The sequence below is a fragment of the Nostoc sp. genome, assembly GCF_036917415.1.
Taxonomy (GTDB): Bacteria; Cyanobacteriota; Cyanobacteriia; order Cyanobacteriales; family Nostocaceae; genus Nostoc.
In genome coordinates, this window is sequence record NZ_JBALDJ010000047.1 from 1 (window position 1) to 54,667 (window position 54,667).

A 54,667-nucleotide genomic window follows, 5' to 3' on the forward strand; every position below is an offset into this window, starting at 1 on the left:
TCGGTCGTCAAGTCCATTGTTTACACATTCGTCTATGATTTTTCTTCTTTGATTTGTCAAGTTTTCTTTATACCAAATTAGATGAGCTTACCCTGATATTATGGATAGGTGGCCCCCAGCACAAAACGAATTTTTCGCACCCAGGCGGTGTGAGCGAGTAATTTAGAAAACCTAATTAACCATAATAGCTAGAATCGTTACGTCTACGAAAAAGTGGAATGTCATGCAAAAATTCAAGCACGGGTGAAAAAGCTACTCGCAGACAAAAAAGCACGAGATAAAAAAATAAGTTTTTGCTGAATCAAAAGCCAGAATTATTCGTCACTTAAACTATCAATTCCCTACTTATTTCTCCTGGAGGATGATTATGTCATCACAAATGCTGCGGTTGATATCTTTGGGCAGTCTTGGCTTATCTTTGTGTCTGGGCAATTCGGCAGCAATGGCACAATATGATTCTAATGGCGATGGTGTAGTAGTACCAACAGTACCATCAGGCGGCACATCAGCACCAGTCCCAATAGACACATCGACAGGCGTACCACCCTCATCTGACGGTACAACTCGGTTTACTTGTCAGACTTACAATGGACAGTATACTGTCATGTATCAGCCCCAAAGTCAACCAGGACAATTCTTTCCTTGGGCAGCGCCTGCGGCTTTGGGCGGTGGTTGGGATGCACAAAGGCGTTGTGCAGCAATTGCTAGCCGTTTAGAACTTTATCGCCCAGATGGCTTACAAGAACTCCAGACAGCCGTAGAAAATAACGAAAATATTGTCTGCGTCACAACTGAAACTAACCCAACCTGTAGAATTGTGCTAACAGTCCCCAATGGGAAAGATCCCTATGTTATCCGCAATAGCATTTTTCAAAACTTGACTACTGCTGACAGTGGACAGCAGACTATAGCCGTTAACACTTATGGCGATCGCAGTAGTGGAGGCAACGAATTATATAATTTAGGACGTACACTTCTAGGCGGTGGCAATAATCGGGTTAGTTCATCTAGAAGTGCGATTAATTTGAAACCTTTCCTCGATCGCCAAGATGGCGGTACTGGAAACAATTTGCGGAGTGGAGTAGCAATTCGTCGTCAGTCTCAACCTAACGGTGCTCGTCTAAATCCTGGTAAGTTCCGGTAAGCAAGAGTGGCTTTCAATACAAAATGACTTTCAAATAAAAAATATCCAACTACTTATTGTGGGGCGGGCATCTTGTCCGCCTTTTTTTATGGGCGTGAAGTTGCTGTCCCCCGACTTATTACAATAAGTCGGGGTCTAACATCCAACTGTATATTCTGAGGGCAACTCACTACCAAATATTTGTTCTTTTAACCTTTTGCTAGCGGTTTCTTAACGTTTCTGAGATAAATTGAGGTTGCTGAATATGGATTAATACTAGTAAATTACGTAGCTTTTTTTACTAAAAAATAGTTTTTTTGATAGTGATATTGCGATTGTCAATGTGACTTGATTACGTTTGCAAATTATTCCTGAATCCTGGCTTTTCAAGCGGTTTTTAAACAGTACAAAATAAATTGAAGGAGGTTATTAATGGCTTTGACACAAGGCGATATTGCTTTTATCTCTTTCAATGCCGATGAAGATGGCTGGTCTCTTGTCACATTTGTAGATATAGATCCGAATACTACCATTTACTTCACCAATAATGAAGCTACTAGCCTTACAGCTTTTAACACTGGAGAGTCATATTTTCCATTCACGTCTGGAATCTATTTCAGAATTAAACATGGTAACTACTAATACAATTCGCTTTTCTCAGTTCAACGCTTCTTTAAACCGTAATGCTGAAGGTCAGTTAGTCAGTGATTTGTCTACCCCTGACAATGCTCAGGCAAAGGCGGTTGCAGAAATCATCCAGCGCAATAACCCAGATGTATTGCTAATTAACGAGTTTGACTACTCCCCGGAGGCAGTTCAACTATTCCGGCAAAATTACCTAGCCGTTAGCCAGAATGGTACAACTCCCGTTGACTACCCCTACTTTTATATCGCTCCTTCCAATACAGGTATTGCCTCTGGGTTTGACTTAAACAACGACGGCACAGCAGTTACAACCCCAGGTGCAGCAGGATATGGCGATGATGCTTTTGGATTCGGGAATTTCCCTGGTCAATATGGGATATTGCTGCTGTCTAAATATCCCATTGACACTGCCAACATCCGCACCTTCCAAAACTTCCTTTGGAAGGATATGCCCAATGCCTTGCTTCCCGACGATCCGACAACCCCACAGCCAAATGATTGGTATTCTGACAAGGAATTGGCAGGTCTACGCCTTTCTTCTAAAAGTCACTGGGATGTACCCATCCAGGTAAACGGCGAGACAATTCACATCCTCGCCAGCCACCCCACACCCCCAACTTTTGATGGCGCAGAAGACCGCAACGGTAAGCGCAACCATGACGAGATCCGCTTTTGGGCAGACTATGTTACCCCTGGTAATGGTAATTACATTTATGATGACGAGGGTAAAACAGGTGGTATTGATGCTGGGTCAAGCTTTGTGATTGTAGGCGACCAAAATGCAGATCCATTGGATGGTGATAGTTTTGACAACGCTATTCGCCAACTGTTGCAAAATCCTAATATCAATACTAATGTCATTCCTACCAGTCTAGGTGGTTTCCAACAAGCAAACTTACAAGCTGGTGCAAACGCTAGCCAAAAAGGTAATCCTAGCTTTGACACGGCAGATTTTGCCGATACCACTCCTGGAAACCTGCGGACTGACTATGTGCTACCCTCAACTGATCTAACAATTGCCGACTCAGGAGTATTTTGGCCTCTAAATACCGATTCGACGTTTCCCTTAGTAGGTACTTTTCCTTTCCCCAGTTCTGACCATCGCTTGGTGTTTGCAGATGTACAAGCTGGGCCAACTGAAGCAGGTAAAACCATTCCCAGTATAGGATTTCTAAAACAAACTACCTTCGTTACTGGCTTTATTCCTGCTGGCGCGGCGGGAACTGTGAATGGGGTACAGACTCCAGTGGGTGGATTATCTGGTGTTACCTATGATGCTGCGAATAACCGCTATTACGCTATCTCAGACGATCGCTCCCAAGTTGCCCCTGCCCGTTTTTATACCTTCACTGCCGATTCTGGAGTGACTTTTACTAATGTCACTCCCCTAAAAGATACCAAAGGCAACTTTTTTGCAACCAATAGCCTCGACACAGAAGGTATTGCTTTAACTAACAATGGGACTGTTTTCATCTCTTCCGAGGGCGAAGTTAATCCTACTGCTGGTCGCGTTACTAATCCCTTTATTAAAGAGTTTTCGCTGACTACAGGGCAAGAAGTGCGATCGCTTCCTGTCCCTAGAAAATTCTTACCAGTGATTGAAGATACCAATAACGACGGCGTTGTAGATATAGGTGATACGCAGACATCAGGTATTTACAATAACTTAGCCTTTGAAAGCCTCACGATCACACCTGACCAGAAAACCTTATTCACGGCCACCGAAAACGCACTATCCCAAGATGGATTAAAAGCTTCACTTATTAATGGCAGCCCTTCTCGGATTCTGCAATACAATTTGGTTACTGGACAACCAGAAAAAGAATATCTCTACATCACCGATGCTATTCCCGAAGCACCAAACCCCAGCACAGGCTCTGCTGACAATGGTTTGGCGGATTTATTGGCAATAGATAATCGTGGTACTTTCCTGGCGTTAGAACGCTCCTTTGCCCAAGGTGTAGGCAATACCATCAAAATCTACGAAGTTTCTTTGCAAGGTGCAACTGACATTAGTTTCTACGATTCTCTCAATAATTTGAGTGCTGAACAACTAGCAGCTATTAAACCCGCCCAAAAGCGTCTGCTGTTGAATTTAACTGACCTCAATCTGCCCACTGATGCAAATCACCCGATTACAGGAGTAGATAATATAGAAGGTCTTGCCTTCGGCCCCAAACTAGCAGATGGTCGTCAGTCCATTGTACTGGTGAGTGACAACAACTTTAGCAGCGCCCAATATACCCAAATCCTCACCTTGGGTGCAGACTTAGTTCCCACTGCTGCACCTACACTAGAAACCCGCCCCGATTTATTTGACGATGACGATCCAGCATTACCTACTGTAGATCGAGATGCTGATGCTGATGACCCTGCCATCTATGTCAATGCCACCAATGCTGCTGATAGTTTAGTATTAACCTCAGTCAAAAATGCTGGACTGCGGGTTTATGACCTGTCTGGTAATTTGTTGCAAACAGTTAATCCTGGTGGCATTCGCTACAACAACATTGATCTGCAATACGGTTTTAAATTAGGCGGTCAATCTATTGATATTGCCGTAGCTAGCGATCGCCAAAATGATAAACTAGCAATCTTCAAAATTAACCCCAACACTCCCGGACAATATTTGGAAGATATCACCGATAGCAATATTGGTACTATTTTCCAAGCATCACCTTTTGAACCTCCTTATTCTGCATCCACTCGCAGTTCTTACGGACTTACCTTATACCGTAGCCCCGAAACTAATGATTACTATGTCTTTACCAGTCGTCGCCAAACTGGAGACATAGCTCAGTTCAAGCTAATTGACAAAGGTAATGGCAAAATTGGAGCAGAACTAGTGCGCGAGTTCACCATCCCCTCGCCCACCGCAGCAGAGCGTTCTCCTCAAACAGAGGGTATGGTGGTTGACCAAGAAACCGGCTTTCTCTACATAGCCCAAGAAGATGTGGGCATCTGGAAATTCAACGCAGAACCAGATGGTGGCACAACAGGTAAACTAATCGATCGCGTTCGTTTTGAAGGTGGTTCTCACCTCACCGATGACGCTGAAGGGTTGACCATTTACTACGGCAAAAACGGTACAGGCTACCTGCTAGCATCCAGCCAAGGCGATAGTACCTTTGTTGCTTACACTCGTGAAGGTAATAACGAATACGTAGGTAACTTTGCCATTGGTAACAATGGATCAATTGATAGCGTCCAAGAGTCAGATGGTGCCGATGTCATTAACGTGCCATTGGGGCCTAACTTCCCATTTGGTTTATTTGTCACCCAAGACGGCTCCAATGAACCTGCCAAAACTATCGATGGCGAAAACGTCAGTTCTAACTTTAAGCTGGTGCCTTGGGAAAATATAGCCAATTCTTTCCCCAATTCTTTAAATATCGACACTACTAGTTACGATCCTCGCAATCCCGTTGCCCAACCCAAACTGACTATCTATGAATTTGAAAACTTACCCAAACTAGGCACAACCTCTGAAAATCAAGATATTTTCTTGGGTGGTTTTTCTGGGTTGTATTTCCAAGGGTTTGCAGCAAATGGCAACCTGAAATTTGTCACCAACACAGACCGCGGCCCCAATGGAGAACCTGATGGTGTCAAAAGACCATTTTTATTACCCGATTTCCAGCCAGAAATAGTTAGCTTTGAACTCAACCGCACCACAGGTGAAATCAGTATTACCAACAGAACAGGATTATTCCGCCAAGATGGAACGACGCCATTAACGGGACTACCAAACTTGCAAGCTGGGGCAAATGGCACAGCCTACACAGATGAAATTGGCGTTGACTTAAATAATAATGTTCTTCCTAACGATCCTTTGGGTGCAGACTTAGAGGGAATTGCAGTTGCACAAAATGGTGACTACTGGATGGTAGATGAGTATCGTCCCTCCATTTACCACTTTGATGTTAATGGTAAGCTAATTGACCGCTTTATCCCTCAAGGAACTGCCACTGCACCCAACCCAGATCAACCAGCGGCAACTTTTGGTACTGAGGTATTGCCAGCAGTTTATGCCCAACGTCGCAACAACCGAGGATTTGAAGCTGTAGCACTCCAAGGTAATAAATTATATGCCTTTATTCAAAGTGCGATCGATAATCCAGATGTCGCCAATGATGCGACTTCCAAAGCTTCTCTCAACCTGCGAATTCTGGAGTTTGATATTGTCACCAAGCAGGTAACAGGAGAGTATTTATATCGCTTAGAAGGTCTACCAGGAACTGATAAGATTGGCGATGCAGTCTCCTTGGATAATGGCAAATTTGCAGTAGTTGAGCGAGATGACAATGATACGTCTGCTGGCAATAAATTAATTTACCAAATTGATTTAACTGGGGCAACCAACATCAACAACCCTGCTAATTTTACCTTGCCCGCTGGTAAAACTATTGAACAACTGACCTCTGCGGAGTTAGCTACTGCCAATATTACCCCTGTCAGCAAGAGTTTGATTGCTAATGCTGCTCAGTTGGGTTACACCGGGGTGGAAAAGTTAGAAGGTCTAGCATTGGTCGCACCCAACACCCTAGCCTTGATTAACGACAACGACTTCAACATTACGGGTAATACGGCTGCTGAGAAACTTGGCATTCTTGAACTACCCAATAACCTGACGACTGTAGAGCCTACTTTCCCGAACGGTTTTGGTTCTAGCAACAGCGATACTGTCAATCTTGAACCAGGACAATTCTTTAATGCAGGTGACGGAGCAGACTTTGTAGAAGGCGCTCAAGATAACAAAATCTTGGCTGGAAACGGTGATGATACAGTGCTTGCAGGAAGCGACTCTTCAGTTTTCGGAAATGACGGTAACGATCGCATATTTATTGGTCAAAATGGCTCAGTTCAAAATACCAGTGCTGATGGTGGCAATGGTGATGATGTTATTACCGTGGTGGAAGCCAGTGGTAGCAATAATTTGTTTGGAGCAGCAGGTGATGATAATCTCACAGTAATTGAAGGTACTCGTCAATCATTATTCGGTGGCTCAGGTAACGATATCCTCACGAGTAACGGTAGCAAGAACCGTCTCTATGGTGGTTCTGGCGATGACAAACTCTTCTCTAATGTTAATGACTCCCTGTTTGGTGGCGATGGCGATGATGTGTTATTTGCTAATCAAGGAGGTAGCGATCGCCTCAGTGGTGGTACTGGTGTCGATCAATTCTGGATTGCTAACGCCAGTCTGCCAACTAGCAAGAATATTGTGACTGATTTTGCGATCGGCATTGATAAAATCGGGCTTGGCGGTGTTGGGTTCGCACAATTTAGTGCTTTAACACTGTTGCAACAGGGTAGTGATACTATCGTAAAAACTGGAAATACAGAGTTGGCTTCGTTGCTGGGAATTACAGCAACTAGCCTTACAGCAAATGACTTCGTTTTCTCTGCCAGTATTGTCGCTTAATTTGTTCGCCTTGTTACAGCTTTATTACACAACCAAAGTTAATAAAGCTGTACTCCATTATTATTGCAAAAGCAATTAAAGATAAGGGTTATAAATAAATTATTATCTGACGAAACTGACAAGAAATGGAGCATATAAATGTACAGAAAATAACCTTTATATAATTAAAAATACGTATAAAGTTGTTAATCGCCGATTAGGTGCAAGATTACAATACAAGATTTCTTAACCAGCCCACAATTTTTTCACAACTTTGGCTATGTATGTTAATTAATATGCGATTCTCATCGTTAATTTTGATACCAAAACGTTCTAGTGAGATATCAATTGATGTTTGCCTCAATAGTACCAAAAGTTGAGTTAGTAGGCTTTGCCTCATTACCTGCTGATACTTTTAGTGATGGGCCTGCTTCTGGCGAAGATGTTTCAGCGAATGGTAGAACCGGACCTTTCCCAGGACAGCCAATCCAAGGCTTTAGTGGTGTTCAATTTGCTAACAACAACTCTTTCTACTTCCTGTCAGATAACGGTTACGGTAGCAAAGATAATAGTGCAGATTTTCTATTGCGAATCAATCGTCTAGACCCAAATTTTAAGGGAACAGAAAATGGAGACGGCAGCGTTAAAGTTTTAGACTATATTCAGCTGTCTGACCCTAACCACAAAGTTCCTTTTGGAATTGTTAACGAAGGAACTAATGACAGATTACTAACTGGTGCAGACTTTGATGTAGAGTCATTCGTCTTTGATAAAGATGGGACAATCTGGATTGGAGACGAGTTTGGCCCATACTTGCTGCATTTTGATACCACTGGTAAGTTGTTAGAAGCTCCCATCGCTACACCTGACCGCTTCAAAACTTTAGATGGAGAAGCACCTAAAGTTATTGGTCACAGAGGTGCAGCTGGCTATCGTCCAGAACACACCTTAGAGTCTTATAAGCAAGCAATTGAGCGCGGTGCTGACTTTATTGAACCTGATTTGGTTGTGACAAAAGATGGTGTGCTAATTGCCCGCCATGAGCCAGCTTTAGCAGTTTTGAATGCTGATGGCACTGTCAATTTCAACAACACAACCACAGATGTTTACAAACATCCAGAGTTTGCCGATCGCAAAAAAACAGTAAGTTTAGATGGAAACACAATTACAGGTTGGTTTGCTGAAGACTTCACTTTAGCTGAAATCAAAACTTTACGCGCAGAAGAACGTCTACCTTTCCGAGATCATTCCTTCGACGATAAATTTGAAATTCCTACCTTCACAGAAATCATCAACCTAGTTAAGCAAGTAGAAGCCGAGACAGGTAAAAAGATTGGTATCTACCCTGAAACTAAGCATCCGACCTATTTGGCCGATGAAGCCACCTATGTCGGCACCACGAACAAAATTAACAGAAACATCAGTCAGTTACTAATTGATGCGCTCAAGGCAAATAACTTCACTGACCCCAGTCGCATCTTCATCCAATCCTTTGAAGTGAGTAACCTCAAAGAACTGCACGATCGCATTATGCCTGCGGCAGGGGTAGATATTCCACTTATCCAACTTCTAGATGCCAGTGATATTGACATCAACGGCAAGATTATCGAGAGTCAGCCTTATGATTTGAAAGTCAGTGGTGACACTCGCACTTATGGCGACTTACGAACTCCAGAAGGCTTGGCTGAAGTTGCCACTTATGCTGATGGCATTGGCCCTTGGAAGCGGATGATTGTTAGTGTCAAAGGTACTGATGCGAATGGTGATGGCAAAGCTGATGATGTGAATGGGGATGGAGCAGTCAATGATGCTGATAAAACAACGTTACCTGCCTCAACCCTAATTCAAGATGCTCACAATGCTGGTTTGCAAGTTCATCCTTACACCTTCCGGGCGGAAGATCAGTATTTAGCAGCAGATTACAAAGGTAAGCTAGAGCTAGAGATCCAACAGTTCTACCAATTAGGTGTAGATGCGCTATTTACAGATTTCCCAGATATCGGGGATAAAGTACGGGATCAACTTAGAGACGATCCTCAGTATAATGTAGTGCGATCGCCACAAAACCCCGATGTACTTTCAGGAGATGCTTTTGCTAACTTGGCTAGCTCGAAAGGTTTTGAAGGTGGAGCAATTAACGCCAGCAAAACCAAGCTTTACTTCCTCCTAGAAGGGACAGTCCAAGGTGATACTCCTGGTGCTTTGCGGATTAACGAATTTGATTTAGCCAGCCACAAATACAGCGAGCAGTTACGCTCCTACAGATTGGATAATCCGTCAAATTCCATCGGGGATTTAGCAGTCATTAATGATAATGAGTACCTAGTCATTGAACGGGATAACAATCAAGGGGCTGCGGCTAAATTTAAGAGGATCTACAAAATAGACTTGTCTAAAACAGATTCTAATGGCTATGTCGCTAAAGAAGAAGTTGCAGACTTGTTAAACATCCAAGATCCTAATGACCTCAATGGAGATGGCAAAACTACCTTCGACTTCCCATTCCAAACCATTGAAAATGTTCTGGTTGTTGACAAAAATACCATTTTGGTAGCTAATGACAACAACTATCCCTTCTCTATCGGTCGTCCTGGAAACCATCCTCAAAATCCAGTCATAGACAACAATGAGATTCTAGAACTGAAGTTAGAGAAGCCCCTTAACCTTGCTCCTGGCTTAGGTCAACCTCAAGCTGAAGAAATTAATTTTGGCTCCACTACTAGCAATGATATTACCGTTCAGCCCAATCAAACCTTATTCACAGGTGACGGAGCAGATTTTGTAGAGAGTACTAAAGGTAACACAATTGTGACTGGGAATGGTGAAGACACTGTGGTAGTCGGTAGTGACTCCTCGGTGTCTACAGGAGACGATAACGATCAAGTCTTAATTGGCGCAAATGGTTCTGCTAACAACACTAATGCTGATGGTGGTGCTGGTGATGATGAAATTACCGTACTAGAAGCCAATGGTACTAATAATTTACTTGGGGCAGCAGGTAATGATACTTTGACAATTGTTGAAGGTTCGCGTCAATTATCCTTCGGTGGCTCAGGTAACGACACTCTCAAGAGTCAAGGTAGCAATAACCGTCTCTACGGTGGTTCTGGCGATGACAAACTCTTCTCCAGTGTCAATGACTCCCTATTTGGTGGCGATGGTGATGATGTGCTATTTGCTGGACAAGGGGGTGGCGATCGCCTCAGTGGTGGTACTGGTGTCGATCAATTCTGGATTGCTAACGCCAGTTTGCCAACTAGCAAGAATATTGTGACTGATTTTGCGATCGGCATTGATAAAATCGGGCTTGGCGGTGTTGGGTTCGCACAATTTAGTGCTTTAACACTGTTGCAACAGGGTAGTGATACTATCGTGAAAACTGGAAATACAGAGTTGGCTTCGTTGCTGGGAATTACAGCAACTAGCCTTACAGCAAATGATTTCGTTTTTTCTGCTAGTGTCGTTTAGCCAAAAGATGATTACTGCTTAGATTCAACATTCATTCATTAGTTAAGCTGTAGCGATTTTGCTAATGCGAGGGAATATCATTCCCCCGCTTTTTATATGTATTAGTAATTTTTTATTTAAAAATTATTCTAATTTTTGTCCCAAATCTTAACTTGTTTATAACTTTCCTTAAACATTGAAAAACTATCTTTTGAAACAGTAACCATTAAGTTCATTTAATTGTCTGCACTAGTTTGTGTGGACACTAAGCATTTTGTCGCCAAATACTACTTAGGTTTCTGTAGCCAATAATTTTTTGCTTGGGTTGAATGTAATTAATCGCTCAGTCTATAGACACACAATTGCTGCGTAGGCGTAGCCAACCGTAGGCATCGCTCGTAGCTCATAATACTTAAGGAGTAATCGGTATGGCTGATACAAACGGCAACGGTAGAAATGTGATTATTTTTGTTGCAGATGGATTGCGTAACGGTTCTGTAAACCCCATTGATACCCCAACTTTATATAGCATCCGTCAGCAAGGAGTTAGTTTCGCCAATAGTCATTCGCTGTTTCCGACATTTACCACCCCGAATGCTGCTGCGATCGCCACGGGACATTATCTTGGTGATACAGGTGACTTTAGTAACACTATCTACACTGGTTTTCCTAGCCCTAATGCCAATGGTAGCGTCACGCCATTTATTGAAAATGATGCGGTTCTGGGGGATATCGATGAAAAGTTCCCCGGTAACAACTTTTTAGATGAAGAGTCACTATTAGCTTACGCGCGATCGCAGGGTTTCAACACCGCAGCCGTTGGTAAATTAGGACCAGTTGCCATCCAAGATGTCACACAAGTTAACCGAGAAGGTGGTACTACGGGTACTATTCCTACTCCCGATACAATTATTATTGATGACACTACAAATGGTGCAACACCGCCGACTACAGCTGCTGGTTCGCCTTCTGGTGTTCCACTCGATCCAGATATTGTCAATCGCTTACAAGCCGCTGGTCTAGATGTAAAACCGACAACACGAGTCCAACCAGCTGGGAACAACACAACTCCAGGCACCCTGAATGCCAATGTGGCTCAACAACAATATTTTGCAGATGCCACTACCAAAGTAATTTTACCCAAGTTTCAGGAAGATGATAAACCATTTGCATTGGTTTACTGGTCGAGAGATCCCGATGGTAGTCAACACAATCAAGGTGATAGCTTAAACACCTTGACACCAGGTATTAACGGCCCTACTTCCAAAGCTGGGGTCAAAAATGCTGATGATAATTTAAAGCAACTTCTTGACTATCTCAAGAGTACAGGCTTGGACAAGACTACTGATGTCTTTATTACTTCCGACCACGGTTTTTCTACCATCAGCAAACAAGCTATTGATAGCCAAGGTACAAAAACTACAAGTTATGCTGCCACCCAAACTTATGCAGGTGTAAATCCGGGATTTTTACCCGCAGGTTTTGTTGCGATTGATTTAGCTCACGATCTAGGTCTACCCTTATACGATCCTAACCCTACGACTCTTCCCCCAGACCTGAACCACATCCAGTATGCCACTGTTGATGCTACACAAGGTCAACGTCCTATTTCTGGAAATGGTGTAATTGGAGGTACAGGTCAGGTAACGAATGGCCAACTTGACCCAGGTACAAAAATAGTTGTAGCTGCCAATGGTGGTTCTGACCTGATTTATCTGCCTAATGGCAATGCTGATTTAGCTAAACAGGTAGTAAATTTGCTTTCGCAAAAAGACTACATCAGTGGTATTTTTGTAGACGATGCTTATGGAAACATCCCAGGTGCTTTACCTTTGAGTGCGATCGGGCTAAAAGGTGATGCTCAAACACCAGTTCCATCTATAGTTATCAACTTCAAAACCTTTAGCACCGACCCAAATAACCCAAACAACCCTCAAGCTCAAGTAGAAATTGCTGATACAACTTTGCAGCAAGGGCAGGGGATGCATGGCAGCTTTGGCCGAGGTGATACCTTCAATAATATGGAGGCTATTGGCCCTGATTTTAAACAAGGTTATGTGGACTATGCACCCGTCAGTAATGCTGATGTAACACCTACACTTGCTCGTATTTTAGGGTTAGAAATTCCCAGTAATGGCGATTTGAAAGGTCGTGCCATTACAGAAGCACTGGTGGGAGGCCCGGATGTAGTTCCCTCCACTAAAGAAGTCTTGACTTCGGAAGAAACTACTAATGGTCAAGCAACAATTCTGGATTCTCAGAGTGTAGGCAATACTCAGTACTTTACAGCCGCAGGGTTTGATGGTCGCACTGTTGGACTAACAACACTAGACCTTCAATTTGGTTCTACCAGTAGTGATGATGTCACCCTTAAGCCAAATCAAACCTTATTTACAGGTGACGGAGCAGACTTTGTAAATGGTACTAAAGGTAACACAATCCAGACTGGAAGCGGTAATGACACGGTGGTAGTCGGTAGTGACTCCTCGGTGTCCACAGGAGAGGGTAACGATCAAATCTTGATTGGTGCAAACAGCCCTGTTAGCAACACTAGTGCCGATGGTGGTAATGGTGATGACGAAGTTACTGTAGTTGAAGCCAATGGTAGTAATAATTTATTTGGAGGCGCGGGTGCTGATAATTTGACAGTAATTGAAGGTTCGCGTCAATTATCATTTGGTGGTTCAGGTAACGACACCCTTACCAGTAACGGTAGCAATAACCGTCTCTACGGTGGCTCTGGAGATGACAAACTCTTCTCTAATGTGAATGATTCGCTCTTTGGTGGCGATGGTGATGACGTGCTATTTGCTGGTCAACAGGGTAGTAATAGGCTGAATGGTGGTGCTGGTGCTGACCAGTTCTGGATTGCTAACGCCAGTCTGCCAATTAGCAAGAACATTGTAACTGATTTTGCGATCGGTATTGATAAAATCGGGCTGGGCGGTATTGGCGTGACTCAGTTTAGTGCCCTAACCCTATTGCAACAGGGTGCTGATACTATCATAAAAACCGGAAATACAGAGTTGGCTTCATTACTACAAATTACCTCAACTAGTCTGAGTGCAAATGACTTCGTTTTTGCTGCTAGTGTTGTGGCTTAGTCTGTTCGCTTAGTGCAGCTTGGCAAAAATAACTATCAGTTGAAATAGCGGTTTTCAATTACGTAGACTACAGCAAATAGTTCGTTATTGTGAGGTGGGCATTGTAATGCCCACCTTATTGTCGGTTCGCTGGAGTCCAACCTACCTCGAAGGGGTTACATTACTTATTAATTGCTAAAATCGCTGTATTCTTTGTTCCTCAAGGTATTAATTATTCTTGTTATCTGAAAATAAGTCTACGTACAGTTAATATTCCCATTGCAAACATCTCTAAAGTTTTAATTTTTAATGAAGATGTATTGAAACTAACTACGATTTTGAGGAAATAGGTGAAAATAGGAGAACTAAATATTAGAGCCAGTGCCCTTTCGTACAAACATTGTAAAATTGCGGCATAATTTGTTGCGAAATTCGTCTTTTAATATAATTTCAGAGTTAACGACAGAACTATACTTTGTAAGTAAGAATACTAATGCTTAAGCATATAAAGGTTTTAGCATTTTTGCGTAGTGTTACAGCTATATTAATTTTCATACATTATTATGTTGGTTATCTCATACCTAATTTAGCTAAAAGTATAACTTCATATAGTAATTTTTTTAATTAACGTAAGTTGCTAGTTAAGGGTCGTAAACGGTATTTGCATGATACAAAAAGCACATTTTAAAGTATTGGTAAATACTAAAAAATCCAAATTTTTACTTACATTCAGGCGCTTTTTGATAACTAGCAACTTGGGTTAATTAATGGATATTTATGTGTTGACTTCTTTTTTATTTTGAGCGGTTTTATTTTAAGTTATGTTTATGCTGAAAGTTTTAAATAGTAATTATCGTAAATATCTAAATCTTCACTTTACTGTAAGTTTATTCTTATAGGTGTTAATTATTATGTATGATGATTATCAGGATCTCCTGATATTATCAATTTTAATTTTATTTTTTATATAAGTACTAAAAATAACAATATTATCTTAAGTACACCCAATTATTCGTTACTCATTTATCTCAGAACAATATCGTACTCAATTTAGATAGTTCACTGGTTTATCGAAAAATCTATATCGTTAATATACAAAAGTGTCTTTCATGTAAATTTTTGAATAAAGTTTAATATTTCTTAGTCAGTAATCATTCTGATTTTATATATTTTAGTAGTTACATTAACTGCATCGTTAACCCATAAATTGCTTGAGTCAGAAATGCAGCAACATTTAAAAACTACACATTTTGTAAAATAATATATTTTTTGCAAAAATTAAATATGAAATCAATAACTAATTCATTGGCTCAAAATAAAAATAAATTATTAGCAGATGAGTGCCAAAATTCATTATCAGAAAATAACTTAGAACCTGATACTTTAACATTACCTATCTTGAAAAAATCCGAAAAAGACCTACTAATTGAGTATAATTATACTCAGCAAGCATCTATTCATCAGTTGTTTGAAGCACAAGTAGAGCTTACACCTGAGACTGTAGCAGTTGTGTTTGAAGACCAACAGTTAACTTACCGTGAGTTGAATATCAAAGCCAATCAACTAGCACAATACTTACAAAATTTAGGTGTAGGACCTGATGTCCTCGTTGGCATCTGTGTAGAACGCTCCTTAGAAATGATAGTGGGATTGTTGGGTATTCTCAAGGCGGGTGGAGCCTATGCGCCACTTGACCCAAATTATCCAGTTGAGCGCCTAGCTTTTATCTTAGAAGATGCTCAAGTTTCAGTATTGTTAACGCAAAAGCACTTATTAAATAATCTTCCTCAAAACTATACTCAAATTTTATGCCTTGATTCTGACAGAGAAATCCTATCTCAATACAGTTCAGAAAACCCCACGAGTTCAGTAACATCTGAAAATCTGGCTTACATAATTTATACTTCTGGTTCTACAGGTAAGCCCAAAGGTGTATTAATTAATCACTTCAATGTTGTGCGCTTATTTAAAGCTACCGAACATTGGTATCACTTTAACCAAGATGATGTATGGACGCTGTTTCACTCCTTTGCCTTTGACTTTTCTGTGTGGGAAATTTGGGGTGCATTAATTTACGGCGGACGGTTAGTTGTAGTGCCATATTTAGTTAGCCGTTCTCCCGAAGCCTTTTATAAATTACTTTGTAAAGAAAAAGTTACAGTTCTCAATCAAACTCCTTCAGCTTTCCAACAATTAATCCACACAGAGCAGACAATTGCTGATTCTGGAAACTTAGCTCTGCGTTGGGTAATCTTTGGTGGTGAAGCATTAGAAATTCAAAGTTTAAAGCCTTGGTTTACTCGTTACGGGTATGAGTCTCCAAGGTTGGTGAATATGTACGGTATTACAGAAACTACTGTTCATGTTACCTATCGTCCAATCACAGAAGATGATTTGAAACCAGGAGCAGGTAGTGTGATTGGTTGTCCAATTCCTGACTTGCAATTATATTTGCTAGATGAGCATAGACAGTTAGTTACCGTTGGTGTCCCTGGTGAAATCTATGTGGGAGGTGCAGGTTTAGCTCGTGGCTATCTCAATCGGCCCGATTTGACTGCGAAAGCTTTTATTGCTAACCCCTGGAGTAACGATCCGAAGGCGCAGCTTTATAAAACGGGTGATTTAGCAAGATATTTACCCAATGGAGACTTAGAATATCTCGGTCGCATTGACCATCAGGTAAAGATTCGTGGCTTCCGAATTGAACTAGGAGAAATTGAAAGAGAAATTGCTCAACATCCTGAAGTTCGCGAAATTGTCGTTCTAGCTCGGCAAGAAGAAACAGGCGAAAAGCAGTTAGTTGCTTATTTTGTTCCTCATCAGAACAGTAATTACATATCCAATCAATTGCGTAGCTTCTTAGAGCAGCGACTACCTGATTACATGGTGCCATCAGCTTTTGTGTTATTAGAATCAATGCCTTTGACTGTAAATGGCAAAGTAGATAGACAGAAATTGCCAGCACCAAGTAGAGAACGTCCGCAACTTGAACAAGCGTACATTGCTCCCCAAAGCGATTTAGAGCGACTGCTTGCAGGTATTTTATCCGAACTGCTCAAAATAGATCGCGTTGGGATTGATGATAATTTCTTTGATTTGGGAGCAACTTCAATCTCAATTTTACAAGTTGCTGTGCGAGTACAACAGGAACTTGGTATTGAGTTACCTACTGTAAAGCTATTTCAGTATTCAACGATTAGCTCTTTAGCAAATTATTTGGATTCAAACCAGAATAGCCAGCCGTCTTCTGACAAGCTGCAAAATCGCGCCCAACGCCAACAAGCCGCTCGTGCTCGTCGCCGTAATCATCAACAAGGTGTTTAAGCAATGGTAAATATGCAAGCATCCGAGAACCAAGATCCTATTGATGGTGTTGCCATTATTGGCATGGTAGGAAGATTTCCTGGCGCTGGAAATGTCGATGAGTTGTGGCGCAATCTGTGTGGGGGATTAGAGTCAACGACTTTTTTTGAAGATGAGGAGCTAGATCCCAGTATTGACCCGAACCTTTGCAAAGATCCTAGCTACGTAAAAGCTAAAGGAATCATTTCTGGGGGAGAAACCTTTGATGCTGCATTCTTTGGCATTAATCCCCTGGAAGCTGTAGTTATGGACCCACAGGCTAGAGTTTTTCTAGAGTTGGTTTATGAAGCCCTAGAAAATGCTGGTTATGAATCAGAGTCTTTTGAGGGTTTGATTGGCTTGTATGCTGGTTGTGGTCAAAATACTTATTTTGCTAACCACATTTCTGGACGTATGGAAATTGTCGATCGCATCGGTGAGTTCCAAACGATGCTAGCAAATGAAAAAGACTTTTTAACCACCCGGGCTGCTTACAAGCTTAACCTCAAAGGCCCGGCTGTCAGTGTCAATACAGCCTGTTCCACTTCTTTGGTAGCAGTCATTCAGGCTTGCCAAGCCTTAACCAGCTATCAGTGCGATCTGGCTATGGCGGGTGGTGTATCTATGACTACACCTCAAAACAGTGGTTATGTGGCTCAAGAAGACAGTATGTTGTCTGGTGATGGGCATTGTCGTCCCTTTGATGCCAGCGCTCAGGGCACAATGTTCAACAATGGCGCAGGAGTGGTTGTTCTCAAGCGTTTAGAAGATGCACTCAACGATCGCGATCGCATCTATGCAGTAATTCGGGGTTGTGGTATCAATAATGACGGTGCTGATAAGGTAAGTTTTACGGCTCCCAGTGTATACGGACAAGCAGAGGCCATTGCGATGGCGCAAGCTTATGCCAACTTTCACCCAGAAACCATCTCTTATATTGAAGCTCATGGTACAGCTACACCCTTAGGCGACCCAATTGAAATTGAAGCGCTGACGCAAGCATTTCGTGTACATACAGATGCTAAACAATTCTGCGCCATCGGCTCTCTTAAAAGCAATGTCGGACATTTAGTTGCTGCGGCTGGGGTAGCAGGGTTAATTAAAACCGCTCTCGCTCTGCATTATAAAAAGATTCCACCTAGTTTAAATTTTGAGGCTCCCAACCCCAAAATTGACTTTACCAACAGTCCCTTCTATGTCAATACCAAACTAGCTGAATGGTCGGAGGGTGAAACTTTGCGGCGAGCTGGTGTGAGTTCTTTTGGGGTCGGTGGTACTAATGCTCATATAGTGCTAGAAGAAGCGCCACAAATCCAAAGTTCAGGATCTTCGCGTCCACAGCAGCTATTGTTGCTCTCGGCAAAAACTAGTAAAGCCTTAGAGGCTGTAACAGCGAATTTACGGCAATATTTACAGTACAATGCCGAAATTAACTTAGCTGATGTAGCTTATACCCTACAGCGAGGGCGCAAAGCCTTCAACTACCGACGCAGTGTAGTTTGTCACGATATCACAGATGCGATCGCAGCCCTGCAATCTTTAGATCCCAATCAAGTAAATACCCGTCATACAGAAGTCCGCAATCCAGCCATTGTCTTCATGTTCCCCGGACAAGGATCGCAATATGTAAACATGGGACTGAATCTCTACAACCGCGAAACTGTGTTTCAGGAGGTAGTAGATGAATGTGCTGAAATCCTTAAACCTTTACTGGGTAGGGATTTACGAGAAATCATCTATCCTGTACCGAGCGATCGCGAAACTGCGGCTATCTCCTTGCGGCAAACTTGCTTTACCCAACCAGCATTATTCGTCATTGAATATGCTCTAGCGCAACTGTGGCAAAGTTGGGGAGTCAAGCCCCAAGCGATGATTGGTCACAGTATTGGCGAATTTGTCGCTGCCTGTATAGCGGGTGTATTTACCTTAGAAGATGCGCTGATGTTGGTTGCAACTCGCGGTCGCTTCATGTGGGAGTTACCAGAAGGGGCTATGCTCTCAGTGCGCTTACCAGCCAAAGAGATAGAGCCGCGATTGAGTACAGAACTAGCGATCGCCGCAATTAATGGCCCTTCCTTGTGTGTAGTTTCTGGTCCCACAGAGGCGATCGCGGCTCTGCAAAAACAACTTGAAAGCGAAGAAGTTATCTGTCGCCATTTATACACTTCCCACGCTTTCCACTCTCCCATGATGGATAGCATCATTCACCCCTTTGCTGAGGTAGTTGGGAAAGTTAAATTATCGCCTCCCCAAATTCCCTTCGTTTCCACAGTTACCGCCGACTGGATTACAGCCCAGCAAGCAACCGATCCGATGTATTGGGCTACACATCTACGCCAGACTGTGCGATTTGCTGAGGGCGTACAAACCCTATGGCAGCAGCCAAAACGACTGCTGTTAGAGGTGGGGCCGCGAATCACAACGACGACCTTAGCCCGACAACAAGCAAAAGATATTAAACAACAGATGGCGATTCCTTCTCTAGGTGATAACGCTGAGAATGAAGCTGAATGGACGGCATTACTCAAGGCAGTAGGACAACTGTGGCTAGCAGGAGTATCTATTGACTGGAGCAACTTCTATCAAAGAGAAACGCGACAACGAATTCCTCTGCCTACCTATCCTTTTGAACGCCAACGCTTCTGGATTGATCCTCTACCTCATCCCAATCGTGCAGCAACTCCCAAACTTTCAAATCCCCAGTTATTAGAAAAGGCCAAAACTCTGACAACATCTCCTCAGCAAAAACTCATTCCCCTGCTCAAAGAAACTATCGAAGAAACTTCAGGATTGGAAATCGCTAGTGTTGACGACTCGACAACGTTTTTAGAAATGGGATTAGATTCCTTATCTCTGATGCGAGTCGGTTTAGCTTTGAAGAAAAAATTTCAAGTCAAGGTAACACTTAGGCAGTTACTAGAAATTTGCCCGAATTTAGAAATGCTAGCTGACTTAATCAATCAAGCCTTGTCTCCCGAAGCTTTATCCACATTAGGATTAACAGAAACCGTTGCAGACCCCACTCCAGAAGTACCATCACCAGCACCTGTAACCACATCACCCACTTTGGTAGTCCATGAAGTTCATACAAATGGATCTGCACCTCAGATTTCTCCCCAACCAGCTGCATCTAGTTTCCTAGAAAATGTGATTAATCAGCAGCTACAAATTATGAGCCAGCAATTAGCACTATTGGCTAATCACAGCCAATCAACAATTCCAATTGTACCTGCGGTGACATCTCAAAATAATAGTATTAAGCCACAAAATGCTGTATCTGTTCCCCCAACCCAAACCAGCAAAGAATCAGCAGAAGTTACCAATAACAGCCTACGCAATCGTCCTCCGCAACCTGATGCAAAATTAGGACGAGATCCCCAAGGGAACCCCGCTTGGTATATTCCTGATACTGAGCGACCTGGCAAATATTTACAAGTTGCCAGTTTTTCCTGAAGCGGGGGTAGTAAATATTTAATAAAAAATTGATATATCAATTACCTCCGAAAGTTAGGTTTTTAACCGAACCATTTGGTTAATTTACAATCAAAGATTACGCCAAAATATTAACATTGGTAATCCAATACAGTTCAGTTAAGCATTTTTTCCTTCTCTTTGCGTCCTTTGCGTCCTTCTCTAACGAGACGCTGCGCGTTGGCGGAAGCCTCTCGCAGAGAAGGCGGTTCGTTAAAAAAATTGACTTTGGCAAAGGATTTTAGCCTTAACTGAACCGTATTGATTGGTAATCCGATCTAAGGGTCAAGAAAATAATTATTATGTTCAGGAGTAAAAAGTCTGAATGGTTTAGAGAAATGAGCAATCAAGCTAAGTAATTTGTTTCATAGTTAGTCGCATTCAGTTTAAATATCTCCCATTGTGAGCCACTAAAAAAAGCTAGAACATCTACGTTTTTTTATGAGTTTATTACCCTTTAATTCACAATCTGTATTAACATCTGTTGATTTCGATCCATTTTCAGGTGGAGAGTTATTATTGACTGCCCCTGCAACCGAATCTCAAAAAGAAATTTGGGCTTCTGTACAAATGGGAGACGGTGCCAATTGTGCTTATAATCAATCCCAATCTCTGCGACTAAAAGGAAATCTGGATGTAGAAGCTCTCCAGTGTGCTATACAACAATTAGTCCAACGTCATGAAGCTTTACGGACAACCTTTAGCACAGATGGCAATACACTCTGCATTGTTGCTTCCCTGAGAATAGAAATCCCGATCGTCGATCTTTCTGGACTGGAGTCACAGGAGCAAGAAACAAAAATAGCTAGTATCTTGCAACGAGAGGTAAAACAACCCTTTGATTTAGAACACGGCCCTCTATTTCGGGCAAAAATTGTCAAATTGCATCTGCAAGAATATCTAGCAATTTTGACTGCCCATCACATTATTTGCGATGGTTGGTCATGGACAGTGTTGTTGCCAGATGTGGGTAAACTCTATTCTGGCTTGCAACAGGGTATTGTTCCTGAATTGGAAGAACCAGATCGCTTTAGTGAATATGCGACCTTGCAAGAAGAAGAAACCCAAAGTTCAGAAGCGATCGCTATAGAAAAATATTGGTTAGATCAATTCTCTGATTCTCTACCTGTACTAGATTTCCCCAGCGATCGCCCACGTCCATTATTCAGAACCTTTAATGCTGCCCGTGAAGATTGGCATTTAAATCCCGAACTAGTTGTCAACCTCAAACAACTAGGAACAAAACTTGGTTGTAGCTTTATGACTACCATCTTGTCAGGATTAGAGGTGTGGCTCCACCGCCTGACAGGACAAAACGACTTGGTTGTAGGTGTTTTCGCCGCTGGACAAGCTGCTTTAGGTCAATATAATCTCGTAGGACACTGTGTTAATTTATTACCGCTGCGTAGCCGCATCAATGGAGAAAAATCCTTTCTTGACTACTTGCAAACGCGGCGTTCGGCTGTATTAGATGCTTATGACCACCAACAATTTACCTTTGGCAGTCTGATCAAAAAACTAGTGTTTCCACGGGATTCTAGTCGTATTCCCTTAGTACCAATCACCTTTAATATCGAGCAGGGCTTGGACGGAAACAGTTTGTCATTTGCAGGGCTGGAGGTAGAGTGTTTCTTCAATCCCCGCGAATTTGAGAATTTTGAACTATTTATCAATGCTACAGAATTACGTGGTCAGCTTATTCTGGAATGTCAGTACAACACCAATTTATTTGATGCTGATACTATCCGTCGCCGAATGGCAGAGTTTGAGGCTCTCTTAGCAGGTATAGTTGCTAACCCCAATCAAATTATTGCCAAATTGCCAATCTTGCCAACAACTGAGCAACAGTTGTTGGCAGCATGGAACAATACTCAAACAGCTTATCCTCAAGATAAATCCATTCACCAGCTGTTTGAAACTCAAGTGGAGCGAACACCAGATGCGATCGCTGTTGTGTTTCAAAATCAACAACTGACTTATCTGGAACTTGAGGAGCGTGCCAATCAGCTTGCTCATTATCTCCAAACCTTGGGAGTCAAGCCTGGAGTGCTAGTTGGCATCTCCTTGGAACGGTCAATAGAAATAGCGATCGCTCTGCTAGCTGTACTCAAGGCAGGTGGTGCTTATGTCCCCTTAGACCCCACCTATCCCAAAGAACGCTTGACCTTCATGCTTGATGATGCTCAAGTATCCGTGTTACTTACCCAAGCCAACCTACTTGATTTGTTACCAAATCAGGTAGAAGTAGTTTGTTTGGACACAGATAAAGAAAAAATTACCCATTATCCAACTCACAAACCTGTTTACCTAGCAAATACCGAGAATCTAGCCTACGTCATTTACACTTCTGGCTCCACAGGAACACCCAAGGGAGTAAAAGTTTCTCACCAAAATGTTGTCAACCTGCTGGGAAGTATGCGTGAGCAACCAGGTTTGACGCAGCAAGATATTCTGCTATCTGTCACCACTCTCTCCTTTGATATTGCCGTTCTGGAAATCTTCTTGCCGTTAATCGTGGGGGCAACTACTCTGATAGTCAGCCGTGAGGTGGCTACGGATGGTGAGAAACTGCTCAAAACTCTCAACCATTCAGGAGCAACAGTCATGCAGGCCACTCCTGCAACCTGGCGATTGCTGCTGGCGGCTGGCTGGCAAGGTTCCAAACAACTCAAGATTTTGTGCGGTGGGGAAGCATTACCACCTACTTTAGCTAAGGAACTGGTGAATCGTGCCCACAGTGTTTGGAATATGTACGGACCAACTGAAACAACAATCTGGTCTACCTGCTATCAAATTAAAGCAGACGGAATCCCTCTGATTGGTCAGCCCATTGCCAATACTGAAATTTATCTATTAGATGCTTATCAGCAGCCCGTACCTGTAGGAGTTCCTGGTGAACTTTATATCGGCGGTGCAGGTGTAGCGTTAGGTTATTTAAATAGACCTGAGCTAACTACAGAACGGTTTATCTCCAACCCATTCAGCCAAGAACCTCATGCTCGACTCTATAGAACAGGTGATTTAGTTCGTTATCGCACCGATGGCAACCTTGAGTATCTGCAACGAATCGACAATCAATTTAAAATTCGCGGTTTTCGGATTGAATTGGGTGAGATTGAAATGGTGATGGCTCAACATCCTGCTGTGAAAGAAGCTGTCGTTGTTGTGCGAGAAGATATCTCAAATGAGAAAACTTTAGTCGGTTATCTAGTTCCAAAAATACCATCGGAAGTTAAGTCTTCAGCGGAGTCTGCTAGCAGTACTCAACATATTCAAGCCTGGAATCAAAGGTGGGACTTACTGTCTGAATCAGAATCTTTACAAGACCAGACTTTAAGTGATGCTTATGCTAATAGCCCCATACAGAAGCAGACAGTAAATAATCAGCTAATCCCACAATTACGCCAGTTCTTGAAGGAAAAGCTACCAAATTATATGGTGCCCACTACCTTTGTGACACTAGATGCGATGCCCCTTACTCCTAATGGCAAAGTAGATCGCAAGGCTCTACCAACACCCGATTTTGCTCGTCCAGAACTGACGGAAGGCTATGTTGCACCTCGCACCTTGGTTGAACAGCAGATTGCTGGCATTTGGGCACAAGTCCTCAACTTAAAAAATATTGGCATTCATGACAACTTCTTTGAGCTAGGGGGACATTCAGTACTGGCGATTCAAGTCACTTCACGGTTGCGTCAAACCTTTCAAGTAGAAATACCTTTACTCAACTTATTTGAAGTATCAACTGTAGCTGACTTAGCTGAACGAGTTGAAACACTGCAATGGGCAGCGCAAAATTATCAAGCTTCTGTGACTGAAACGATCGGCGACTACGAAGAGGGACAACTATGAAAACCATTCATGAGTTTTTATCAGAACTACGTCATCTAGATGTGAAATTATGGATCGAAGACGGTAGCCTGCGCTATCGCGCTGCTAAGGAGAGCCTGACACCAGATTTACTGGAGCAGATGCGAGAACGGAAAGCCGAAATCTTAGAATTTCTCCTCCAGGCTAACTCTGTTGGTAGTAACAATCTTCCTCATATATTACCTAACATCAGAGATGGCAAACTCCCTCTTTCTTTTGCTCAACAACGCTTATGGATTTTAGAGCAATTTGATCCTGGTAATGTCTACAATATACCTCTAGCCTATCGCCTCACAGGTTCACTGAATGTGGCACTACTGGAGCAATGTCTAGTTGAAATTGTCCGCCGTCACGAAATCCTACGAGTTACCTTTACATCTATAGATGGGCAGCCTAGCCAAGTCATATCTCCAGATATGACCCTGAATCTGCCGCTTGTCGATTTGAGTCAGTTGTCTCTAGAACAGCGGGAAATTGAAGAAAAAAGACTGGCTGCTCAGGAAGCTCAACAACCTTTCGATCTTTTGCAAGGGCCATTGTTTCGCTTTAAACTGCTACGCCTAACTGAACAGGAGAATATGCTGCTCCTGAACCTGCATCATATTATTGCAGATGGTTGGTCTTCAGAGGTTTTCTTTCAGGAACTCACAACACTTTATGAAGCCTTTGCTGCTGGCAAACCCTCCGCACTACTGGAATTACCTATCCAGTATACTGACTACGTTCACTGGCAGCGTCAGTGGTTACAAGATGCAGTCCTAAAATCTCAGCTTGATTATTGGAAGCAGCAGCTAAGTGGCAACCTACCCATACTAGAGCTACCCAGCGTTAGCGAAGCTCGCCGTAGGCATCGCCCACGGCCACCTGTCCAAACTTATTCAGGCGATATCTGTAGCCAGATGCTACCGCAGGCGTTAACTGATGCCCTCAAGGCTTTGAGTCAGCAGTCAGGTGTAACACTGTTCATGACTTTATTAGCAGCCTTCAAGGTATTGCTCCATCGCTATACAGGACAAGAGGATATTTTTGTTGGCTCCCCAATTGCCGGTCGCAACCAGATAGAAACCGAAGGATTGATGGGTTTATTTGTCAATACCTTAGTCATGCGGACTGACCTTTCCGGCAATCCCAGTTTTCGGGAAATACTCGATCAAGTGCGTCAGGTAGCTTTAGGTGCTTACGCTCACCAAGATTTACCTTTTGAAAAACTGGTAGAAGAACTTAATCCAGAACGCAATGGTAGTCATTCACCACTGTTTCAAGTAATGTTCGCCATGAATCCTCCTTGGACAAAGGAGGCACGAGAAGTAGCAGGTTTGAAAATTGCCTCCACCTTTGGATACACCCACACCAGCACGGCAAAATTTGATTTAACCCTGATGATCTGTGATACAGGCAAAGGATTGAGAGCCTCTTTTGAATACAATACAGACTTATTCGATGAAGCCACGATCGCTCGGATGCTTGGACATTTCCAAACTTTACTAGAAGGTATTCTTGCTAACCCAGAGCAACGCATTTCAGAGTTACCGCTATTAACGCCAGCCGAACGGCAGCAGTTACTTGTAGAGTGGAATAATACTCAAACTGACTATCCCCGGCAGACTTGCATTCATCAACTGTTTGAGTCACAAGTCGAAAGAACACCCAATGCTGTAGCACTCGTATTTGCAGGACAAGAACTAACATACCAACAGTTGAATGAACAAGCCAATCAGCTAGCACACCACTTGCAAAGCCTGGGTGTAGGGCCAGAAGTAATGGTGGGACTGTGTGCAGAGCGATCGCTCCAAATGGTAATCGGGTTACTGGGTATTCTTAAGGCAGGTGGAGCTTATGTTCCTTTAGATCCCATGTACCCCCAAGAGCGCCTTAGCTTGATGTTAAAAGATGCTCAAGTGGAAATCTTGCTCACTCAACAACATCTGCTCGAAAAATTACCTGTGTGTGGAGCAAAGGTGGTTTATTTGGATGGTGATGCTGAAGCTATCGCTCAACATAGTCAAGAGAATCCAGTTAGCCAAACTACCGCTGAAAACTTGGCTTATGTAATTTACACATCTGGTTCTACAGGCATCCCCAAAGGTGTTACCGTCATACATCGGGGTGTCGTGCGCTTAGTTAAAGACACCAATTACATTAGTATAGATGCAGAAAATGTGTTTTTACAGTTAGCGCCCATATCCTTTGATGCTTCCACTTTTGAAATTTGGGGATGTTTGCTCAACGGCGCAAAGTTAGTGCTCATGCCAGCTCACGCACTATCGTTATCAGAACTAACAGAAGCTCTGAAATATTATCGTATAACGATACTGTGGTTAACTGCTGGTCTTTTCAACTTAATGGTAGATGAGTATGTTGAAGACTTAAAACAAGTTCGACAACTTTTAGCTGGTGGAGATGTTTTATCTGTCCCTCACATCCAAAAACTTTTGCAAGCAGGCGGAGATTGTCGCCTGATTAATGGCTATGGGCCAACGGAAAATACAACTTTTACTTGTTGCTATTCTTTAGACAGCAATATTAAAATTAATGGTTCTATTCCCATTGGCCGACCTATTTCCAATACACAAACTTACATACTGGATAGCAATTTGCAGCCTGTCCCGATTGGTATACCAGGTGAGTTATATATTGGCGGTGATGGTTTGGCTAGGGGTTATCTCAAACGACCAGAATTAACCACCGAAAAGTTTATTTATAACCCCTTTAAAAATTCACAATTTGAATCGGCTCATCTATATAAAACTGGCGATTTAGCTCGTTACTTACCAGATGGCAATATTGAGTTTATCGGACGTTTAGACCATCAAGTAAAGATTCGTGGCTTCCGCATTGAGTTGGGAGAAATTGAGGCGATATTGGGTCAACACCCAGGAGTACAGAAAAATGTCGCTGTTGTCAGAGAAGATGTTCCTGGCAATAAATTGATAGTTGCTTATCTTGTTCCTCAGTTAGGTGAAACTATTGTTAGCGATGAAATGCACAGATTTCTCAAGCAAAAACTGCCCAATTATATGTTGCCTGCGGCCTTTGTCATACTAGACTCTCTGCCACTTAATGCTAATGGTAAAGTCGATCGCAAAGCTTTACCTATGCCCAATTTAACTAATTATAAAATAGAAAAAACATTTGCTACAGCAGAAAATCCACTACAACTTCAATTAACAGAAATCTGGGAAAATGTTTTAGGAGTTCATCCGATTGGAATAACAGACAACTTTTTTGATTTAGGTGGACATTCACTGCTGGCAGTACGTCTGTTTTCTCAAATTGAAAAGATCGCAGGCAAAAATCTAGCTCTATCTATCCTTTTGCAAGCACCAACTATTGAGCAGTTAGCTAATGTTATTGAGCGAGAAATATGCTCGAAACCTGGGATTGCAGCAACACCAATAGCTGATGTCAAGTCTGAAACATCAATTCCTTGGTCATCTTTAGTACCTATTCAGCCCAACGGTTCTAAGCCTCCTTTCTTCTGTGTACATGGTTTTGGTGGAGAAGTTTTACGTTTCCGTGAATTGGCAGTGCATTTAGGATCAGATCAGCCATTTTATGGACTACAACCACAAGGGTTAGATGGAAAACAGCTTCCATATACCCGGATTGAAGACATGGCAGCGCACTATATTCAACAAATCCAGACTATTCAGCCCCATGAGCCTTATTTGATCGGCGGATACTCTTCTGGGGGTATAATTGTTTACGAAATGGCTCGGCAATTGGTCATGCAAGGTAAGAAAGTAGCTTTGCTAGTTTTATTTGATACCTACGGTTCCAGAAATATTGAATCTGTGCCATTGCAAAATCCAACCTCTCGTAATTGGAAGAGTCTTTTCGCAACTGCATCTAACTATGTTATTAAGCAGGTAAAAGGAAATACAGAGCTGCTTAAGTATCAGATTAAAGAGATACTCTGGCGGATTGTCTTTTACTTTCACCTGATTCTCAGACGCCCCTTACCTTACTCCAACCGGAAATTCATGGTGGAACAGTCCACCAGAGAAGCGCTCAGAAAATATGTTCTACAAGTTTACTCAGGTCGAGCAACCGTATTCCGAACAGAAGATAATCTTGTAGTTGGACAACAGGAGGCTGATCCCAAAATGGGTTGGGGTAAATTGGCATTAGGAGGAGTGGATATTTATGATGTTTCTGGGATTCATAATTCCATTTTTAAAGAACCCCATGTACGAACTGTATCCGAAAAAATGAAGGCTTGCATAGATGAAATTATTGCAGAAATCTAAATCTTTCTAGACTTATAGGAATATTTAACTCAGTTAAGTACAAAACTTAAGTCTCTAAGCCACATATAAAGCCTGTTTTGCTTGTGACTCTCCGAATTTAAGTAAACGATCAAAGTTATTTTTGAATTCTGTTTTAGTGATAGCTTTCTAACCTCATCTCGCTTGCGGGATGGGGTTGTTTTATGCGCGAGTAATAACTTCAACTGGCGGCTTGTTATAGATGTGTAAATGCGATCGCCAATAAAGCCTTTGCATCAGTTTTAAACCTGTGTGTAGGCGTGTTACAGGCATTTTTTGACGGTGAATAAGGACAGCAAATTACACCGCGACTTTCAAAGCTGATTCCCTATTTGCGCCATTTATTATTATTGATGGCAGACCTGATGTTATTTTCGATGGCAATGGTAATATTGATCCGCAGGTTTAGGCAGTAAATTTACTGGAGTTAACTATTTGCCTTTTATATAAGTTTAATAATTGACTCCTTCAGGATGCCAAAAAAATCCTGCCTCTACGTGATTTACTGGATATAACACGTAACGGCTGTAACGAAAAAACTATTAATTAATAAGAGTAATTATGTCAGACACCATCCCGATCGCGATCGCTACCCAGTCAACTCAAGACTTGTATGAGCAAATACCTGCTACTCACCTAGTTTTCATCGACCCACAGGTTGAGAACTACCAAAGTCTGGTAACAGGTGTATTGCCGAATACCTCTGTTGTAGTTTTAGATCCTGACCAGAATGGCATTGAACAAATTAGCCAAGTGCTGGCAACTCATCGGGAAATCAACAGCCTACACATTGTTTCTCACGGCGCACCAGGGCAAGTCTACCTGGGGAACAGTCAACTCAGCTACGAAACCCTCAACCATTATGCTTGGCAACTCATGGACTGGGCAAATGTTTTGAGTGCAGATGCACAACTGCTGTTGTATGGTTGCGAAGTTGGGCAAACAGAGCAAGGTAAAGCATTTGTACAGCGCCTGAGTGAATTGACAGGTGCAGTAGTAGCGGCGTCTGATGACTTAACGGGGAGTACTGCATTAGGTGGTGACTGGGAACTGGAAGTTTCTACGGGGGCAATTGTTCCTACTTTGGCGTTTCAGCCAGAAGTAATGGCAGTTTACGCTTCAGTACTAACTGCTCCACTCTTGTCCAAGGCGATCGCAGACCAACAAGCCACTCAAGGTATTTTCTTTACCTTCACTGTACCAGATGACACTTTCATTGATCCAGATGTCGGAGATACCCTTACCTACACTGCAACTCTGCCCGACGATACGCTTTTGCCGAATGGGTTGAACTTCAATGCTGCTACCAGGACTTTCAGTGGTACTCCTGAGAATAAGGACGTAGGTAGTATAAATATCAAAGTTACCGCTCAGGATATTGGTGGAGAAACAGCCAGTGATGTGTTTCAAATCACGATTAATAATGTCAACGATCCTCCAGTCTTGTCCAAGGCGATCGCAGACCAACAAGCCACCCCAGGTATTTTCTTCAGCTTCACTGTACCAGATGACACTTTCACTGATCCAGATGTCGGAGATAGCCTCACCTATACTGCAACTCTGGACAACGATAAGCCCCTGCCGAATGGGTTGAAGTTCAATGCTGCTACCAAGACTTTCAGTGGTACTCCCGATAATGGGGACGTAGGTAGTCTAAACATCAAAGTTACCGCTCAGGATGTTGGTGGAGAAACAGCCAGTGATGTGTTTAAACTCACGATTGGTGGTGTCAACACTCCTCCAGTCTTGTCCAAGGCGATCGCAGACCAACAAGCCACCCAAGGTATTTTCTTCAGCTTCACTGTACCAGATGACACTTTCACTGATCCAGATGTCGGAGATACCCTTACCTACACTGCAACTTTGGACGACGATACGCCTTTGCCGAATGGGTTGAAGTTCAATGCTGCTACTAGGACTTTCAGTGGTACTCCTGAGAATGAAGACGTAGGTAGCTTAAACATCAAAGTCACAGCTAAGGATGTTGCTGGAGAGCAAGCCAGTGATGTGTTTAAACTTGTGGTTGCTGACGATACTGCTGTAGTGACAAAAATTACAGGTGATATCTTTAGTGTCAAGACTAAGCTGAACATTAAAGGTGATAAAGCAAAACTCTCAGTCAATATTAAAAACAACACCTCTGAAGAGGTGAATGAACTAAATGTATTTACTGTTGACGATGAAGAAGGTAGGATTAACGGCATAGCCCCTGGTGCAGAAGGCTATACGCAAGCGGCTCTTTTGCGTTCAAAGGTGGTTTTCTCCGCTCTTGCCAATCTGCCTAATGGTTTTAATCCTGCCGACCTGAAAAACATTTTAGAATTCGATTCTGATACCAAACTCAGATTTTATCTGGTATCCAACAGTACTACTCAGGCTGTACTGTCTGGAAAAACCCCCTTCTCAAATGTGCTTTTTTCCTCAGCGACAAATAACAACATAGAAGATGAAGGGTTTTCTCTTAATTTCCAGAATTTGGTTGTGAATATTCAGCCAACCAATCAAGAGGTATCTTTGGGTACTGGTCTGCAAGGCAAATATCAAGGCGAACTGATTGATTTACGGAGTGTGACACAATCGGTAACAGCTGAGTTTCAAGTCAACAGAGAGGCATCTTACAATAACTTTGTCGGCTTCTATCAGGTGGCTGATGAAAATGGTGGTATTGACACCAACGGTGATGGCACAGCAGATATTCTCGTTGGTCAGGCTGGCTACGCCGAAGCTGCTGTGCGTGGGCGTGTTGCAGGCATTGACTTGGCGGTGGGCAACCAAGGCACTGCAAATTACACTGGCACTTTCGATCCAAATTCTTTGTTTGCACCATTTATTGTTGTGGATGGCAGACCCGATGAGATTCTCAATGGCAATGCCAATAAAAATGTTTACTTCACATTCTTGGGTGCTAACTCAGATAAGGTAGATCACATTCGGCTGTTGGGAAATAATACCTTTGGTTTTGAGGATTTACCAAATGGTGGTGACAAAGATTACAACGATATGATTGTGCAGGTCAATTTGAGTGCCAATCTTGCCTAGTATCAAAGGCGAGTAATTACTTAGGAAAATTAAACAACTTCATCCCGGTTGCGGGATGGGGTTATTTTATGCATGGTGATTAAATGGACTCGCTATTAATTAAACTAGTAAATTTACTGAAGGCAGTTATTGTCTTTCATTCATAAATTTAATAGTTGATTACTCTAGAGTGACAAAAAATCTTCAACTTTACTTTTCCAGTTAATTTTTATTAAATTAAGCTAGCAAAAAAGTGATGATAATTCTTTCATAATCAGGTATAGGTGATGTTTAACGAGGAAAGCTCTTGTCTTTCGCCATTAGTGATATTGTCAATCTCTATATTCGAGAATTTGTAAAAAATAATTCAGAAATTTAAAGTTTTTTTTATTACATAACTTTTCATTAGGGTATTTACTTAGGAAGGCATTTGTGATATTTTGATGTTGATTATCATAAATTAAAATATGCAACGCAAAATTTAACAACCGCGTTTATGTGTCTTGGTTTGATGAACAGTATTCATATTGCATACTTGCAATGCTAAATATTAATTTTAATTTTGTATAAATTATGTAGTGTTAACCAAGTGATAACTTGTCCTCGATCTATTTATACTATGCTTGGTTTTGAAAAACGCATAACAATCGTAACCGTGTGATATAAATACAGGTCTGCAATTAGACGAACCTTTCCTCTGTGCTTTTACACATTTAAACACCTGAATTCCAGAAAAGTCTTGTCACTGCTGGCATAAAACCAAACACTGCCACTGTTAGTAAAAGAGATAGCCCTTAATATTTTCGACTTAATTCCTCACTTTTACTTGTTTTATATGACTTATATTAAGAACACTTTTCCCGAATTTCTCACCGCCCTAGAGGGGTTTGAGCAGTTACCAGATGGGGCGATCGCTAATTTATCAGAACAGCTACAAGCGTGGCGTTATCGCATAGGTCAGAAAATCATCGGTAAAGAAAGTCTCCCGGAACGCATCACCATCATTTATGAAGGACAAGTGCGGCTGTTGGGATACGACACCCAGACGCAAATGCCAATCACCCTAAAATTACTGCAACCAGGGGAAATTATTGGTGAAATTGGTTTGTTGCGCGATATCGCCTGTGAAACAGCGATCGCTTCTACTGAAGTAGTATGTTTAACCTTGAGTGCATCAGCATATTTTAGCTTTCTGTCTTCATACCCAGCTTTTGCCGAAGCTCGCAAGAACCGCAGTTACTTGGTAGAAGTTTTCGATATTCTCGGTTCCTATTGGCAAAAGCAAGCGATCGCTACCTTAAATCTCAGAGAACTGGCAGAAAAAGCCTTACCACAGGCGAAAATACATTATCTCCCTTTAGGAAAAACTCCATTCAACCAACTGGATAGCAAAAGCGTTTGGTTTGTGAGTGGTGGTGGGATCACGAATTTCTCACCTGGCGATCGCTTAGAATCAGACGATGATAGAGACAAGATCCAGGTCATCGGTCAAAATCCTGCACGCTTGCTTGGTATACATCCGTCAGATTTGATCTTAGAAGATAGTCATCAGATAGAACTTGCGGTAAGTGAAACCACAGTAGATAGAGATAGTGCTGACGACCTAGATATTATTCCCTACGCATCAGACGAAATAGTTCCACAGACAGCCCCCCAAAATTCCAATAATTCGTCAAAACAAAAATACCCATTTTTTGGCGGTAAAGGAGAACTAAATTCAGCCTTCGCCTGCTTTCAAATGATCGCGAAGCACCTAGAAATGCCGTTTCGTCGAGAGGTGGTTCGCCGCATCTTAACTGAGCAAATCAAACGTCAGGGCACTATATCGTTTCAAGTTACTGCTTACCTAGCAGAGTTAATTGGGCTGAAGGCGCAGTTGATAGAGTTACCAGTCGCCTCAGTGACACGCATTCCGACACCGGCGCTGATTCATTATGGTGATAATTTTGCCGTTTTATATGAAGTAGATGCCAATACCGTAGTTGTGGGTGTTCCATCCAAAGGAATTGTGCGCTGCAAACCCGCTCAATTGGTTGAACAATTAGATGTCGATCCAACTGACTTTCCGCCCAAAGTTAGGGTATTACTGCTGACTGCTACCAACCAAACACCCCAAGAACGCTTTAGTTTGCGGTGGTTTCTGCCTTATTTGTCAAAGCACCGTCGAGTCTTGATAGAGGTCTTTATCGCTTCCTTTTTCGTGCAGTTGGCAGCGTTGGCAAATCCCCTAGTTGTTCAGTTAATTATCGACAAAGTTATCACTCAAAATAGTATTGGCACACTACATATTTTGGGGGTTTTGCTATTAGTAGTCGGACTATTTGAAGCAGTGTTGACTACCTTACGAACCTACTTATTTGTCGATACCACTAATCGGATCGATATGGGTTTAGGGTCGCAAATTATCGACCACTTACTACGTTTACCACTGCGCTATTTTGAACGCCGACCGGTGGGTGAACTTTCCACTCGCATCAACGAACTAGAAAATATCCGCCAATTCCTCACGGGTACTGCCTTAACAGTGGGTTTAGATGCTCTATTCTCATTGGTTTATATCGGTGTAATGCTGATTTACAGTTGGCAACTCACCTTAGTCGGCTTAAGCACGATCCCTGTGTTTATATTGATCACCTTAGTCGCTTCTCCCACTATTAGCAGACAGTTACGTGCCAAAGCCGAACGCAACGCCGAAACTCAATCTTATTTAGTGGAGGTGATGTCAGGCATTCAAACAGTAAAAGCGCAAAATATCGAATTGCGATCGCGCTTTTCTTGGCAAGAGCGTTACGCCCGGTTTGTCGCCGCTGGTTTTAAAACAGTTGTGACTTCTACCCTCGCTAACTCTACCAGCAACTTTCTCAACAAACTCAGCAGCTTACTAGTTTTGTGGGTAGGAGCTTATTTAGTACTGCAACAACAATTAACTTTAGGCGAATTAATTGCCTTTAGGATTATATCGGGTTATGTCACCAGCCCAATATTACGTTTAGCTCAACTCTGGCAAAGCTTCCAAGAAACTGCCTTGTCTCTAGAGCGTTTAAGCGATATTGTCGATACACCACAAGAAGGAGAAACAGACCGCTACAATATACCTTTACCTACGATCAAAGGAGCAGTGAAATATGAAAATGTTTCCTTCCGGTTTGGCACAAGTGGCCCTCTGCAACTTTCTAATGTCAACCTCGAATTTGCGCCAGGTCAATTTATCGGCATCGTCGGACAAAGTGGGTCTGGTAAAAGTACGATGATGAAATTACTGCTGAGACTTTACGAAACTGAGTCTGGCAGAATTTTGATTGATGGTTATGACATTGCCAAAGTGGAACTTTATTCGTTGCGACGACAAATTGGCGTAGTTCCCCAAGAAACATTATTGTTTGACGGCAGCGTTCAGGAAAATATTGCCCTAACCAATCCCGATGCCACAACCGAAGAAATTATCGAAGCGGCTCAGGTTGCGTGCGCTCACGAGTTTGTCATGAACTTGCCCAACGGTTACAACACGCGGGTGGGAGAACGGGGTTCTGCACTTTCAGGTGGACAACGACAAAGAATTGCGATCGCTCGTTCTGTTTTACAACGACCAAAACTATTAGTTTTAGATGAAGCAACTAGCGCATTAGATTATCCCACAGAACGGCAAATATGTCTCAACTTAGCTAAAGCATTCAAGGGTGATACAGTATTTTTTATTACCCACCGACTAAACACTGTAAGTAATGCAGACATGATTGTTGTAATGGATAATAGCAGGGTTATAGAGCAAGGTAGCCATCAAGAATTAATGGCTACTAAGGGTCATTATTATTACCTGTATCAGCAACAAGATGTAAACTTGTAATTAGTCATTCTTGAGGGCAAAGGTTTTTGGCATCGGGAAACATTGCCCACCTTACAAAAAAGTCAAAATCCAAAATCCAAAATCGTTATGACTCAACTTAATGGGAATCATCTCAACGGCAATCATAAAAACGGCAATCATAAAAATGGAGTGAAGCAAGATTCACGGGTACTGACAAAACAACAGAAAGCTATTCAAGAGTCTTTAACTAACTCAAACACTCAGGAATTTGAGCAATCCATTGTCTTGCGCCAATCTCCAATTTGGTCGCGTACAATCATGATTACACTCATGGGGCTAGCCTGTTTTGGAATAGCTTGGACTTATTTTGCAAAAATTGAGCAAGTAGTGCCAGCAACAGGGCAATTAAAACCGCAAGGAACAGTCAAAGAAGTTCAAGCTCCTGTTAGTGGAGTGGTGAAAACAGTTAATGTTAAAGATGGACAAGAAGTAAAGCCAGGTGATTTGTTGCTAACTTTTGATTCCATAGCCTCTGTTGCCGAATTAAATTCTTTGAATAAAGTTCGCCTTGCATTAATGAAAGAAAACCAGATTTATCGCCGATTGATGAATGCAAGCACGGCCACTGGCTCGGAACTGTTATATTTGCGCGGTAATTTGCCACAAGAAACTGCTTTTCTGCTGAAAAGTCGGGCAGCATTAGTAGCAGAAAATGAATTATTCCGCACTCAATTAAAAAATTCTGGTCAAGATTCTGGAGTAGGAATTGATGAACAACAACTTCTACGAGTGGCTAAACAAGAATTAGACTCTCGCTCCTCATCAGCACGATTAGAAGTAGAAAAAACCAAAAAAGAATTTACTCAAAATCAAATTAAGCTGGAAGATAGTAAATCAAGTTTAGCTATTCAACAGGGAATTTTAAATAAACTGAAGGTATTAGCAGAAGAAGGTGGTATTTCTCAACTTCAGTATCTTAACCAGAAACAAGAAGTTCAAAACCGCACGGCGGAAGTAGCGCAACTAGGTGAGGAACTGAAACGCCTCCAGTTTGATATAGAAAAAGGACAACAAGAGTTAAGCAATACGGTCGCTGTTTCTGATAAAAACATTTTGGATAAGATAGCTCAGAACAAACAGCAGATTGCCACAATTGATAGCCAATTCATGAAAGTTGTGTTGGATAACGAGCAGCGTTTGGCAGATGTCAATAGTAAAATATCTCAATCACAGTTAAACGTGAAATATCAAGAACTACGCGCACCTGTAGCTGGAACAGTTTTTGATTTGCAAGCAAAAAATCCTGGATTTGTCGCAACTCCAACTACAAAACTGTTGCAAATTGTCCCCAATGAAAACTATATCGCTGAAGTTTTCATCACTAACAAAGATATTGGGTTTGTGCGAAAAAATATGAAGGTAGATGTCAGAATTGACTCCTTTCCTTACAGCGAGTTTGGCGATATCAAGGGAGAAGTGATTGGGATAGGTTCAGACGCATTACCACCAGACCAAACCCATCAGTTTTATAGATTTCCGGCAAAAGTCTCATTAGATAGGCAATCCCTATTGATTAAGGGTAAAAAAGTTAACTTGCAATCAGGTATGTCCATCAGTGCCAATATAAAAGTGCGCGAAGAACGGACTGTGCTTAGTTTATTCACTGAGTTGTTTACCAAGCAAGTTGATGCTCTTAAACAAGTACGATGAAGAGGGTTGAGTTAAAAGATTGCAGTGGCTCTACAAGGGAAGTTGCTCCTTCACCAAATACATCCGTACTGATTACTTTTTTCTCTTTTAGCACTTAGCACGCACACTCTTCATAATGGTTAATTCTCAACGCATCGAACCCGCTCCCGGACAAGAATCAGTTTGGGATTACCCCCGTCCTCCTCTTTTGGAGGACACAACCAAACATATCCAAATAATCTTCAACGGAGTCGTAATTGTAGAAACTCATAGCGCCAAACGTGTTTTAGAAACCAGTCATCCTCCTTCTTACTACATTCCCCCAGCGGATATTAAAATGGAATATCTACAGATGACTCCGCAATCTAGCTTTTGTGAGTGGAAGGGAAGTGCTGGTTATTACACAATCCAAGTTGGCGATCGAGAAGCCCATAATGCTGCTTGGTTCTACCCTAAGCCCACACCAGCCTTTAAATCTATCAAGGATTATGTAGCTTTTTATGCTCATTTAATGGATAAATGCTATGTTAATGGCGAAGAGGTGCAACCACAACCAGGTAACTTCTACGGCGGTTGGGTAACTAGTGATATTGTTGGGCCATTTAAAGGCGCTCCTGGTACTTGGGGATGGTGATATCATGTTCGGTAAAAGACTTATCATTAAGAGCGCAGTTCTTGCTGGGGGCTCTTAGCTGGGGGAAAGAGGGTTTTAAGATTTTTGCATAGATGCCCGGAATAATAACTAATCAAGCGCACATGATATGAGTCGATTTTGGATTTTGGATTTTAAATAGCGAAACAATATCCTAACGATATCATCGGATATATGGATGGGAAGATGGGTTCATCAAAGAGATGCAAGAGAAAGCATTAGTCTGGTGAACACTTGATAAATCTAAATAACACAATCTCTTTTACCCATCTTCCGTAACATTTAAAACTCCAATTCTGTCTTCCAAAGATAGACTAATAAACCAAGTTTTATGAAATCTCAAAAAATCCAGTTTCTAGGATTACTGAATTGATGTTCTAGCTACCTAGCAGCTTTCGCTTCAAACATCAAATACGTCCCTCCTAGTCCTTCCACAATTGTGCGTGTATTGGCAATCATCATTTTCTGATAAGTGTCCGCGTCGCTTCCTGGTTCACCAAGTCCCTCAGCATATAGCTTTCTGTCAGAAATATTTACTTCAGCTTCTGTGGCTACAGATTGAATCAAATTAGGATTAATTTCCACTTTAGCAAAAATTGTTGATACTTTAGCCCGTTTAATGTTTGTAGCCAAATTTTTCACTTGTTCGGCTGTCAGCTTTTCGTTAGTACTAATACTTTGCAATCCTCCTACTAATGAAATACGGTATGCTTTGGCGTAATAATTCAGTGCATCAGAAGTTGTAACTAACTTCCGTTCTTTGGTAGGAATGCTGGCAATTCTTGACTTAATCCAGCTATCTAGTTGAGTGAGTTCATTTGTAATTTTTTTGGTATTACTGGTATAAACCTCTGCATCACTAGATTGTAATTTTCTCAAATTACTATTAATTACCTCCACCATTCTGATAGTATTTTTGGTATTGTGCCAAAGATGAGGATCGCTTACATTCTTATCACCTACCTGAAATTTTTGTGGCTTAGGCACTGCCAGTTGACCGACAGCTATTTTCGGTACAGGGTTTTTAGTCGCTTTAATTAACTCGATCAGATTTGGTTCAAAATTGTAACCATTATAAAGAATAAGATTAGCTTGTTCAATGGCTTTACGATCTTCCGGTTTTGGTTTATAAAATTGGGGGTCAGCAGTAGGGGAAATTAAGCAGGTGAGGTTAACTGTATTTCCGGCAACCTGCCTGGTTAAGTCACACAGTACGCTTGTAGTCGCTACAACTTGGGGAAGATTCTCATTTACCTGGGTGTTAGTCTGAGTGAAGGTAGTTCTTACAGCTTGATTTCCACACCCAACAAATCCAATCGTCAAGGTAGCAAAAATAGCAGGGAAGAAATTATTCAATGGTGATTTTTTTGACATCCTCAACTCCTACTGGATGTGTAACAAAAGATAATCATTATTGGTAAAGTATTAGTAAAATACCAGGGGAAAGTCTTCAGCAGGGAAGCGGTTAAGGGCTGATGGGGAAGCCTTCGGTAAAGAAAAGGGTAAAGGTTAAGGGAAGAGGAATTAATAGACTTTCTCCTTTATCACTTGTCTGTTTTCCCAGTCCATACCCAGCCATTTTTGGTTAGTGAACCACTAGTGGTCTGTCCCATTAATTCTGATAGGTGAATCAAATTTCAATTTCTCTTCTTTCCTTCTCCCTTTGCGCTCTTTGCGTCCTTTGCAGTTCGTTCTCTTTTACAGGCAAAATATTAGTTAACTGCACACGACGGGCTGGAAAACTGGTAGAGGTAGGAGCACAATAATAAAGGCAATGCTGGGGAGTCTCCAAGGAGTGTAATGTAGTTCGCTTACCATCTGTGAAGGGTCTATACCATTGTGCTTACATCCCACAAAGATCGCAAATTGACAGAATTATCAGGTTAAGGAGTGGGAGGTAGTAATGATGGGGCTTATCGAGCATACGGATTTATTTCGCAAACCGAGTCGTGAATCTAAGGCAATTGTAGCTGTGGTTTTGCAAGGTGTGGATATATCATTGTTACAAAATTGGCAAATTGGCGATTTTTTAGGCATCAGCCTTTGTTACACTAATTTTCACCTAGTAAAACCTTTCAATAGCGCTTAGAGCATCATTTAACTACTTTTATTGCCAAAATTCAGGATGTAGTTTGTGCCATAAATTTTATCCTCTAGTTTTTTCATCATTAAATAAGAGCCAAATCAAGTATATAGAACAATTCCTCAAAGCTAATATTAGTCAAGATAAACAATGGTAATTTTAGTTGTCATAATTAACACCCTGATTTCACTGATACTACTCTATGTGGCTTGGCGGGTATGGCAACTTAAGCAGCAGCTAGCATACATAGCAGATAGGTTAACCGCCTATGAAAGTTGTACCAATGCAGCATTGAATCAAGCACCCGAAAATATTTATCTCAGCCAAGAGAATATTTATAACTTACGCCAGAGAAATCAAGCGCTACAAATACAAATTCAACAAGTGCGGCAAATTATCAGTCTACTTTTGCTAGGACGGCAAATCTGGCAGCGTTATTTTCTGAAGCTAGAGTTATCTGGGAAAAGAACAGTTGCAAAATGAGTTATCTCAACAGATGAACATTTATGATTAGGGCTGACGGGGGTACATAGAGAGAAGTCCGTAGTAAGATCCCATAGGGTGTATTGGCTTGTGGCGTAGGCATAGCCCGCCGCAGGCATCGCTTCCCCTTTCCATAACCTAATCTTAAACAAGCTAGCCATACCGGATACGGAACTACGCAAGATATAACATAAAGAAACGCCCGCCAGAAGGCTTACCGGAGGTATCAAAACTTTGAGAGATACAGGTAGTTTTAAATTACAAGTAATTAATAGTTTTGATATTAATTAATAAAAGCAACATTTCTGGGTGATATTTTGTCACCATAAATTAACTGAATAAAATCGGTTGAGTCTTGCAAGGGGAGAAAACCCACCTAAAATGGGTGTAAGGAGAGAAACAACAAGATGTCTAATAACCGTTCTGGAGTATTTTTTGGCGGTTTGATGCTAGGAGCTACCATCGGTGCTTTAACCGGTTTACTTGTGGCTCCACGCACAGGGCGCGAAACGCGTAAAATTTTGAAAAAATCTGCCAATGCTATCCCAGAATTGGCAGAAGATTTATCAATGAGTGTGCAAATTCAGGCAGATCGTCTCTCTGCTAGCGCATTACGAAACTGGGATGGCACTTTAGATAGATTACGGGAAGCGATCGCAGCAGGTGTAGATGCCAGTCAGCGAGAAAGCCAAGTCTTGAAGCGACAAACATCTGTTGAAGACTCAGATTCACTTTCCCAGCAATTAGAACGCTCATAAATGACACAACCGTGATTGAACCCCTGTTTTGGTTGGGACTTTCCTTACTTTTAGTCGCCACAAGCTTGACTGCGGTTTTAGTGGCGGCAATACCGGCTTTGCAGGAGTTAGCACGCGCGGCTCGCAGTGCAGAAAAGCTATTTGATACTCTCTCACGGGAGTTACCACCCACTCTAGAAGCTATCCGCGTGACTGGCTTAGAAATTACTGACTTAACTGATGACGTTAGCGAAGGCGTAAAAAGTGCTAGTCAGGTTGTGAAACAAGTCGATCAAAGTCTTGATACTGCAAGAAAACAGGCTCAAAATCTACAAGTAGGTACGCGCAGCATCTTTATTGGCGCGAAAGCTGCTTGGAGAAACTTCACGCGCCAAAAACCCGTAAGGCGGACGAGCGATCGCTTGCCAAGCAATGAAAAACCTCCACTAACGTTGCGAGAACGAGAAGTGCTGAGGCAAGAAAATCGCCGAATCAAAGCACAAGTGTACCGCGCTAATGACGGTTACAACGACGCTACTAGCTGGGAAAACAATTTCGATGACGAAGATTGAATTAGGGCATTGGGCATTTCTCTTCATCTCCCTCACTCCCCCACTCCCCGGTACAGACGCAATTAATCGTGTCTCTCCACACTCCCCAAAAACCTTTTGCTTTGATCCCCTAGATTAGAGTAAAGTAAACAAGTGTAAAGGACTATCATTTTTCTAGTACTCTTTTAAAACAACTTGTTCGCTTTTACCGTTAATATTTGTATAAAAACGTCCATGCAATCTTGTTTTTGGCGACGAATTCTAGTATCTATTGCAATATTTTTCCTGGCTGGGTCAATGTGGGTGATGCATTCTCCCCCAGCACTGGCTTATGACAATCCTGAGTTACTCCCTGACACCTTTACCCCAGTTGTAGATTTAGCTAAATCTCTGCCTGTGCTGCAAGAAGAAAAGCTTGTCAAAGATTTAGAGCAGTTTGAAGCCGACACGGGCTGGAAATTGCGAGTATTGACCCAGTATGACCGCACCCCAGGTCGCGCGGTTATAAAATATTGGGGTTTGGATGACAAAAGCATTCTGCTCGTTGCTGATTCTCGTGGTGGTAACATCCTCAGTTTTAGTGTCGGTGATGCTGTTTATAAACTTTTACCCCGAACTTTTTGGATAGAACTGCAAACCCGTTTCGGTAATTTGTACTTTGTCCGAGAAGAAGGCGAAGACCAAGCAATTCTGCAAGCCTTAGAATCGGTTAAAGGCTGTTTGCTTAAAGGGGGTTGCAATGTTGTCCCCGGACTGCCACGAGAGCAATGGATTCTTACCTTGATTACCTCAGTTATTGGTGGGGTGATTTGTGGATTTGCAGCTCAACCCCGCGAGAAAGGACAAGTTTTTGCTTGGCAATGGGCTTTAATTTTCTCACCTTTGTGGGGAATCTTGTTTATTGCCTTCGGCATTGGACCAGTTGTGACACGTACAAGCGACTGGTTGCCTTTAGTTCGCAATATCTCTGGGTTTCTCATTGGTGTCTTGGTTGCCTACCTATCTCCTATTTTCAGTCGGACTTCTTCGAGTAATGAGTTATGAGTGAGTAGTTAGGAGTGAGTAGTTTAATTAACTTATAACTCCTAACTCCTAACTGTTAACTCTCTGAAGCTGATAAGCTGAAAGCTAATATTTGAGAAGCTCAACAAAAATGGAATGGCACGTAACTGATGCTCAAAGTTTAGCAATCATTGATAGTGAAATTGGCGATCATGTCTTTTCACCCGCAGAGTATGAGATTGTGCGTCGGGTAATCTACGCCACGGCTGACTTTGAGTATAAGTCTTTGATTCGCTTTTCTGAGCGTGCCTTGCAAGCTGGAGCAGCAGCACTAGCCGCACGTACCACAATTGTGGTAGATGTGCCGATGGTACAAGTAGGTATTGCCTATGACATTCAAAACACCTTTGCTAATCCAGTGTATTGCAGTATGGAAGCTCTAACACGCCCTCAAAAAGAAAAAACTCGCGCAGCATGGGGAATAGAAACTTTAGCAAAGCGTTATCCAGAGGGCATTTTTGTAGTGGGTCAAGCGCAAACGGCACTGACTGCACTCGTGGATTTAATTGAAGTTGAGGAAATTAGACCTGCTTTAATAATCGCAACTCCAGTAAGATTTGTAAATATTGATGAAGCTAAGAAGCGTTTACAAGACTCTCTAGTGCCTCACATTACAATTGACAGTCGCAAAGGTAATGCAGTTGTAGCAGCTGCGATCGTTGATGGATTGGTAGACTTAGCTTGGCAAGCCTATGGACAAGATAGAAATCGGGGGAGCTAGAAAAGTCGGCTCTATCATACCCTTGATGCCAAATAGTATTTAAAAGGACTGACATATCCTGATATTATATTTTTGTTAAGTAGTGCCTATAAAGGAGCCTTTTGTTGTGGTAATTCGAGGTTTCAGGTTAAGCGCATATCTTGCAATTCCCGTGGTATTAGGTCTTTTGGTTGAGCGAGAAAGAATAAAAGTATATTTAGTTGAAAACATTCCTCAGATATTCACTAACAAACAAAGTATCCTATCTAGCCATCAGCTAATCAGCAGTAGGGCAACTCCGAAAACATACTATGTTAGTGGTACTGGAAATGACAAAAATAGCGGACTCTCTAGTTCATCCGCCTTTAAAACAATTCAAAGGGCAGCAAATCTGACTAACCCTGGCGATACGGTATTGATTATGAACGGAGTGTACAGGAATGCAAAACCAGGTGGGGACGTAGTATCTATTACTCGCTCTGGAACAGCAAATGCATGGATTAAGTTTAAAGCATATCCTGGACATCGGCCGAAAATTCAACACAATGGATGGCATGGAATTTTGATTCGCAAGGGAGCGTCATATATTGAGATAAATGGGTTGGAGGTGATAGGAAACAATGCCAACATAACCCTTGATTATGCGATGAGTCAAAAAACTAATAAACAAAACCCACTAACGAATGGAAACTGCATTAATGTAGATGGCCGAAAAGATGGTCGTAGTCACCATATACGTATTGTCAATAACAAGGTACATGGGTGTGGAGGAGTAGGCATTTCCGCGATTGAATCGGATTATGTGACAATAGATAATAATGAAGTGTTCGATAATGCCTGGTACAGCGTTTATGGTTGCAGTGGCATTTCGATTTTGAATAGTTGGAATTCTGACAACAAGCGGGGATACAAGATGCTTGTTACTAACAACAAAACCTACAACAATCGCATGTACATCCCTTGGATTGCAGTCGGAAAGATTACAGACGGTAATGGCATTATTATTGATAGTACAAGAAACGATCAGAATAACTCAGAATTGGATGCATATAAAGGATATACTTTAGTTAAAAATAATCTTGCATTTAATAATGGGGGATCGGGTATTCATGCATTTTTAAGCGAGCATGTTGATATTGTAAATAATACAGCTGTTTTAAATAATCAAAGTCCAGAACTTAATGGCGGACAAATATTTGCTCATACGTCATCTGACGTCAAAATTTTAAGAAACATTCTCTATGCTTTTCCTGGGAAAAATATTAATAATAAGACTAAAAATAAAAACGTTATTTATGATTATAATATCTACATCAATAGTTCTAAAATAAATGTTAAGGGGCCTCACGATATTGTTGCAGACTCACAATTTTTAAGCAAGTATCCCACTCTAGAAAAAATATCTGGCGATTGGAAATCGCGGTTAGATAAACAAAATCCGCCAACACGGTCTTATGTAGAACCTGAGTCGACAGGTTTTGCCTGTGGGGGAGTGACTTATCGTTTGCAAGGGAAACTCATCAAAGTAGGATGCTCTCGTTAATAAGAAGGCTGGAGAGATTTATCCCAAATCCAAATGCTCGAACGTTTTGGACGACTCTCAAGAAGTTTTACGGTTGAGAGCAAACTGCCGAAATACAGCAGATTGCAACTTTGTGAGGTACAGATTATCGTAAGGGCACAACATTGTTCATTGGTGTCAACTTAACGCCAAACCCGCTTGGTGAAAACATTTTGCCCTCACCCCCAGCCCCTCTCTCAAGAGAGAGGGGAGCTAGACATTCAATTCCCCTTCTCCCTTGGGAGAAGGGGTTAGGGGATGAGGGCGTGAGGGATTTGCAAAACGCCTGTCTGATATAGTTTTCGGCTTAAGTTGACACGTATGAACATTGTTGTGCCCCTACCCGTGTACTTCATTTACCTGAAAAACGCTGTATTTGCGATATTCGGCTCTTAATTAATAAACGACTCGCACCCTGGGTAAATTCAGGGTGTGAGTCTATCTATTGTACGTTTCTGAAAGAGAAACCTATACTTCTTCAATCCTCTACTCTACGACGCTGCCGACGCGGCTTTTGTTGCTGGTCTTCACGCAGGCGACGACCGACTTCGTTAAAGAAATCTCGCCGTAGATAAGGATAATCGCTAACCCACAAATCGCGATTGGGAAAGTATATATCGCTGAATTCTTCAATGCTGCTCAAATCTGGGCGATTTGACATCACTACCATTTCTGCAATTTGACCGCGAGTAATAACTTTGTGGGCAGGACGCAATGGTGCTACAAACTCAATGCTAAATCCTGTATCATCACCTATCTCTAAATTTATCTGTTTTTCTCGATTTTCTACAATCACCAATTCGCCTTTGTTATTGACTGTTTCGGTTTTACCCATCAATTGGTCTGTAATCCACCAATCTAGGACTCGACCACGGAAAAAGCCGCCGTACTTGTAACGGCGGCATTGTAAATTCCGCATACTTGCTTGAAACACTGGATACCACAACCAAAAAAAAGCGCTAATTACCCCTAGTACAAATACTATTGAAGCAAACTCAAGCTTGAAAATAACTGTTACAAGCAAAATAACAACTACCGCAACTACAGAAATTAACAGCCGTTGCAAAAAATTTGAGAACTTCCCCCAGTAGTACTTGTACTGCAAACCAGTGGCAATTAGGGGGACAACTTGTTCAAATTTCTGGCGAGTCAGTGGTACTAACATGAGTCCTAAGTAATGAATGCCCAATAGTGAGTTTAAAGTATCTTTTCTAATCCATATACTAGCGACTTTAGCGTTAAGACTTTGCGAATCGCTAGTAGCACTCCTGGCATATAACAAGCGCGATCGCTCGTATCATGTCGTAAAGTATAAATCTGTCCTGCTGCGCCAAAAATAACTTCCTGATGAGCAATCAATCCTGGCAAGCGCACGCTATGAATTCTAATCCCTTCATCTGCTATACTACCCCTCGCTCCTGCTAATTTTTCCGTTTCTTCTACAAGAGCAGCGTTAAAAGTTTTACCGAATTCTCCTAATAACTGCGCCGTTTGAATGGCAGTACCACTGGGAGCATCAGCTTTTTGGTTGTGATGCAGTTCGATAATTTCCACATGGTCAAAATATTTAGAAGCTGCGATCGCAGCTTGTTGCAATAGCACCATGCCAATGGAAAAATTAGGAATAATTAGACAACCAGTGCTAGCTTTGTCGGCAAAGTCTGCCAAGTCTTGAATTTGTTCTGGACTTAACCCAGTAGTGCCAACTACTGGACGAATACCGTAAGCGATCGCACTGCGAATATTGTCATAAACTGAATCGGGATGGGTAAAGTCTACAATTACCCCTGGAGGAGACTGTCTGTCGCCAGCCACATACCCCAACATCGGTTCTAATTGATTGGTAATCGGCACTTCCAGAGGCTCGCTTAAACCCGCTAACTCTCCGGCGTCTTTATCTTGATGTTCTAAACTGTAGTCAATTGCACCCACTAGGTTTAAGTCAGGCGCTTGTGCCACCGCCTTAACCACCTCACGGCCCATTTTGCCAGCAGCACCGTTGACAATAACCGGGATAGGAGCTTGATTCGTCATAGGTCGAGAAATACTTTTTGAGTCAACAAGGGAATTGTAAAGACTTTCGCGCTCTAGTAGCTAGCTTCTCAAATTGGCTTCATTGCGACTACCCGGATTTGTGCAGCTAATCGCTTAGTTCTTCTATTCCCCAAAAGAGCGGTTCTGATTTTCATCCCATTATTTTAGCCAGTAACCTGTTTTATTTTTCGATCGTCGTGCCTTGATAAGTAGTCCTTATAAAAGCTATCAACCTTTATTTGTCAAGTCTAGTTGACTGTTTGTAATATTGTTGTTATATTTATTTACATAACTTAGCAAAGCCCGAAAGTAAGCTGCATAGCTAAAATTGCAACTTGTCTATTACCTATATAGTTTTGGTTACATTGGGTTTCAGCTAAGAAAAACAGACTTCGGTATTGCAATATCCCATCGACATTTGGACTTCTCCCATCTACCTCGGCTATCAAGTCGGGGTTTTTTATCGGGAAAGGCAGGAGTTAGGAGGCAGGAGGCAGGAGGGAAACTGACTAGACTATTAACTTTGGCTATTTTTTGGGAATTTTCCAAAAAATTATTTGTGCTAGTTTTTGCTTGTATGAAAGTGCTTGTAACAGGCAATTTTACGCCAAAAGACAAAACACAGATTTTGCATGAAGTTCTATGAGCTAAAGGATACAGAGTCAACAGCCTAGTCTGAATCCCCTTCTTAATAAAACCTCCTGCCTTTTGCCTTCTGCTTCCTACCTCCTTCAAGTTCTCGATTATTTTCTTATTTCTTTAACTTTTTTATTGATTCTAAATTCTTCTTCAAGGAAACTTCCGCTCTCGCACTTCTACAGCATAATCTTGCACGGCTTTGGTAATCGTCTCCCGCAAATTTGTGTAAACTTTGGCGAATGGTGGATGTTTCTGGGCAAGTCCGAGGACATCTGAAGTAACTAAAACTTGTCCATCGCAATGAATTCCTGCACCGATACCAATTGTGGGAATAGTCAATTTTTGTGAAATCTGCATTGCTAAATCTGCGGGTATATGCTCTAACACTAGAGAAAATACACCTGCTTGTTCAAGAGCGATCGCTTCAAGTAAAATCCTCTCACTGGCTTCTTGGGTCTTTCCTTGTTGTCGCAAACCCAGTTGATGTATCGATTGCGGTGTCAAACCCACATGACCCATTACCGGAATTCCAGCTTCTACCAAACGAGCCACAGTTTCAGCGATCGCTGGATAGCCACCTTCTAATTTTACCGCTTGAGCGCCCGTTTCCTTTAGTACCCGCCCAGCTGAGTGCATCGCTTGTTGGAGACTTTCTTGATACGTCAAAAAAGGTAAATCTACAACTACTAATGCCCGTTTAACCCCACGGCGCACAGCTTTAGCGTGATATATAATTTCATCCAAAGTAATTGGCAGTGTTGTTTCATACCCTAAAACGACTGCCATAGAGTCACCCACGAGGATTAAGTCTACACCAGCTGCATCGAGGAGTTGAGCGATCGCATAATCCCAGGCGGTCAACGCGACAATTGAACGTCCCTGTTGTTTCCATTGAATTAATTGCTGGGTAGTGATTGCCATTGCCAATTTTAGATTTTGGATTTTGGATTTTGGATTTTTTGTCCTTTGTCGTTAGTCATTTGCTAAGGACAAAAGACAAAGGACAAATGACTAATCATTTAACAGCGCGACTGAAAGCAATATGGGGTTTTGCACTGTCCGTTTTGGGCATTAACCAAGCTAGACCTTCACTAGTGCCAATCCATAATTTATTGCCGATGTCAGGTGCAAGGGTAATAACTCGACTAGAAGGAAGTCCAGCAACTTCTGTGTCTAATACAGCTCCTGTATTTGGATTTAATCGTAACAAACCATTATTAGTCCCGACCCAGACACTACCATCTTTCGCAAAACGTACTGCTGTCACGTCACGCCCGCGCAAGCGAGTTACAGACCGCAACACTGCACCAGTCTTTGGGTTAATAACTAGCAAATTATTCGGCATTCCCGCCCAAATTAACCCTTCTGGACTAATAGCTAAAGCTTGTACAGTTGTCCCTGGCAAATCGGCTATTCGCTTCATAATCGCAGCACTAGCAGTATTTACTCGCACCAATCCATCAAGAGTACCAACCCACAATTGACCTTCAGCATCTAAAGTCAGGGCGTTGGCGCTGACACCAGGCAGATTTTTTAATGTTGTCATAATCAAGCCTTGGTCGGGACTAATCAGAGCTAAACCGCTATCGGTTCCAGTCCACAAATAACCCCGTTTGTCAAGTAATAGTGACAACACCCGTTTAGAAGGCAAAAATAAATTTTGTGCAGTGATTTCGTTAGTGCGGGGGTCAACTCGAACTAGTCCTTCATAACTTCCTACCCACAAACGTCCTACTTTGTCTTGGGCTAAAGCACCAATGGCAACATTCGGTAAGCTAACACGAGAAATAATCTTGCCGGTTTTAGGATCAATCCGCGATAGTCCGCGCCAAGAACCTACCCAAAGATTGCCTGTAACATCTCCCAGTAAGTTACCAACACGATAATCAGTTTTTGGCGAATTTTCTTCAACTCCCCGCTCATCGGGCAAAGGTTCTACTCGCGGTGGCGGTGGGGAAAGTGGGTAAGCGGGGGTTACATCAGATGAATTAATGTCAGGGGTTTTTTGTGCCCATCCCATATTTGGCAAAGCTATCAACCCCAGAAAGATAAAAGTAATCAATAAACTAGTACGCTTGTAAAACAATACCACGGTGACATTTCCTTTGGAGACAGTACCCATAGCATTTACCTAAACTGGCTTTGGGTTAATTTCAGTGTTCCCCTAGCTAGGATTTTTTAAACATTGAAGATTGGGATTGGGGACTGGGGAATAGGAAATAAATATTTAGGAATACTTTCTCATTAGCCAATACCCAATACCCAGTCCCCAATACCCACTCACCATTAATGACATTTTGTAAAGCTTTTGTAACAAAAAGTTTAAATTTTTATGTAATAACAAAATTAAATAGATAAGTTAAAAACTTTCAAAGAATAACTTATCGAATTATTGATATATTGTGAAACAAGTTACAAATTACGTGGTGTGCAATTCTTTTATCTTTTGCTTACTACTCTGCTAAATCTCTGTCAAGTAAATTCTTTTCTGGTATCTTTTCCATCAAAGGGTAAAGATATAAGGAGTGTAAAGGCGGGAATGTGTGCCAGCCAGCCCAATCCCCTGAATACCTTGATTTATGGGGGATTTATCTAAATGCTGCCCACAAAAGGCGGAAGTTTTGGTGAAATTGAGAAGGTTTAGTTGGGTGCGAAAAAGAGGTAAAAAAGAATTTTGATTTTTAGCAAGAGGGAACAGTAGAAGCGTTAGGTCGTGTACCCCTAGAAGGGGAGAACACTGGTGAGGAGGGTTACCACCGCTACCAAAGTGTCCGCCGCAAAAAAACTGCTAACCTCTGCCAAAGGCAACTCCTAACAAAAAATTTTCCCGATCTTCCCCTCGCTCAAGGGGGGTAAGAGCGGGGTAAGGGGAAGTTGCACGAAACGTGATTTGATAAGTAAAAAGAGTGATTTCAGGGAAGGATAAAATATGTCTTACGCTCAAACGAAGACTCAGAGCAAATCTGGGTATCAAGCCGGGGTTAAAGATTACAGACTAACTTATTACACACCCGATTACACACCAAAAGATACCGATCTTCTAGCTGCGTTCCGCATGACACCTCAGCCTGGTGTTCCTCCCGAAGAAGCAGGTGCGGCTGTAGCGGCTGAGTCTTCCACAGGTACTTGGACAACTGTGTGGACAGATTTGCTCACCGACCTCGATCGCTACAAAGGTCGTTGCTACGACATCGAACCAGTTCGAGGCGAAGACAACCAGTACATCTGCTACGTTGCCTATCCTTTGGACTTGTTTGAAGAAGGCTCTGTAACCAACGTATTGACCTCAATTGTTGGTAACGTATTTGGTTTCAAAGCTCTGCGGGCACTGCGTCTAGAAGACATCCGCTTTCCAGTAGCTTACATTAAGACCTTCCAAGGACCTCCCCACGGTATCCAAGTTGAGCGCGACAAGTTAAACAAATACGGTCGTCCTTTGCTGGGTTGTACAATTAAGCCCAAATTGGGTCTTTCCGCTAAGAACTACGGACGCGCTGTATATGAGTGCTTGCGCGGTGGTTTGGACTTCACCAAAGACGACGAAAACATCAACTCCGCACCATTCCAAAGATGGCGCGATCGCTTCTTGTTCGTTTCTGAAGCTATCAACAAATCCCAAGCAGAAACCGGTGAAATTAAAGGTCACTACCTCAACGTTACCGCCCCCACCTGTGAACAAATGTTGCAACGGGCTGAGTTCGCTAAAGAACTCAAACAGCCCATCATTATGCATGACTACCTCACCGCAGGCTTCACCGCCAACACTACATTGGCTCGTTGGTGCCGCGACAACGGTATATTGCTGCACATTCACCGTGCTATGCACGCTGTAATTGACCGTCAAAAGAACCACGGTATCCACTTCCGTGTATTGGCTAAAGCCCTACGTTTGTCTGGTGGTGACCACATCCACACCGGCACTGTGGTTGGTAAGTTGGAAGGCGAACGCGGTATTACAATGGGCTTCGTTGACCTGTTGCGTGAAAACTACATTGAGCAAGACAAGTCTCGTGGTATTTACTTTACCCAAGACTGGGCTTCTCTACCTGGTGTAATGGCAGTTGCTTCTGGTGGTATCCACGTATGGCATATGCCCGCGCTGGTAGAAATCTTTGGTGATGACTCTGTACTACAATTCGGTGGTGGTACTTTGGGTCACCCTTGGGGTAACGCTCCTGGTGCAACCGCTAACCGCGTCGCCTTGGAAGCTGTTATTCAAGCTCGTAACGAAGGCCGCAACTTGGCTCGTGAAGGTAACGATATCATCCGCGAAGCTGCCAAGTGGTCTCCTGAACTGGCTGCTGCTTGCGAACTGTGGAAAGAAATCAAGTTCGAGTTTGAAGCAATGGATACCGTCTGATCAAAAGTTAGGAGTTAGAAGTTAGGAGTTAAGAGTTACATTAATTCATAACTCATAACTCATAACTCATAACTCATAACTGTTGACGGCTGGGGTCAAGCATGAATTTTAAGCAAATTGCGAAGGACACAGCCAAGACTCTCCAAAGCTACCTGACTTATCAGGCTCTAAGGACAGTACTGGCACAGCTAGGTGAAACAAATCCGCCATTAGAACTTTGGCTGCATAATTTTTCTGCTGGCAAAATTCAGAATGGTGAATCATACATTGAGCAGCTGTTGCGAGAAAAACCAGATTTGGCATTGCGAATCATGACTGTTAGGGAACACATTGCTGAAGAAATTGCAGAATTTTTACCAGAAATGGTTCGCACTGGCATTCAGCAAGCCAACATGGAACAGCGTCGCCAGCATTTAGAACGCATTACACGATTAGACACATCTAACCCCAGTCTGCAACCAGAACAGCAAGCAACTTCAGATCCAAATTTGGATAACTTATCCAATTAGTTCAGTCAACCTAGTAGTAAAAAATCGCAACCCATTATCAAAAGCTATGCAAACTTTACCAAAAGAGCGTCGTTACGAAACCCTTTCTTATCTACCCCCTCTGTCTGACGCTCAAATTGCCAAGCAGATCCAGTACATTTTGAATCAAGGTTACATTCCAGCGATCGAGTTTAACGAAACTTCTGAGCCAACAGAATTATATTGGACACTGTGGAAACTACCTTTGTTCAATGCTAGATCTACTCAAGAAGTACTGAGTGAAGTTCAAGGATGCCGTTCTCAATTTAACAACAGCTATATCCGTGTTGTGGGTTTTGACAACATCAAGCAGTGCCAAATTCTCAGCTTTATTGTTCACAAACCCAACAGATACTAAGCTTAGTTCGTTGAAATTAATCATGGGATAGTTCAAGTAATTTGTCTATCCCTGTTAAGAGAGGTAGAATTATCTGCCTCTCTTGTTTTATAGGTGTTACGCAACTTTGACCTTCGTAATCAGAAAACTCATCATGAAGGTCAAATTTTGCTTTCCACTATCAGCTGAACTGGAAAACTTTATTGGGGTTTACATCTATAGCAACAGCCAAAGTGATTAGGACATCAACAGATGATAAAACTGAGACACAAAAAGACTTTTCACCCAGTCCCCAGTCCCCTGCTATAACAGCTTTTATCTAATGTATTATCCGATGCGTCCCGGTTGGTGGGAGAATAAAGACGAGAAATGATGCAAGCCTTGTGTTATCTCCAGCCCAAAGGAATCTGTATAAATGTGGAAACGAATTGTATTAATTTTGCTACTGGTGTTGAGCTTCAGTCTGAGTAGTTCTGATATAGCGGCTGCGGCTGGACTCAAAAGCTTTGTAGACAGTAGTGATGGCTATCAGTTTTTATATCCTAACGGCTGGCTGCCAGTTAAAGTTGCCAATGGGCCAGATGTGGTTTTCCACGATTTGATTGAGGTGTCTGAAAATGTTTCGGTTGTGATTAGCCCAGTTCCAGAAGGCAAAACTTTGTCAGAGTTGGGAACTCCAACAGAAGTAGGATACAAATTAGGAAAAGCGGCTCTCGCGCCTCCTGACTCTGGTCGTTCGGCTGAATTAGTCAATGCCGCACAGCGAGAAGTAGACGGTAAAACATACTACCTTTTAGAGTATGAGGTTAAACTCCCCAATCAACAGCAACGACACAACATCGCTAGCGTTGCTGTGAGTCGTGGTAAACTTTTTACCTTCAACGCCTCAATTCCTGAAAAACGTTGGCAGAAAGTCAAACGAATGATTGATGAGGTTGTCAATTCTTTCTCAGTTTATTAATTGGGGAATGGGGAGAAATAAATTCAAAATTCAAAATTCAAAATTCAAAAAAAAGACTGGGGCAGAAGGGGAACAAGGGAAATAACCAATGCCCAATGCCCCATTCCCAATTACTAAGTTTGTCAGATCATGAAAATTCCACCTTTTGTACTTGCCTCAGCTTCCCCAGCCCGACGCCGCTTGCTGCAAACTGTTGGTATTGAACCGATAGTTCAACCTAGTGACTTTGATGAGTCGCAAATTGAACTAAGTGAACCAGCAGAATTGGTCAAAACTCTTGCTCAGTACAAGGCGGAAACTGTAGCCCCACAGTTTGAATCAGCTTTGATTATGGGTTGTGATTCAGTTTTGTCCATCAATGATGAAATTTACGGCAAACCAGCAGACTTTTCTGAAGCGATCGCTCGTTGGCAGATAATGCAAGATAACTTTGGCGACTTGTATACAGGTCACGCCTTAATTGACCATGACCAAAACCGTACTTTAGTCAAGTCTCAAGTCACAAGAGTTTACTTTGCTCAAATGAGCGATCGCGACATCAAAGCCTATGTTGCCACAGGTGAACCTCTCAAGTGTGCTGGTGCCTTTGCAATTGAGGGTTTTGGTAGTTTCTTCGTAGAAAAAATTGAAGGCTGTCACAGCAATGTAATTGGACTCAGCTTACCTTTGCTGCGGCACATGCTAGGGGAATTGGGATACGATGTCACTGATTTCTGGCAATAGTCATTTGTCATTTGTCATTTGTCATTTGTCATTTGTCATTTGTCATTTGTCATTTGTCATTTGTCATTTGTCATTTGTCATTTGTCATTTGT

The 54,667-nt window shown here is 42.1% G+C and carries 30 protein-coding genes; 25 read left to right on the top strand and 5 right to left on the bottom strand.

The features are described from left to right. The first annotated feature begins 367 nt into the window (after positions 1–367). From V7K41_RS08275 to V7K41_RS08335, 13 genes are all read left to right on the top strand, one after another. A complete protein-coding gene (locus tag V7K41_RS08275; RefSeq protein ID WP_334847143.1) occupies positions 368–1,144 on the top strand; it encodes a COP23 domain-containing protein in 777 nt (258 codons plus the stop codon). A 411-nt stretch (positions 1,145–1,555) separates the two neighbouring features. Then, a complete protein-coding gene (locus V7K41_RS08280; protein ID WP_334847145.1) occupies positions 1,556–1,765 on the top strand; it encodes a hypothetical protein in 210 nt (69 codons plus the stop codon). Then, positions 1,752–7,193, top strand: a complete 5,442-nt coding sequence (locus V7K41_RS08285) for a phytase (protein ID WP_334847147.1) — start codon at positions 1,752–1,754, stop codon at positions 7,191–7,193. Before V7K41_RS08280 ends, V7K41_RS08285 begins: the two co-directional genes overlap by 14 nt. A 342-nt stretch (positions 7,194–7,535) precedes the next feature. Continuing rightward, positions 7,536–10,640 (top strand): esterase-like activity of phytase family protein, encoded by a 3,105-nt coding sequence (locus V7K41_RS08290; RefSeq protein WP_334847196.1) that lies wholly within the window; start codon positions 7,536–7,538, stop codon positions 10,638–10,640. A gap of 407 nt (positions 10,641–11,047) precedes the next feature. Then, entirely contained in the window at positions 11,048–13,723 is a 2,676-nt protein-coding gene (locus V7K41_RS08295) for an alkaline phosphatase family protein (protein WP_334847149.1), read from the top strand. Positions 13,724–14,986: 1,263 nt separating this feature from the next. Further along, the gene (locus tag V7K41_RS08300) at positions 14,987–17,026 is read left to right on the top strand and encodes a non-ribosomal peptide synthetase (RefSeq protein ID WP_334847151.1); all 2,040 of its coding nucleotides are present in this window, start codon (positions 14,987–14,989) and stop codon (positions 17,024–17,026) included. A 3-nt stretch (positions 17,027–17,029) separates the two neighbouring features. Continuing rightward, positions 17,030–20,497: a type I polyketide synthase gene (locus V7K41_RS08305; RefSeq protein WP_334847152.1), complete on the top strand. Its 3,468-nt coding sequence runs from the start codon at positions 17,030–17,032 to the stop codon at positions 20,495–20,497. A gap of 459 nt (positions 20,498–20,956) precedes the next feature. Beyond that, positions 20,957–24,367: a non-ribosomal peptide synthetase gene (locus tag V7K41_RS08310; RefSeq protein ID WP_334847154.1), complete on the top strand. Its 3,411-nt coding sequence runs from the start codon at positions 20,957–20,959 to the stop codon at positions 24,365–24,367. Then, positions 24,364–28,635: a non-ribosomal peptide synthetase gene (locus V7K41_RS08315; RefSeq protein WP_334847156.1), complete on the top strand. Its 4,272-nt coding sequence runs from the start codon at positions 24,364–24,366 to the stop codon at positions 28,633–28,635. Before V7K41_RS08310 ends, V7K41_RS08315 begins: the two co-directional genes overlap by 4 nt. 579 nt (positions 28,636–29,214) lie before the next feature. Then, the gene (locus V7K41_RS08320; protein ID WP_334847157.1) at positions 29,215–31,692 is read left to right on the top strand and encodes a putative Ig domain-containing protein; all 2,478 of its coding nucleotides are present in this window, start codon (positions 29,215–29,217) and stop codon (positions 31,690–31,692) included. An 814-nt stretch (positions 31,693–32,506) separates the two neighbouring features. After that, a complete protein-coding gene (locus V7K41_RS08325; RefSeq protein WP_334847159.1) occupies positions 32,507–35,515 on the top strand; it encodes a peptidase domain-containing ABC transporter in 3,009 nt (1,002 codons plus the stop codon). Positions 35,516–35,602: 87 nt separating this feature from the next. Further along, entirely contained in the window at positions 35,603–37,186 is a 1,584-nt protein-coding gene (locus tag V7K41_RS08330; RefSeq protein ID WP_334847161.1) for an HlyD family efflux transporter periplasmic adaptor subunit, read from the top strand. Positions 37,187–37,301: 115 nt separating this feature from the next. Beyond that, complete coding sequence (locus V7K41_RS08335) at positions 37,302–37,799, top strand: DUF427 domain-containing protein (RefSeq protein WP_334847163.1); 498 nt, start codon at positions 37,302–37,304, stop codon at positions 37,797–37,799. A gap of 399 nt (positions 37,800–38,198) precedes the next feature. Here the strand turns inward: V7K41_RS08335 and V7K41_RS08340 are convergent, their stop codons facing one another. Further along, on the bottom strand, positions 38,199–39,191 hold the full coding sequence (locus V7K41_RS08340; RefSeq protein WP_334847165.1) for a metal ABC transporter solute-binding protein, Zn/Mn family: 993 nt from the start codon (positions 39,189–39,191) through the stop codon (positions 38,199–38,201). Between the two features lie 529 nt (positions 39,192–39,720). Here V7K41_RS08340 and V7K41_RS08345 point away from each other — a divergent pair. From V7K41_RS08345 to V7K41_RS08375, 7 genes are all read left to right on the top strand, one after another. Further along, positions 39,721–39,906, top strand: a complete 186-nt coding sequence (locus V7K41_RS08345) for a hypothetical protein (protein WP_334847166.1) — start codon at positions 39,721–39,723, stop codon at positions 39,904–39,906. A gap of 144 nt (positions 39,907–40,050) precedes the next feature. Beyond that, entirely contained in the window at positions 40,051–40,383 is a 333-nt protein-coding gene (locus V7K41_RS08350) for a hypothetical protein (protein ID WP_334847168.1), read from the top strand. A gap of 407 nt (positions 40,384–40,790) precedes the next feature. Further along, positions 40,791–41,141, top strand: coding sequence for a YtxH domain-containing protein (locus V7K41_RS08355; RefSeq protein WP_334847170.1), 351 nt, complete (start codon positions 40,791–40,793; stop codon positions 41,139–41,141). An 11-nt stretch (positions 41,142–41,152) separates the two neighbouring features. Further along, complete coding sequence (locus V7K41_RS08360; RefSeq protein ID WP_334847172.1) at positions 41,153–41,692, top strand: DUF948 domain-containing protein; 540 nt, start codon at positions 41,153–41,155, stop codon at positions 41,690–41,692. Between the two features lie 213 nt (positions 41,693–41,905). Beyond that, positions 41,906–42,715 (top strand): TPM domain-containing protein, encoded by an 810-nt coding sequence (locus V7K41_RS08365; protein ID WP_334847174.1) that lies wholly within the window; start codon positions 41,906–41,908, stop codon positions 42,713–42,715. Between the two features lie 109 nt (positions 42,716–42,824). Further along, positions 42,825–43,454 (top strand): precorrin-8X methylmutase, encoded by a 630-nt coding sequence (locus tag V7K41_RS08370; RefSeq protein ID WP_334847175.1) that lies wholly within the window; start codon positions 42,825–42,827, stop codon positions 43,452–43,454. A 106-nt stretch (positions 43,455–43,560) separates the two neighbouring features. Further along, positions 43,561–44,976, top strand: coding sequence for a right-handed parallel beta-helix repeat-containing protein (locus tag V7K41_RS08375; protein ID WP_334847177.1), 1,416 nt, complete (start codon positions 43,561–43,563; stop codon positions 44,974–44,976). 496 nt (positions 44,977–45,472) lie between these two features. Here the strand turns inward: V7K41_RS08375 and V7K41_RS08380 are convergent, their stop codons facing one another. The 4 genes from V7K41_RS08380 to V7K41_RS08395 form a co-directional block, all read right to left on the bottom strand. Next, positions 45,473–46,159 carry a phosphate ABC transporter permease gene (locus V7K41_RS08380; RefSeq protein WP_334847179.1) on the bottom strand — a complete coding sequence of 229 codons (687 nt, stop codon included), beginning with the start codon at positions 46,157–46,159 and terminating at the stop codon, positions 45,473–45,475. Positions 46,160–46,191: 32 nt separating this feature from the next. Next, positions 46,192–47,028, bottom strand: coding sequence for a 4-hydroxy-tetrahydrodipicolinate reductase (gene dapB, locus V7K41_RS08385; RefSeq protein ID WP_334847181.1), 837 nt, complete (start codon positions 47,026–47,028; stop codon positions 46,192–46,194). A 789-nt stretch (positions 47,029–47,817) separates the two neighbouring features. Beyond that, complete coding sequence (gene panB / locus V7K41_RS08390) at positions 47,818–48,588, bottom strand: 3-methyl-2-oxobutanoate hydroxymethyltransferase (RefSeq protein ID WP_334847182.1); 771 nt, start codon at positions 48,586–48,588, stop codon at positions 47,818–47,820. Positions 48,589–48,682: 94 nt separating this feature from the next. Continuing rightward, positions 48,683–49,789, bottom strand: a complete 1,107-nt coding sequence (locus V7K41_RS08395; RefSeq protein ID WP_334847184.1) for a ligand-binding sensor domain-containing protein — start codon at positions 49,787–49,789, stop codon at positions 48,683–48,685. Between the two features lie 807 nt (positions 49,790–50,596). On the opposite strand from V7K41_RS08395, the gene V7K41_RS08400 reads away from it, so the two are divergent. The 5 genes from V7K41_RS08400 to V7K41_RS08420 all read left to right on the top strand — a co-directional run bounded on the left by V7K41_RS08400 (position 50,597) and on the right by V7K41_RS08420 (position 54,575). After that, entirely contained in the window at positions 50,597–52,027 is a 1,431-nt protein-coding gene (locus V7K41_RS08400) for a form I ribulose bisphosphate carboxylase large subunit (protein ID WP_334847186.1), read from the top strand. Between the two features lie 101 nt (positions 52,028–52,128). Then, positions 52,129–52,536, top strand: coding sequence for a RuBisCO chaperone RbcX (gene rcbX, locus V7K41_RS08405; protein ID WP_334847188.1), 408 nt, complete (start codon positions 52,129–52,131; stop codon positions 52,534–52,536). A gap of 46 nt (positions 52,537–52,582) precedes the next feature. Then, positions 52,583–52,912 (top strand): ribulose bisphosphate carboxylase small subunit, encoded by a 330-nt coding sequence (locus V7K41_RS08410; RefSeq protein ID WP_334847190.1) that lies wholly within the window; start codon positions 52,583–52,585, stop codon positions 52,910–52,912. A 394-nt stretch (positions 52,913–53,306) separates the two neighbouring features. Then, entirely contained in the window at positions 53,307–53,852 is a 546-nt protein-coding gene (gene psbP / locus V7K41_RS08415) for a photosystem II reaction center PsbP (RefSeq protein WP_334847192.1), read from the top strand. A gap of 129 nt (positions 53,853–53,981) precedes the next feature. Continuing rightward, positions 53,982–54,575 (top strand): Maf family protein, encoded by a 594-nt coding sequence (locus V7K41_RS08420; protein WP_334847194.1) that lies wholly within the window; start codon positions 53,982–53,984, stop codon positions 54,573–54,575. The last annotated feature ends 92 nt before the right edge of the window (positions 54,576–54,667 follow it).

Excerpts from the sequence above, each read along its gene's own strand:
- V7K41_RS08340 (WP_334847165.1), bottom strand. The coding sequence starts at position 39,191 with ATGTCAAAAAAATCACCATTGAATAATTTCTTCCCTGCTATTTTTGCT.
- V7K41_RS08370 (WP_334847175.1), top strand. The coding sequence starts at position 42,825 with ATGGAATGGCACGTAACTGATGCTCAAAGTTTAGCAATCATTGATAGT.
- V7K41_RS08345 (WP_334847166.1), top strand. The coding sequence starts at position 39,721 with ATGATGGGGCTTATCGAGCATACGGATTTATTTCGCAAACCGAGTCGT.
- V7K41_RS08325 (WP_334847159.1), top strand. The coding sequence starts at position 32,507 with ATGACTTATATTAAGAACACTTTTCCCGAATTTCTCACCGCCCTAGAG.
- V7K41_RS08355 (WP_334847170.1), top strand. The coding sequence starts at position 40,791 with ATGTCTAATAACCGTTCTGGAGTATTTTTTGGCGGTTTGATGCTAGGA.
- V7K41_RS08410 (WP_334847190.1), top strand. The coding sequence starts at position 52,583 with ATGCAAACTTTACCAAAAGAGCGTCGTTACGAAACCCTTTCTTATCTA.
- V7K41_RS08350 (WP_334847168.1), top strand. The coding sequence starts at position 40,051 with ATGGTAATTTTAGTTGTCATAATTAACACCCTGATTTCACTGATACTA.
- V7K41_RS08365 (WP_334847174.1), top strand. The coding sequence starts at position 41,906 with ATGCAATCTTGTTTTTGGCGACGAATTCTAGTATCTATTGCAATATTT.
- V7K41_RS08380 (WP_334847179.1), bottom strand. The coding sequence starts at position 46,159 with ATGTTAGTACCACTGACTCGCCAGAAATTTGAACAAGTTGTCCCCCTA.
- V7K41_RS08305 (WP_334847152.1), top strand. The coding sequence starts at position 17,030 with ATGGTAAATATGCAAGCATCCGAGAACCAAGATCCTATTGATGGTGTT.
- V7K41_RS08320 (WP_334847157.1), top strand. The coding sequence starts at position 29,215 with ATGTCAGACACCATCCCGATCGCGATCGCTACCCAGTCAACTCAAGAC.
- V7K41_RS08295 (WP_334847149.1), top strand. The coding sequence starts at position 11,048 with ATGGCTGATACAAACGGCAACGGTAGAAATGTGATTATTTTTGTTGCA.
- V7K41_RS08395 (WP_334847184.1), bottom strand. The coding sequence starts at position 49,789 with ATGGGTACTGTCTCCAAAGGAAATGTCACCGTGGTATTGTTTTACAAG.
- psbP (WP_334847192.1), top strand. The coding sequence starts at position 53,307 with ATGTGGAAACGAATTGTATTAATTTTGCTACTGGTGTTGAGCTTCAGT.
- rcbX (WP_334847188.1), top strand. The coding sequence starts at position 52,129 with ATGAATTTTAAGCAAATTGCGAAGGACACAGCCAAGACTCTCCAAAGC.
- V7K41_RS08310 (WP_334847154.1), top strand. The coding sequence starts at position 20,957 with ATGAGTTTATTACCCTTTAATTCACAATCTGTATTAACATCTGTTGAT.
- V7K41_RS08315 (WP_334847156.1), top strand. The coding sequence starts at position 24,364 with ATGAAAACCATTCATGAGTTTTTATCAGAACTACGTCATCTAGATGTG.
- V7K41_RS08275 (WP_334847143.1), top strand. The coding sequence starts at position 368 with ATGTCATCACAAATGCTGCGGTTGATATCTTTGGGCAGTCTTGGCTTA.
- V7K41_RS08280 (WP_334847145.1), top strand. The coding sequence starts at position 1,556 with ATGGCTTTGACACAAGGCGATATTGCTTTTATCTCTTTCAATGCCGAT.
- dapB (WP_334847181.1), bottom strand. The coding sequence starts at position 47,028 with ATGACGAATCAAGCTCCTATCCCGGTTATTGTCAACGGTGCTGCTGGC.
- V7K41_RS08285 (WP_334847147.1), top strand. The coding sequence starts at position 1,752 with ATGGTAACTACTAATACAATTCGCTTTTCTCAGTTCAACGCTTCTTTA.
- V7K41_RS08400 (WP_334847186.1), top strand. The coding sequence starts at position 50,597 with ATGTCTTACGCTCAAACGAAGACTCAGAGCAAATCTGGGTATCAAGCC.
- V7K41_RS08330 (WP_334847161.1), top strand. The coding sequence starts at position 35,603 with ATGACTCAACTTAATGGGAATCATCTCAACGGCAATCATAAAAACGGC.
- V7K41_RS08335 (WP_334847163.1), top strand. The coding sequence starts at position 37,302 with ATGGTTAATTCTCAACGCATCGAACCCGCTCCCGGACAAGAATCAGTT.
- panB (WP_334847182.1), bottom strand. The coding sequence starts at position 48,588 with ATGGCAATCACTACCCAGCAATTAATTCAATGGAAACAACAGGGACGT.
- V7K41_RS08300 (WP_334847151.1), top strand. The coding sequence starts at position 14,987 with ATGAAATCAATAACTAATTCATTGGCTCAAAATAAAAATAAATTATTA.
- V7K41_RS08420 (WP_334847194.1), top strand. The coding sequence starts at position 53,982 with ATGAAAATTCCACCTTTTGTACTTGCCTCAGCTTCCCCAGCCCGACGC.